This window comes from Cryobacterium gelidum, from assembly GCF_004403985.1.
GTDB lineage: Bacteria > Actinomycetota > Actinomycetes > Actinomycetales > Microbacteriaceae > Cryobacterium > Cryobacterium gelidum.
Genome location: NZ_SOHL01000015.1, coordinates 57,672 through 113,753 on the forward strand (window position 1 = coordinate 57,672; position 56,082 = coordinate 113,753).

General features: G+C 67.1%; 57 protein-coding genes (2 of these 57 running past the window's edge). 21 read left to right on the top strand and 36 right to left on the bottom strand.

The genetic code is table 11. The features are described from left to right. Positions 1-47: the end of a phosphoglucomutase (alpha-D-glucose-1,6-bisphosphate-dependent) gene (gene pgm, locus E3T50_RS08740; RefSeq protein ID WP_134458831.1), read on the top strand. Its footprint begins 1,570 nt before the window's first position; 47 of the gene's 1,617 nt are visible here — the last part of the coding sequence; its start codon lies beyond the left edge, outside the window; it ends in the stop codon at positions 45-47. Positions 48-165: 118 nt separating this feature from the next. On the opposite strand, the gene E3T50_RS08745 is transcribed toward pgm, so the two are convergent. Both E3T50_RS08745 and E3T50_RS16215 read right to left on the bottom strand, forming a co-directional pair. After that, positions 166-882: an amidase domain-containing protein gene (locus tag E3T50_RS08745; RefSeq protein ID WP_166784256.1), complete on the bottom strand. Its 717-nt coding sequence runs from the start codon at positions 880-882 to the stop codon at positions 166-168. Positions 883-920: 38 nt separating this feature from the next. Continuing rightward, entirely contained in the window at positions 921-1,058 is a 138-nt protein-coding gene (locus E3T50_RS16215; RefSeq protein WP_166783827.1) for a hypothetical protein, read from the bottom strand. Positions 1,059-1,171: 113 nt separating this feature from the next. On the opposite strand from E3T50_RS16215, the gene E3T50_RS08750 reads away from it, so the two are divergent. After that, complete coding sequence (locus tag E3T50_RS08750; protein ID WP_134551494.1) at positions 1,172-2,587, top strand: GH1 family beta-glucosidase; 1,416 nt, start codon at positions 1,172-1,174, stop codon at positions 2,585-2,587. Positions 2,588-2,657: 70 nt separating this feature from the next. On the opposite strand, the gene E3T50_RS08755 is transcribed toward E3T50_RS08750, so the two are convergent. Next, positions 2,658-3,590 (bottom strand): DNA-methyltransferase, encoded by a 933-nt coding sequence (locus E3T50_RS08755; RefSeq protein WP_134551495.1) that lies wholly within the window; start codon positions 3,588-3,590, stop codon positions 2,658-2,660. Positions 3,591-3,639: 49 nt separating this feature from the next. Between E3T50_RS08755 and E3T50_RS08760 the strand changes: the two genes are divergently transcribed. Continuing rightward, the gene (locus tag E3T50_RS08760; protein WP_134551496.1) at positions 3,640-3,978 is read left to right on the top strand and encodes a GNAT family N-acetyltransferase; all 339 of its coding nucleotides are present in this window, start codon (positions 3,640-3,642) and stop codon (positions 3,976-3,978) included. Between the two features lie 31 nt (positions 3,979-4,009). Here the strand turns inward: E3T50_RS08760 and E3T50_RS08765 are convergent, their stop codons facing one another. After that, a complete protein-coding gene (locus E3T50_RS08765; RefSeq protein WP_134551497.1) occupies positions 4,010-5,062 on the bottom strand; it encodes a lipoate-protein ligase LplAB in 1,053 nt (350 codons plus the stop codon). Positions 5,063-5,071: 9 nt separating this feature from the next. Beyond that, entirely contained in the window at positions 5,072-5,920 is an 849-nt protein-coding gene (locus tag E3T50_RS08770) for an alpha/beta fold hydrolase (RefSeq protein WP_134551498.1), read from the bottom strand. A 77-nt stretch (positions 5,921-5,997) separates the two neighbouring features. Between E3T50_RS08770 and E3T50_RS08775 the strand changes: the two genes are divergently transcribed. Then, positions 5,998-6,501, top strand: a complete 504-nt coding sequence (locus tag E3T50_RS08775; protein WP_134551499.1) for a MarR family winged helix-turn-helix transcriptional regulator — start codon at positions 5,998-6,000, stop codon at positions 6,499-6,501. Positions 6,502-6,506: 5 nt separating this feature from the next. Beyond that, positions 6,507-7,943 (top strand): MFS transporter, encoded by a 1,437-nt coding sequence (locus E3T50_RS08780; protein ID WP_134551500.1) that lies wholly within the window; start codon positions 6,507-6,509, stop codon positions 7,941-7,943. Between the two features lie 39 nt (positions 7,944-7,982). Here the strand turns inward: E3T50_RS08780 and E3T50_RS08785 are convergent, their stop codons facing one another. Beyond that, positions 7,983-9,449: a peptide MFS transporter gene (locus E3T50_RS08785; RefSeq protein ID WP_134551501.1), complete on the bottom strand. Its 1,467-nt coding sequence runs from the start codon at positions 9,447-9,449 to the stop codon at positions 7,983-7,985. 100 nt (positions 9,450-9,549) lie between these two features. Here E3T50_RS08785 and E3T50_RS08790 point away from each other — a divergent pair, with 100 nt between their 5' ends. Then, complete coding sequence (locus E3T50_RS08790; protein WP_134551502.1) at positions 9,550-10,470, top strand: 2-hydroxyacid dehydrogenase; 921 nt, start codon at positions 9,550-9,552, stop codon at positions 10,468-10,470. A 68-nt stretch (positions 10,471-10,538) separates the two neighbouring features. On the opposite strand, the gene E3T50_RS08795 is transcribed toward E3T50_RS08790, so the two are convergent. Beyond that, positions 10,539-11,282: a dienelactone hydrolase family protein gene (locus E3T50_RS08795; protein WP_134551503.1), complete on the bottom strand. Its 744-nt coding sequence runs from the start codon at positions 11,280-11,282 to the stop codon at positions 10,539-10,541. Positions 11,283-11,377: 95 nt separating this feature from the next. Between E3T50_RS08795 and E3T50_RS08800 the strand changes: the two genes are divergently transcribed. Both E3T50_RS08800 and E3T50_RS08805 read left to right on the top strand, forming a co-directional pair. Further along, on the top strand, positions 11,378-12,094 hold the full coding sequence (locus E3T50_RS08800) for a FadR/GntR family transcriptional regulator (protein ID WP_134551504.1): 717 nt from the start codon (positions 11,378-11,380) through the stop codon (positions 12,092-12,094). A gap of 12 nt (positions 12,095-12,106) precedes the next feature. Continuing rightward, positions 12,107-13,486, top strand: coding sequence for an alpha-hydroxy acid oxidase (locus E3T50_RS08805; protein ID WP_134551505.1), 1,380 nt, complete (start codon positions 12,107-12,109; stop codon positions 13,484-13,486). A gap of 44 nt (positions 13,487-13,530) precedes the next feature. On the opposite strand, the gene E3T50_RS08810 is transcribed toward E3T50_RS08805, so the two are convergent. The 5 genes from E3T50_RS08810 to ddaH all read right to left on the bottom strand — a co-directional run bounded on the left by E3T50_RS08810 (position 13,531) and on the right by ddaH (position 17,413). Continuing rightward, positions 13,531-13,902, bottom strand: a complete 372-nt coding sequence (locus tag E3T50_RS08810; RefSeq protein WP_134551506.1) for a type II toxin-antitoxin system death-on-curing family toxin — start codon at positions 13,900-13,902, stop codon at positions 13,531-13,533. After that, complete coding sequence (locus E3T50_RS08815; RefSeq protein ID WP_241990837.1) at positions 13,899-14,105, bottom strand: ribbon-helix-helix protein, CopG family; 207 nt, start codon at positions 14,103-14,105, stop codon at positions 13,899-13,901. Before E3T50_RS08815 ends, E3T50_RS08810 begins: the two co-directional genes overlap by 4 nt. Before the next feature lie 50 nt (positions 14,106-14,155). Next, entirely contained in the window at positions 14,156-15,118 is a 963-nt protein-coding gene (locus tag E3T50_RS08820) for an acetylxylan esterase (RefSeq protein ID WP_134551507.1), read from the bottom strand. Positions 15,119-15,231: 113 nt separating this feature from the next. Next, on the bottom strand, positions 15,232-16,497 hold the full coding sequence (rocD, locus tag E3T50_RS08825) for an ornithine--oxo-acid transaminase (RefSeq protein ID WP_420898725.1): 1,266 nt from the start codon (positions 16,495-16,497) through the stop codon (positions 15,232-15,234). Positions 16,498-16,558: 61 nt separating this feature from the next. Continuing rightward, the gene (ddaH, locus tag E3T50_RS08830) at positions 16,559-17,413 is read right to left on the bottom strand and encodes a dimethylargininase (RefSeq protein WP_134551508.1); all 855 of its coding nucleotides are present in this window, start codon (positions 17,411-17,413) and stop codon (positions 16,559-16,561) included. A 225-nt stretch (positions 17,414-17,638) separates the two neighbouring features. Here ddaH and E3T50_RS08835 point away from each other — a divergent pair, with 225 nt between their 5' ends. Further along, entirely contained in the window at positions 17,639-18,076 is a 438-nt protein-coding gene (locus E3T50_RS08835) for an Lrp/AsnC family transcriptional regulator (RefSeq protein WP_134551509.1), read from the top strand. A 9-nt stretch (positions 18,077-18,085) separates the two neighbouring features. Here the strand turns inward: E3T50_RS08835 and E3T50_RS08840 are convergent, their stop codons facing one another. Next, positions 18,086-18,853 carry an ABC transporter permease gene (locus E3T50_RS08840; RefSeq protein ID WP_134551510.1) on the bottom strand — a complete coding sequence of 256 codons (768 nt, stop codon included), beginning with the start codon at positions 18,851-18,853 and terminating at the stop codon, positions 18,086-18,088. Between the two features lie 143 nt (positions 18,854-18,996). Between E3T50_RS08840 and E3T50_RS08845 the strand changes: the two genes are divergently transcribed. The 3 genes from E3T50_RS08845 to E3T50_RS08855 all read left to right on the top strand — a co-directional run bounded on the left by E3T50_RS08845 (position 18,997) and on the right by E3T50_RS08855 (position 20,847). Then, positions 18,997-19,374, top strand: coding sequence for a GntR family transcriptional regulator (locus tag E3T50_RS08845; protein WP_134551511.1), 378 nt, complete (start codon positions 18,997-18,999; stop codon positions 19,372-19,374). Positions 19,375-19,441: 67 nt separating this feature from the next. Continuing rightward, the gene (locus E3T50_RS08850) at positions 19,442-20,488 is read left to right on the top strand and encodes a hypothetical protein (RefSeq protein WP_134551512.1); all 1,047 of its coding nucleotides are present in this window, start codon (positions 19,442-19,444) and stop codon (positions 20,486-20,488) included. Then, a complete protein-coding gene (locus tag E3T50_RS08855; protein WP_338145350.1) occupies positions 20,485-20,847 on the top strand; it encodes a GntR family transcriptional regulator in 363 nt (120 codons plus the stop codon). The genes E3T50_RS08850 and E3T50_RS08855 overlap by 4 nt, the downstream gene beginning before the upstream one ends. A gap of 81 nt (positions 20,848-20,928) precedes the next feature. Here the strand turns inward: E3T50_RS08855 and E3T50_RS08860 are convergent, their stop codons facing one another. The 4 genes from E3T50_RS08860 to E3T50_RS08875 form a co-directional block, all read right to left on the bottom strand. After that, the gene (locus tag E3T50_RS08860) at positions 20,929-21,918 is read right to left on the bottom strand and encodes an NAD-dependent epimerase/dehydratase family protein (protein WP_134551513.1); all 990 of its coding nucleotides are present in this window, start codon (positions 21,916-21,918) and stop codon (positions 20,929-20,931) included. A gap of 10 nt (positions 21,919-21,928) precedes the next feature. Beyond that, positions 21,929-24,772 (bottom strand): alpha/beta fold hydrolase, encoded by a 2,844-nt coding sequence (locus E3T50_RS08865; RefSeq protein WP_134551730.1) that lies wholly within the window; start codon positions 24,770-24,772, stop codon positions 21,929-21,931. After that, the gene (locus tag E3T50_RS08870) at positions 24,772-25,734 is read right to left on the bottom strand and encodes a 3-oxoacyl-ACP synthase III (protein WP_241990838.1); all 963 of its coding nucleotides are present in this window, start codon (positions 25,732-25,734) and stop codon (positions 24,772-24,774) included. The genes E3T50_RS08865 and E3T50_RS08870 overlap by 1 nt, the downstream gene beginning before the upstream one ends. A 182-nt stretch (positions 25,735-25,916) precedes the next feature. Beyond that, entirely contained in the window at positions 25,917-29,498 is a 3,582-nt protein-coding gene (locus tag E3T50_RS08875; protein ID WP_134551731.1) for a proline dehydrogenase family protein, read from the bottom strand. A 156-nt stretch (positions 29,499-29,654) separates the two neighbouring features. On the opposite strand from E3T50_RS08875, the gene E3T50_RS08880 reads away from it, so the two are divergent. Next, entirely contained in the window at positions 29,655-30,614 is a 960-nt protein-coding gene (locus tag E3T50_RS08880) for a LysR family transcriptional regulator (protein ID WP_134551515.1), read from the top strand. A gap of 240 nt (positions 30,615-30,854) precedes the next feature. Next, positions 30,855-31,361 (top strand): SRPBCC domain-containing protein, encoded by a 507-nt coding sequence (locus E3T50_RS08885; RefSeq protein WP_134551516.1) that lies wholly within the window; start codon positions 30,855-30,857, stop codon positions 31,359-31,361. Between the two features lie 98 nt (positions 31,362-31,459). On the opposite strand, the gene E3T50_RS08890 is transcribed toward E3T50_RS08885, so the two are convergent. From E3T50_RS08890 to E3T50_RS08900, 3 genes are all read right to left on the bottom strand, one after another. Continuing rightward, positions 31,460-32,023 carry an acyl-CoA thioesterase gene (locus tag E3T50_RS08890; protein ID WP_370288959.1) on the bottom strand — a complete coding sequence of 188 codons (564 nt, stop codon included), beginning with the start codon at positions 32,021-32,023 and terminating at the stop codon, positions 31,460-31,462. A 166-nt stretch (positions 32,024-32,189) separates the two neighbouring features. After that, positions 32,190-33,302, bottom strand: coding sequence for an alpha/beta hydrolase (locus tag E3T50_RS08895; RefSeq protein ID WP_241990839.1), 1,113 nt, complete (start codon positions 33,300-33,302; stop codon positions 32,190-32,192). A gap of 94 nt (positions 33,303-33,396) precedes the next feature. Beyond that, entirely contained in the window at positions 33,397-33,933 is a 537-nt protein-coding gene (locus E3T50_RS08900; protein ID WP_241990840.1) for a YbhB/YbcL family Raf kinase inhibitor-like protein, read from the bottom strand. Between the two features lie 83 nt (positions 33,934-34,016). Here E3T50_RS08900 and trhO point away from each other — a divergent pair, with 83 nt between their 5' ends. The 4 genes from trhO (at position 34,017) to E3T50_RS08920 (ending at position 38,065) form a co-directional block, all read left to right on the top strand. Next, complete coding sequence (trhO, locus tag E3T50_RS08905) at positions 34,017-34,946, top strand: oxygen-dependent tRNA uridine(34) hydroxylase TrhO (protein WP_134551518.1); 930 nt, start codon at positions 34,017-34,019, stop codon at positions 34,944-34,946. An 80-nt stretch (positions 34,947-35,026) separates the two neighbouring features. Continuing rightward, on the top strand, positions 35,027-36,250 hold the full coding sequence (locus E3T50_RS08910; protein WP_134551519.1) for a cysteine desulfurase-like protein: 1,224 nt from the start codon (positions 35,027-35,029) through the stop codon (positions 36,248-36,250). 82 nt (positions 36,251-36,332) lie between these two features. Then, on the top strand, positions 36,333-37,235 hold the full coding sequence (locus tag E3T50_RS08915) for an ATP-binding cassette domain-containing protein (protein ID WP_134551520.1): 903 nt from the start codon (positions 36,333-36,335) through the stop codon (positions 37,233-37,235). Further along, entirely contained in the window at positions 37,232-38,065 is an 834-nt protein-coding gene (locus E3T50_RS08920; protein WP_241990841.1) for an ABC transporter permease, read from the top strand. Before E3T50_RS08915 ends, E3T50_RS08920 begins: the two co-directional genes overlap by 4 nt. Here E3T50_RS08920 and E3T50_RS08925 read toward each other — a convergent pair. The 12 genes from E3T50_RS08925 to hemE all read right to left on the bottom strand — a co-directional run bounded on the left by E3T50_RS08925 (position 38,058) and on the right by hemE (position 48,614). Continuing rightward, positions 38,058-38,429 (bottom strand): hypothetical protein, encoded by a 372-nt coding sequence (locus E3T50_RS08925; RefSeq protein ID WP_134551521.1) that lies wholly within the window; start codon positions 38,427-38,429, stop codon positions 38,058-38,060. The genes E3T50_RS08920 and E3T50_RS08925 overlap by 8 nt on opposite strands. Positions 38,430-38,522: 93 nt before the next feature. After that, positions 38,523-39,896: a glutamate-1-semialdehyde 2,1-aminomutase gene (hemL, locus tag E3T50_RS08930; RefSeq protein ID WP_134551522.1), complete on the bottom strand. Its 1,374-nt coding sequence runs from the start codon at positions 39,894-39,896 to the stop codon at positions 38,523-38,525. 2 nt (positions 39,897-39,898) lie between these two features. Further along, a complete protein-coding gene (gene hemB, locus E3T50_RS08935; RefSeq protein WP_420898726.1) occupies positions 39,899-40,873 on the bottom strand; it encodes a porphobilinogen synthase in 975 nt (324 codons plus the stop codon). Between the two features lie 96 nt (positions 40,874-40,969). Further along, positions 40,970-41,758 carry a uroporphyrinogen-III synthase gene (locus E3T50_RS08940; protein WP_134551524.1) on the bottom strand — a complete coding sequence of 263 codons (789 nt, stop codon included), beginning with the start codon at positions 41,756-41,758 and terminating at the stop codon, positions 40,970-40,972. Positions 41,759-41,762: 4 nt separating this feature from the next. Further along, a complete protein-coding gene (gene hemC, locus E3T50_RS08945) occupies positions 41,763-42,716 on the bottom strand; it encodes a hydroxymethylbilane synthase (protein ID WP_134551525.1) in 954 nt (317 codons plus the stop codon). Further along, the gene (locus E3T50_RS08950) at positions 42,713-43,837 is read right to left on the bottom strand and encodes a ferrochelatase (RefSeq protein ID WP_134551526.1); all 1,125 of its coding nucleotides are present in this window, start codon (positions 43,835-43,837) and stop codon (positions 42,713-42,715) included. Before E3T50_RS08950 ends, hemC begins: the two co-directional genes overlap by 4 nt. After that, the gene (gene hemQ / locus E3T50_RS08955) at positions 43,837-44,589 is read right to left on the bottom strand and encodes a hydrogen peroxide-dependent heme synthase (protein WP_134551527.1); all 753 of its coding nucleotides are present in this window, start codon (positions 44,587-44,589) and stop codon (positions 43,837-43,839) included. The genes E3T50_RS08950 and hemQ overlap by 1 nt, the downstream gene beginning before the upstream one ends. 71 nt (positions 44,590-44,660) lie before the next feature. Then, positions 44,661-44,954, bottom strand: a complete 294-nt coding sequence (locus tag E3T50_RS08960; RefSeq protein ID WP_241990842.1) for a hypothetical protein — start codon at positions 44,952-44,954, stop codon at positions 44,661-44,663. Further along, positions 44,941-45,360, bottom strand: a complete 420-nt coding sequence (locus E3T50_RS08965) for a phage holin family protein (RefSeq protein ID WP_134551528.1) — start codon at positions 45,358-45,360, stop codon at positions 44,941-44,943. The genes E3T50_RS08960 and E3T50_RS08965 overlap by 14 nt, the downstream gene beginning before the upstream one ends. 75 nt (positions 45,361-45,435) lie before the next feature. Further along, a complete protein-coding gene (locus E3T50_RS08970) occupies positions 45,436-45,798 on the bottom strand; it encodes a hypothetical protein (protein WP_134551529.1) in 363 nt (120 codons plus the stop codon). Between the two features lie 115 nt (positions 45,799-45,913). Then, a complete protein-coding gene (locus E3T50_RS08975) occupies positions 45,914-47,461 on the bottom strand; it encodes a protoporphyrinogen/coproporphyrinogen oxidase (RefSeq protein WP_134551530.1) in 1,548 nt (515 codons plus the stop codon). A 10-nt stretch (positions 47,462-47,471) separates the two neighbouring features. Beyond that, positions 47,472-48,614, bottom strand: coding sequence for a uroporphyrinogen decarboxylase (hemE, locus tag E3T50_RS08980; protein ID WP_134551735.1), 1,143 nt, complete (start codon positions 48,612-48,614; stop codon positions 47,472-47,474). A gap of 72 nt (positions 48,615-48,686) precedes the next feature. Here hemE and E3T50_RS08985 point away from each other — a divergent pair, with 72 nt between their 5' ends. Next, entirely contained in the window at positions 48,687-50,060 is a 1,374-nt protein-coding gene (locus E3T50_RS08985; RefSeq protein WP_134551531.1) for a glutamyl-tRNA reductase, read from the top strand. A gap of 62 nt (positions 50,061-50,122) precedes the next feature. On the opposite strand, the gene E3T50_RS16220 is transcribed toward E3T50_RS08985, so the two are convergent. The 3 genes from E3T50_RS16220 to E3T50_RS08995 form a co-directional block, all read right to left on the bottom strand. Further along, positions 50,123-50,278, bottom strand: coding sequence for a hypothetical protein (locus tag E3T50_RS16220; RefSeq protein WP_166784245.1), 156 nt, complete (start codon positions 50,276-50,278; stop codon positions 50,123-50,125). A gap of 143 nt (positions 50,279-50,421) precedes the next feature. Then, positions 50,422-51,468, bottom strand: coding sequence for a zinc-binding dehydrogenase (locus E3T50_RS08990; RefSeq protein WP_134551532.1), 1,047 nt, complete (start codon positions 51,466-51,468; stop codon positions 50,422-50,424). A gap of 47 nt (positions 51,469-51,515) precedes the next feature. Continuing rightward, complete coding sequence (locus tag E3T50_RS08995; RefSeq protein WP_134458745.1) at positions 51,516-52,901, bottom strand: glycine--tRNA ligase; 1,386 nt, start codon at positions 52,899-52,901, stop codon at positions 51,516-51,518. A gap of 163 nt (positions 52,902-53,064) precedes the next feature. Between E3T50_RS08995 and E3T50_RS09000 the strand changes: the two genes are divergently transcribed. Beyond that, entirely contained in the window at positions 53,065-55,338 is a 2,274-nt protein-coding gene (locus E3T50_RS09000) for a carbon starvation CstA family protein (RefSeq protein WP_134551533.1), read from the top strand. Positions 55,339-55,354: 16 nt separating this feature from the next. Continuing rightward, positions 55,355-55,591, top strand: a complete 237-nt coding sequence (locus E3T50_RS09005; protein ID WP_134551534.1) for a CstA-like transporter-associated (seleno)protein — start codon at positions 55,355-55,357, stop codon at positions 55,589-55,591. Between the two features lie 4 nt (positions 55,592-55,595). On the opposite strand, the gene xylB is transcribed toward E3T50_RS09005, so the two are convergent. After that, positions 55,596-56,082: the end of a xylulokinase gene (xylB, locus tag E3T50_RS09010; protein WP_134551535.1), read on the bottom strand. 929 nt of this gene lie beyond the right edge of the window; only the last 487 of its 1,416 coding nucleotides appear in the window; the start codon falls outside the window, past its right edge; it ends in the stop codon at positions 55,596-55,598.

A 56,082-nucleotide genomic window follows, 5' to 3' on the forward strand; every position in this document is an offset into this window, starting at 1 on the left:
GGGTGCAGGCCGAGGCCAAGGCCATCGTCGACACCGCGATCGCCTAGAGCTCTCCCCCGCCGCAGACGGAGCGCTGGGGACGGGTTATTCGCGGGATGTCGAGTTCAAGGTTGAGCCGAGGAGCGGATGGTCCGTCCCCAACGCGGCCCACGTGACAATGAGTTCCTAGGGAACGCTCCAGTAGTACGCCGTGGCCCCCGGGTGGTCCACCGTGATCGCCGTGTCGACCGAGCGGAAATCGGAATCGAGGGTGTGCCCGGCGAAGAAGATCGAGATGGCGTCACCCACGCGCTCCACCTTGGTGACAATGCCGGTGTGGTCGCGGTCGCCGGTGTTGTCCCAGTCGAACTGCGCGATGTCGCCGACCTTCACCTGGTCGCGCTGCTGATCGGTCAGGGCCGTGGCCCTGCCGGTCTGCCCGATGTATTCCATGAATGCGGTGGAGCTGCGCCACGCCGCTGAGGAGTCGTAGGCGTTGCCGTTCTTCGCGCTCGACCAGATGCTGTCCATGACCCAGCCGCGCGCGATCATGGCCTGGCTGGCAAAGTTGACGCAGTCATTCTCGCCGAGAATGCCCCACTCGGCGGAGTTGTAGTTTCCCAGCTTCCAGTGCGCCGCGACGTAGTCCAGTTGCGCGCTGACGGGGGCGCTGACGGTCGGCTCTGGTTCCGCTGGCGGTTCAACCGCGACCGGGGCGGCGGAGGCGGTAGGGGTGACGCGAGCCGGGTCATCCGTTGCGGCGACGGCATCCGTTGTCTGCGCGGTCTTGGCGGAGTCGGCGGAGCCCGCGAGGGCTTGCACGACGAGCGCGGTCGCGCCGACCGCGAGCACGGCTCCGACTGCCGTGGTCAGGCCGAGTCGCTGCCACCGGGTTAGCTGCACAATGTTCTCACTTCGTTTGGGAGCCTGCCTGTGACGGCTTAGACGCTGACGGCGGCGCTGAGGTAGAGCGCGATCGCCGCGAGGGCGACGAGCACTCCGACGATGATGACGCCGATCAGAAACCGGCGGCGGAGACGTCGTTGATCCGCCTCGGTGGGTTCGTTGTTCTGCAGCATGGTTCGAGCTTAGCGGCGACGAATATCAGAGTCCTGAATTCGCTCCGGCGGGTGCCGGACAACATCCGCGCCAAATACTGGCTGCACGCGCTGCCGCACGGTACCGTGTTTTTATGTCGCAGACCGAGCCCGCACCGTTCACCTGGCCGCACGGATTTCTCTGGGGGTCGGCGACGGCCGCCGCGCAGATCGAGGGTGCCGGCCACGAGGGCGGCAAGGAGGATTCGATCTGGGATGAGTTCGCGCGGGTTCCGGGCGCTATCGCGGGCGGCGACGACCTCGACACGGCCGTGGATCACTACCACCGGATGCCGGCGGACGTGCAGCTCATGGCCTCACTCGGCCTCGACTCCTACCGGTTCTCAACCAGCTGGGCACGGGTGCGACCGGGCGACCGCGCCCTGAACCGGCAGGGGCTGGACTTCTACTCCCGGCTGGTCGACGAGTTGCTCGGCGCCGGCATTCTGCCCTGGCTCACGCTGTATCACTGGGACCTGCCGCAGGCGCTCGAAGAGAAGGGAGGCTGGGCCAACCGCGACACTGCTTACCGGTTCGTCGACTATGCGAGTGATGTCTACTCTGCGCTCGGCGATCGGGTCACCCACTGGACCACCTTCAACGAACCGTTTTGCTCCTCGCTGCTCGGCTACGGATCGGGCGTGCACGCTCCGGGCCGGCAGGATGGCCGGGCGGCGGTCGCCGCCGTTCACCACCAGCATCTCGCGCACGGGCTCGCGGTCAACGCGCTGCGTTCGGCCGGCGCCCAACACCTCGGGATCACGCTCAATCTCACCAATGCCGTGCCGCGCGATGCCGCCGACCCGGTCGATGTTGAGGCGGCCCGGCGCCTCGATTCGCTCGCGAACCGCATCTTCCTCGACCCGCTTTTGCGCGGCTCCTACCCCGAAGACACCCTGCGTGACCTGGAGCCGTTCGGGCTGGCCGAGGTCATCCACTCGGACGACCTGGCGATCATCGGCGCGCCGCTGGATTTTCTCGGCGTCAATCACTATCACGATGACCTCGTGAGTGGGCATGCGGATGCCGCGGCGAGCGACTCCCACGCCGGCGGCGCCACCCGACCGGTCGCGTCGCCGTGGATCGGGTCGGAGTACATCACTTTTCCGAGCCGAGGGCTGCCGCGCACCGCGATGGACTGGGAGGTCAACCCCGACGGGCTGCGCCTGCTGCTCGTACGGCTCGGCCAGGAGTACGACCGGCTGCCACCGCTCTATGTGACCGAGAATGGCGCAGCCTACGACGACACGGTGGGTGCCGACGGCGCTGTGCATGACGCCCAACGCACCGACTACATCGTGGCGCACATCAACAAGGTGGGCGAGGCGGTCGCGGCCGGCGCCGATGTGCGCGGATACTTCGTGTGGTCGCTGCTCGACAACTTCGAGTGGTCGTACGGCTATGAAAAACGGTTCGGCATCGTGCGAGTGGACTACGACACACTCGAGCGCACGGTGAAAGACAGCGGGCGCATGTTCGCGGCACACATTCTGGCGGCACACGCGAGCTGAGCCGCGCGCGACGAGGTCTCGCGGCACCCGTTACGGACGTCGGCACCTGTTCCCAGGGGTGCCCGCTTCCTCAACGAGTGCCGCGAGTACGAGGCCGGCTCCGAAGAAGATCCTCGGGCCGTCCAGTTTCAAGAAAGTCGACGCCCGGCACCGGCCCGAAGCGGGCCCGCATGACGGCGACCGCCTCGGGGTTTTGATCGATGAGCACGAAGCGTCGGCCGAGCGCGGCCGCAACCGCGCCGGTCGTGCCACTGCCAGCGAAGAAATCAAGCACCCAGTCTCCTTCCCGGCTCGACGCCTGAATGATGCGGCGCAGAATCCCGATCGGTTTCTGGGTGGGGTAGCCCGTTTTCTCCTTGCCGGTGGGCGAGACGATCGTGTGCCACCAGACATCCGTGGGCAGCTTGCCCTTGGCCACTTTTTCGGGCGTGACGAGGCCGGGCGCCATATACGGCTCGCGATCGACGGTGGTGGAGTCGAAGTAGTACCTCGCCGGGTTTTTTACGTAGACCAGAATCGTGTCGTGCTTGGTGGGCCACTTGTTCTTGGATTTCGCGCCGTAGTCGTAGGCCCAGATGAGCTCGTTGAGAAAACACTCGCGGCCGAACAGGGCGTCGAGCAGCACCTTGGCGTAGTGCGCTTCGCGGTAGTCGAGGTGCAGGTACAGCGTGCCGTCATCGGCCAGCAGCCGCCAGGCCTCGATCAGACGCGGCTCCAGAAAGGCCCAATAGTCCTCGAACTGGTCGTCGTAGCCGAGCAGGTCGCCCTTGATCCGTTCGTAGCGCTGCCCCTTGAACCCGGTGATCGTGCCGACCGCGTGGGATCCGTCGGTGGCAACCGAGCGCACCGAGGTGGTGCTCTGGCGTTTCTGCGATCGGCCGGTGTTGAACGGCGGGTCGAGGTAGATCAGGGTGAAGGCGCCATCGGGCAGCCTCGGCAGCACGTCGAGGTTGTTGGCGTGCACGACACGGCTCGGGCTGGTCGGTGTCCACGCGTTTGGCATTTGTCTATTCTTTCAGCCTGGGCGACTCTGATCGGCCTAGTCTGTCGGGATGACTGCAGAATCGACGACCATCCACTCGCAGAACCTGGCCGATGGCGGGACTGTCGACGTGCGCCACGACCCGGGGCAGAGCCGCTACACGGTCTGGCTCGACAATGAGAGCGTGGGATTGGCCGACTACACCACAACCTCGTCGGCCGTGCACTTCACCCACACCGAGGTCAATCCGGCGCAGCGCGCCCATGGCCTCGCAAGCATTATGGTCGAGCAGGCGCTCGACGACGTGCGGGTGCACACCGACCTCGCCGTCGTGCCGGAGTGCTCCTACGTGGCGCACTGGATCGACACCCACGCCGCATACCAGGACCTGCTCACCCGCGGACAGTAGCGGCTGGGCCCGGGCATCCGCTCGTCGTTCTTCAGGGCACCCGGGTCAGCCAGGCTTCGGTGCTGAACTTGTTGGCCACCAGCTCGGTGGCTTTCGCGTATTCCTCGGCCGTGACGTCGCCCTTGGTGGCGCCGTAGAGGCCGGTGAAGGTCTCGGTCATGCGGTCGATGATGGCAGCGCGGCTGAGGCCGGTCTGGCTGCGCAGCGGGTCGACCCGCTTGGCGGCGCTCGTGATGCCCTTGTCGCTGAGCTTCTCCCGGCCGATGCGCAGCACCTGCACCATCTTCTCGCCGTCCATGTCGTAGCTCATGGTGACGTGGTGCAGCACAGCGCCGCTGCCGAGGCGCTTCTGGGCGGCCCCGCCGATCTTGCCAGTCGGGCTCGTGATGTCGTTGAGCGGCTGGTAGAACGCGTCGATGCCGAGGGACTTGAGCGCGGTGATGACCCACTCGTCGAGAAAGGCGTACGAGTCAGCGAAGCTCATGCCCTGCACGAGGTCGGTCGGTGCGTAGATCGAATAGGTGATGACCGAGCCGGCCTCCATAAACATGGCGCCGCCGCCGCTGATGCGCCGCACCACGGTGAAGCCGTACTTGGCGGCGTTCTCCGGGTCGACCTCGTTCTTGAGTGATTGAAAACTGCCGATGACGACGGCCGGCTCGTTCCACTCCCAAATCCGCAGGGTAGGGGGGCGGCGCCCCTCACCAACCTCGGTCGCGAGCACCTCATCGAGCGCCATCTGCATCACGGGAGCGACGGGCGTTTTCGAGTGGATGATCTGCCAGTCGTAGTCGCGCCAGGTGCTCGCTTGGGCGAGCGAACGGCGCACGGCGACGCCGACGGCCTCCGGCGAGAATCCGAGCAGAATGGCGCCGCTCGGCAGTGCGCCGCGCACGGCAGCGGCGATCGCGGACGCCGAGCTGCCAGCGGGAAGGCCGGTCACGGCGGCATCAATATCTTCGAGGGCATCATCGGGTTCGAGGAAGAAGTCCCCGGCCAGATGAAAATTGGCAATGACGTCGTCGATGACATCGAGATCAACGACGACCAGTTTGCCGCCCGGAACCTTATATTCACCATGCATGAAACCAGCCTACGGCGTGGGTGGCAATCGCTCGTCGAGCCAGTCCACGAGGTCGCCGATGATTTCGTCGCGGTTGGTCTCGTTGAAAACTTCGTGTCGAGCGCCCGGATAGACAATCAGGCGTACGTCCCGCAGTCCGGAGCGCTGGACATAGGCGTTCACCAGTTTGAGCGCGCTGCGCTCCCCCCCGACGGTATCGTCCCCGCCAACGAGCACGAGCATCGGCAGGTGACCGGGCAGGTCGCGGGCTGGGCGACCGAACAGGCGGGCGGCCTCGCGAATGCCGAAGAGCTTCGCGAGCGGCGTCGCCGTGGTCAACGGGTCGGCCACAAAGGCCGCCGCGACGGCCGGGTCCCGGCTGAGCCACTCGACCCCGGTGGTGCCGAGCGTCTGGTGCTTACGGTTGAGATCGCCGCCGTCGAGGTAGCCTGGCCAGCGATACGCCGTACCCGAGAGCACGATGGCGTCGTACTCGGCCGCGTGCTCGTTCACGATCATCTGCACCATGAACGATCCCCAGCTGTGCCCGAGCAGCACGAGGGGCAGGGTCGGGTGGTGTGAGCGGATGATCCCGCTCAGCTGATGCACGCCGGCTACGGCCGCGCGCAGCCCGCCGGCGCCGAGTCGGCCCAGCTTGGTGTGATCGCCACCGTGCTGGGCCAGTCCGGTCTGGCCGTGGCCGAGGTGATCGTCGGCATACACCGTGTACCCGGCCCGGTTCAGGTCGGCCGCGAGCGCCGCATAACGCTGGGCGTGTTCTCCGACGCCGTGGGCGACCTGCACAACGGCCCGCGGGGCAGCGGCCGGCCAGACGTAGTAGCTGACAACCAGGCCGGAGGCATCCGTATATGTGGGCACGAAGCCAGTCTGCCCTGTTTACGAACAGGACGCTCTGCAATGTACTTAGCTAGACTAATTTGCTATGCTAAGCATATATGGAATCTCGAACGCCTCCGACACCCGCCACGCTCAACGTCATCAGGGCGCAGCCCCCGATCGCAGTAGAAGCCGGGCGCGACCGCGACGTGAGCGACGTCAGCCACGAATTTCGGCTGGCCAATGGCCGCTTGGCTCGCCGCCTGCGGCAGGAGAAGGCCGAGAACGAATTGGGCAGCGGCCAGTTCTCGGCGCTCGGCGTGCTCTACCTGCACGGCCCGCTGACGCTCACCGAACTCAGCGAGTTTGAGCGGGTCACCCCGCCATCGATGACCCGCACGGTGAAATGTCTCGTCGATGCGGGCCTGGTGACCCGCACCGATTCCACCCTGGACGGCCGCAAGATTGTGCTCAGCACGACCGATGCCGCCGCCGAGATCATGACCGAAACCCGCAAGCGTCGAGACGCTTGGCTGGTGCTCCGCGTCGCCCAACTCAGCCCCGAACAACGCAGCACCCTCGCCGACGCGACCGTCATCATGAAGGAGCTTGCCGACAGTTGAGTGCCATGTTTCGCTCACTGAGCGTCGTCAATTATCGCATCTGGTTCGCTGGAGCCCTGGTGTCCAATATCGGCACCTGGATGCAGCGCACCGCGCAGGACTGGATCGTGCTGACCCAGCTCACTGACTACAACGCGACCGCGGTCGGCATCACCATGGCGTTGCAACTCGGACCGATGCTGCTGCTCATGCCCTGGTCCGGTCTGATCGCCGACCGGTTCAACCGGCGCAAGCTGCTCATTCTCACCCAGACACTGATGGGGCTGCTGGCCCTCGGCCTCGGCATCCTGACCGTGCTTGAGGTGGCCCAGCTCTGGCACGTCTACCTGTTCGCTTTCGGCCTCGGTGTCGTCGCCGCGATCGATGCGCCTGCTCGCCAGACTTTTGTCTCCGAGCTCGTCGCCGAAGACAATCTGTCCAACGCGGTCGCACTCAACTCGGCCTCGTTCCACGGAGCGCGTCTGATCGGGCCGGCCGCGGCCGGCCTGCTCACGGTTGCCGTCGGCGCCGGTTGGGTGTTCATGATCAATGCGGTCACCTTTGCCGCGACGGTCGTCGCGATGGCCCTGCTGCGCACCAGCCAGTTGCGACGCCAGCCGAAGGTGTCCCGCGAGCGGGGGCAGCTCGTGGCTGGCTTTCGTTACGTGCGGGGAAGAAGCGACATCGTCGTCGTCATGATCGCGGTCTTCTTGATCGGCACCTTCGGCCTCAACTTCGCCATCTTCACCTCGACCATGGCCACGATCGAATTCGGTCGCGGGGCCGCGGAGTTCGGCCTGCTCAGCTCGATCATGGCTGTCGGTGCCGTTGTCGGAGCACTGCTCGCCGCCAGGCGCAGCCGTGCGCGGCTGCGCCTGGTCGTGCTCGGCGCCGCCCTCTTCGGCGTGGCCTGCGCGCTGTCGGCGATCATGCCGTCATATGCCAGTTTCGCCATATCTCTCGTACTCGTCGGCCTGTCCGCGCTGACCCTCATGACGACCGCGAACGCCTACGTGCAGACCACCACCCGGCCCGAGATGCGCGGCCGGGTCATGGCGCTCTACATGGCCATCTTCGTCGGCGGCACCCCCCTCGGCGCACCCCTCGTCGGCTGGGTAGCGGATGCCTTCGGCCCGCGCTGGGCGCTCGGCCTCGCGGCGATGTCTGGCCTGCTGGCCGCGTCCGTCGTGCTGTTCTGGATGGTGCGCTATCGCCGACTACGGGTGCAGCTGCATCCGTTCTCGTCACCGCGGGTGCGTGTGCTGCACGCCGGTGACGGGCACGAGGAGGCCGCCGTTAGTCCGAGTCGCCGGTCCCGGACGAACGTGCCTGAGCCGGATGGGTCTGCACAAGAGAACGAGTTCGATCGGGATCGCGCTCTGGAGCGCGAGAGCCTGGCCGAGCGCAACCGCGAGACTGTCACGCGTGAGATCGCGATCGTCGAGGCTGCTGTTCCGCGGTAACAGTATCGGTAGCGCCAGCGCTCCGGATTCGGGAAGGGTTTAGCGCACCCCGCCCATCAGGCGCAGCACCGGGCGGGCGATCAGGGCGAGCATGAGCCCCAGCACGATCGCGATGCCGCCGAGCACTCCGAAATAGAGTCGCTCGGGCGCCGTCGCGTACCAGGTGGCGAGCACCCCCGACACAGCAGAGCCGAGCGCGACCGAGAGGAAGAACAGCGCGACCATTTGGGTTTTGAACACCGCGGGTGCGAGCTTGGTGGCGACGGAGAGTCCGACCGGCGAGAGCAGCAGTTCCGCGACCGTGAAGACCAGCAGAATACCGATCATCGCCAGCAGTGGCGTTGAATTGACCGCTCCGCCGGCAAACGGCAGGAACAACAGGAAGGCAACGCCCATGACCGCGGTTCCGACCGCGAACTTCATCGGCGTAGACGGCTGCTTCGATCCCCACTTGGTCCATAAGGCGGCGAAGATGCCGGAGAGCACGATGATGAAGACGGGGTTGATCGACTGCACCCAGGACACCGGCATCTCCCAGCCGAACAGGTCACGGTTGAGCCGCTCGTCGGAATAGATCGTGACGACCGTGAACTGCTGCTGATACAGCGACCAGAACGCGGCGCTGGCCACGAAGAGCGGGATGAAGGCGTAGACACGCTTGCGCTCTACCGGGGTGATCTGTCGGTTCGTGAGAATCACCACGAAGTAAGCGACCGCGGAGGCGACCGTCAGCGCGATCACGATGGTGACCAGATTGCTCGCGGTGATCACACCGGTCACTACGAGAACAACGATGGCAGCGAGCGCGAGTATCGTCCCGAGGGCAAAACCGGGCCAGCGAGATCGCGGGAGGGGGTCCGGCACCTGTCGGGCGGTATCCGGCAGCCGCTTGCGCCCGAGCGAGTATTGGGTCAGACCGATCGCCATGCCCACCGCGGCGAGACCGAAGCCATAGTGAAAACCGATCGTGCTCTGCAGCAGACCGGTGAGGATTGGCCCAGCGAATGCGCCGAGGTTGATGCCGAGGTAGAACAACGAGAATCCGGCGTCGCGCCGGGGGTCGTCCGGAGCGTAGAGCGAGCCGACGACGGACGTCGCGTTGGCCTTGAGCCCGCCGCTGCCGACGGCGACCAGGATGAGGCCGGCGGTGAGGCCGCCGACCCCCGGCACGACGGCCAGGGCGATATGGCCGATCATGATGACGATGGCGCTGTAGAACAGCACCCGCTCGGAACCGAGAAGACGATCGGCGACCCACGCGCCGAGAATGGTCGACAGGTAGACACCACCACCGTACGCGCCGACGATGCCGGCCGCCGTGGTCTGGGGAATCCCGAGTCCGCCGTCGGCCACCGAGAAGTACAGGTACAACAGCAGGATGCCCTGCATGCCGTAGAACGAAAAGCGCTCCCACATCTCAACGCCGAAGATGTTGGCGAGTGACCGCGGCTGCCCGAAGAAGCCCCGATCCTCGTGGACAGCAGCGTGGTCGACGACTTTGCTCATCACCCAATGGTAGCAAGCACCCCGAAACGGGGCACAACGTCCTCGATTGCCAACCGAGGCGAACGGGACTGCACGCGCGCTGGCGAAGTAGGCTCGGGGCATGAGCTCATTGCTGGTTAGCCTGCCCGACTCCGTGCTGCGCGAGGCGGTCGGCGAACTGCCCGCCGGCGTCGAGGTCGTCCTGTGGGCGCTCGACGGCCCGGCTCCGCGGCCGCGGTTTGACATCGTCGTCACGCCATATATGGGGGCAACTGATCGGCTCGCGCACCTCGCCGGCGTCGACGCCCGGATGGTGCAGAGCCAGTCCATCGGCTTCGATGGCGTCGGCCAGGTACTCCCACGGGGGCACGTTTTCGCCAATGCGGCGAGCGTGCACGAGACTTCGACCGCTGAACTCACCCTCGCGCTGATCCTCGCCTCCCAGCGCGGTATTCCCGATTTCGTGCGCGCTGCGGACCGGGGCGAATGGGCGCCAGAGCAGCACGCCAGCCTCGCCGATCGCACCGTGCTGCTGCTCGGCTACGGCGGCGTCGGCCGGGCGATCGAAAGCCGGCTGCTCGCCTTCGAAACCACGGTCATCCGGGTGGCCCGCACGGCACGCAGCGATGAGCACGGCGTGATCTACGGCCTCGAGTCCCTGCCCGAGCTGCTGCCACAGGCCGACATCGTGGTCGTCGGTGTACCGCTCACCTCCGAGACGACCCACCTCGTCGACGACGCATTCCTGTGCCGCATGCGTGACGGAAGCCTGCTCGTGAACATCGCCAGAGGCCCGGTCGCCGCCACCGATGCCTTGCTCCGGCACGCAACCGACGGCCGCCTCCGGCTCGCACTCGACGTGACAGAGCCAGAGCCGCTGCCGGCCGGGCATCCGCTCTTCGCGCTGCCCAATGTACTCATCTCACCGCACGTCGGCGGCGCCTCGAGCGCCATGCTGCCGCGCATGGCCCGGCTCGTGCGTGAGCAGATAGAGCGGATGCTGCGCGGCGAGACCCCGCTCAACGTGGTGTTGACGAGTTAGTCGCTGCGCCATTCCGCTCAGCCGGCGACGGCCGTGTTCGCGGCGGCTTGCGCGGGTGCCGGGCCTGGTTACCGTGGCGCCCCGAGATGCTCGCCGAAGAACGCCTCGATGCGCGTCCAGGCGTCGGCGGCGGCGACCGGGTCGGGACCGGCGCCGAGAATGCGTGCCAGCACGGGACGCAACACCCGCGGCCCGGTCTCGGCATCATTGAGAAAGGCGTGCCCGGCCAGCGGGTACTCCTTCACGTCGTGCGCGATCTTCAACCGATCGAGGGAGGAGTCGAGGGCAGCCGCGGCGCCGATGAGGGAGCGGTCGGCACCGCCGAAGCTGCCGACGATCGGGCAGGCACCGAGCAGGTGGTCGTCGAGATTCTTGGGCAGCCGACCGTAGTTGACCGAGGAAGCGTCGAAACCGCGGGTGGCCGTGGCGAGCGCAAAGCCGCCGCCCATGCAGAACCCGAGCACACCGATGCGACCGGTGCAGTCGCTGCGTTGGCTCAGGAACGAGCGAGCTGATTCGATGTCGACGAAGGCCCGGCCGGCGCCGGCCGACAGTGTGCGAAAGGTGGCGACGAGGCATTTGCGGGTTCCGCCCTCGGTGAAGAGGTCGGGCATGAGCGCCAGATAGCCGGCCTCGGCCATCCTGGTGACCTGGCGACGCATGACGTCCGTGAGCCCGAACGCCTCGTGCACGAGCACGACGCCGGGCCATGGGCCGTCGCCGGCCGGGATCGCGAGGATCGCCTTCAGACCGGCACTGCCGCCCGGTCCGTCGGGCAATTTCAGGTCGATGAGCTGAGGTGCGAAGGTCATGCTTTCTCCCGGATTAGCTGAAACTGTATCCCGCAAACCACGCAAAGTCCGGTAGCCTGTGGTCAGACCACAGCCAGCCTGATCGAGAGGACACCGTGACCGCGAACAACCCGCGCGCCTGGCAGGTCGTGCTCGACGCCGTCGAGCTCGACCTGCTCGAGGGCCGGCTCAGCCCCGGCGATCATTTGCCGCCCGAGCGCACCCTCGCGGCCGACATAGGCGTTGGCCGGTCGAGCGTGCGCGAAGCGTTGCGCGTGCTCGAGGTGCTCGGGCTCATTCGTACCGCCGTTGGTTCCGGGCCCTCCGCCGGCGCGATCATCGTCGCGCGACCCGGCGGCGGCATGTCGGCGCTCATGCGCCTGCAGGTCGCGGCGCAGGGCTTTGCGGTAACCGATGTGGTCAAGACCCGCCTCGTATTGGAGGGGGCGATCGTCGCCGAGTTGGCCGAGGCGTGCCGCGCCGGCTCCCCCAACCTGGCGGGCTGCGAGCAGATCCTCACCGCGATGGAAGGCCAGACCCGCACCGAAGCCGAATTCCTCGCCCTCGACGCCCAGTTCCACCTCTCGCTCGCCGAAGCGAACGGCAACCAGGTGATCATGGCGACCATGGCCGGTCTCCGCAGTGCGATCGAGGGGTACGCGCGGGCGGGCGCGGCGGGTCTCGCGAGCTGGCCGGCGACATCCGCGCGCCTCATGCTCGAACATCGCGGCATTCTCGCCGCCATCGTGGCCGGCGAAGCGGATGCCGCCTGCCTCGCCGTGCACGCCCACATCTCGGGGTACTACGCCGAGACCCATCTGCAGGACCACTAGACAAGGACGCCCATGGTTCAACGACGCATCCCCCAGATCAAAGACCTGGCCCCGCTCCTCAAATTCAAGACCCCGGAGCTCAACGCGAAGAAGCGCCGCCTCGCTGCGGCGCTCACGATCAACGACCTGCGCGTCATCGCCAGGAAGCGCACGCCGAAGGCCGCGTTTGACTACACCGAGGGGGCCGCCGAGGCCGAGATCTCAATCGACCGGGCCCGCCAGGCTTTCGAAGACATCGAGTTCCACCCCTCCATTTTGCGCGACGTGTCGACCGTATCGACCGGCTGGAATGTGCTCGGTGCCCAGGTTTCGCAGCCTTTCGGCATCGCGCCCACCGGTTTCACCCGCATGATGCAGACCGAGGGTGAGATTGCCGGGGCGCACGCCGCAGCCAGGGCCGGCATTCCGTTCGCGCTCTCCACCATGGGTACGACCTCGATCGAAGACGTCAAGGCCGCCAACCCGAACGGCCGCAACTGGTTTCAGCTGTACATGTGGAAGGACCGCGACCGCTCGATGGCGCTCGTCGACCGGGCCGCGAAGGCCGGGTACGACACACTGCTCGTGACCGTCGACGTGCCCGTCGCCGGCGCCCGCCTGCGTGACAAGCGCAACGGCTTCTCGATTCCGCCGGCGCTCACCCTCGGTACCGTCGTCAACGCCCTGCCGCGCCCGGAATGGTGGATCAACTTTCTGACCACCGAGCCGCTCTCGTTCGCGAGCCTCGACCGCTGGAGCGGCACCGTCGCCGACCTGCTCGATACGATGTTCGACCCGACCGTCGACTTTGAGGACCTCGCCTGGATCAAGGCGCAGTGGCCAGGCAAGGTCGTCGTCAAGGGTGTGCAGAACATCGAGGACGCCAAGCGCCTCGTCGACCTCGGCGTTGATGGCATCACCCTCTCGAACCACGGCGGTCGTCAGCTCGACCGCGCGCCGATCCCGTTCCACCTGCTGCCGCGGGTCGCCCGCGAGGTCGGAGCACACACCGAGGTGCACCTCGACACGGGCATCATGTCGGGGGCCGATATCGTCGCGTCGATCGCCCTCGGCGCCCGCTTCACCATGATCGGCCGCGCCTACCTCTACGGCCTCATGGCCGGCGGCGAGGCCGGGGTCGACCGCACGATTGCGATTCTGTCGGAGCAGGTAGCCCGCACCATGCGGCTGCTCGGTGTGAACGCGCTCGAGGAACTGAACCCCGGCCACGTGACCCAGCTAGCCCGGCTGGTGCCGGTCGCCGCGCCCCTGGCCACCGCCGCCGAGGCGGTTCCGGTGCGCAGGGCTCCGGTGCGCAAAGCTGCTGCGCCGAAGCAGACGGTCAGCGCATCTGCTGTTGTCACGAGCACGCCGGTGAAGCGTGCGCCGAAGAAGGCGGCTCCGGCAAAGTAGGCGAGACGGCGGCGCCGACGGTTCTGAGTTGCGCCGCCACCCGGTTACGGTCGTTTGACCCGGTGCGCAGCGATGAGTCGTTCCGATTCATCGAGGTCGATGAGTCCCCCGGCGACGCCGATCACGAAATCGAAACCCTCAGCGACGGTGAAATCGTGGGCGAAACCGTTGATCCAGAGAAAAAGCACCATGAGGGTCCAGCCGGTGCGCTTGTTGCCGTCCCTCAGCGGATGATTATGCACGAGCGATTCAAGCAGGGCCGCAGCCTTGCGATCGAAGCTCGCGTAGGCATCCGTTCCGAACGTGGACGCGGACGGTCGCGCGAGTGCGGACACCAGCAGGCCGGCATCTCGTGCATGGAATCCGTACCGCCCGGTGACCTGCAGTGCGTCAGCGACCTCCAGGTACTGGGTCACGCGTCCTCGAGGCGCTGCAGCAACCCGGCGTCGTGGCTCAGCACGAATTGCAGGCCGGATTCGATCTCGGTGCGCCGCCAGTAGTGGTCGACAATCAATGTTGCGCCCTGGAGCAGCAATGCGTGCTTCGACACATGCTGCGCCGTCGCGAGTGCCTCAAGCTGGCGGTCGAGTTCCTCCGGGATGCGCACGTTGATGGCCATACAAAAAGGTATCGCTCCTCATGCATTGCGACAAGGGGCCCGTGGGCTGTTCAGGCGACGCGCTCGCGAAAGGCGCGCAGGGCGAGTGCGTCGTCTTCCCAGGCTCCGCCCTCGTGCCCGTTGTACGGCCAGACCGTGATCTGCTTCGGTCCGGCGTAATTGTTATAGGCCGCGAACACGGTTGACGGCGGGCAGATCGGATCCATCAGCGCCGCCGTCATGGTCACCGGCGCGGTGGCGCGCTTGGCAAAGTTGACGGCGTCGAAGTAGGCCAGTACGTCGTGCACCTGTGCCACCCTCAGCCGATTGGTTGCGAGGTACTGGGCGATCTCACGGTACGGCAACGCGTCGGTGATGACGGATGCCCTCGGAAAGTCGCAGAGAAACGGCACGAGCGCAACCACGGCGGCCAGATCGGGCACGAGCCCAGCCACGGCAAGCGCGATCCCGCCACCCTGGCTGATGCCCACGACGCCCACTCGCGCAGAGTCGACATATTCGAGGCTGCGGGCTGCAGCGACGGCGCGCACCGCATCGGTGAACAGCCGACGGTAGTAGTAGGTTTCGCGGGAATCGATGCCGCGAGTCAGAAATCCGGGCACCTGGGGTCCGCTGCCCGCATCGTCGCCCGTGTCTCCGGTGCTCCCGCTGAATCCCTGACCACGCAGGTCCATGTCGAAGTGAGCGTACCCGGCGGATGCCCACAGCAGGTTCTCGAACGCCTGCCCGCGCCCCCGGCCATAACCGTGGAACTGCACGACGGTCGGCAACGGAGCGCCTGCGCCACGGGGAACGCGCAACCACGCCTTGATCGGCTGCCCGGCGAACCCCGCGAACGTCACGTCGAACACGTCGAGCGTGCTCAGCCCGGAGTCGACCCGCGTGGCGATGACATTGAGCGGATATCTGTCGGCCTCGGCGAGTGTGTCTGCCCAGAACGCGTCGAAATCGGCGGGGTCGACTTGACCGCTGCGATAGGTGCGGAGTTCGGCTTCGGGCAGGTCGGTGTACATGACTGCCAGCCTAGAGCGCCCGGCCGCCGCGGCCCGGCCGGGCGTCACGCACCGACATTCTCTTTCGGCAGCCCCGCCGCGTGGTCAGGCAGCAGCCGGTGCGGGGCGGTAGCTTACTTCACTGCGGCGAGGTCGATGAGCGCGAGGCGCAGCTGATCGACGGCCCAGTCCACGTCCTCCGCAGAGACCACGATCGGCGGCGCGAGGCGAATGGTCGAGCCGTGCGTGTCCTTGGCGAGCACGCCGCGGGCGAGAAGTGCCTCACAGACCACCCGGCCTGGGGCGAGCGACGGGTCGATGTCGATTCCGGCCCAGAGCCCCACACCGCGCACGGCGATCACTCCGTGGCCGATCAGCGCGGAGAGCCCCGCGTGCAAGCGCGCGCCCAGCTCGGTCGCGCGCTGCTGGTATTCGCCGGTGGCCAGCATATTCACAACGGCCAGGCCGACGGCCGCGGCGAGCGGGTTGCCGCCGAAGGTCGAGCCGTGCTCGCCCGGGTGCAGCACGCCGAGAATGTCGGTGTTGCCGACCACGGCCGAGACGGGAACAATGCCGCCGCCGAGCGCTTTACCGAGCAGGTAGAGGTCGGGCACGACGCCCACGAGGTCGCAGGCGAAGGTCGAGCCGGTGCGGCCGAGGCCCGACTGAATCTCGTCGGCGATGAATAAGACGTTGTGCCGCGTGCTGATCTCGCGCACCGCGGGCAGGTACGACGGCGGTGGAACGACAATGCCGGCCTCGCCCTGGATGGGCTCAAGCAGCACGGCAACGGTGTTCTCGTCGATTGCAGCTTCGAGCGCTGCAGCATCGCCGTAGGGCACGGTGCGAAAACCGGGCGTGAACGGGCCGAAGTCGGCCCGGGCCGATTCGTCGTCGGAGAAGCTGATGATGGTGGTGGTGCGGCCGTGGAAGTTGCCGGCGGCGACGATGATGTTGGCCAGGTCGGGCGCGACGCCCTTGACCCGGTAACCCCAGGCGCGGGCGACCTTGATGCCGGATTCCACCGCTTCGGCGCCGGTGTTCATCGGCAGCACCATGTCTTTTCCGGCGAGTTCGGCGAGCGCGGTCACGAACGGACCGAGCTGGTCGTTGTAGAAGGCCCGACTGGTCAGGGTGATACGGCCCAGCTGCGCGCGGGCAGCGGCCAGCAGTACCGGGTTGGAGTGCCCGAAGTTCACGGCGGAGTACGCGGCGAGGCAGTCCAGGTAGCGGTGACCGGCGACATCCGTGACCCAGGCGCCGTCACCGGAGGCAACGACGACCTCGAGCGGGTGGTAGTTGTGCGCGGCGTGCGCGCTTTCCTGCATGATCAGGGCAGCGGCCGCCGGCGAAACGGTTGCGGCGGCTACGGCCTGCGCGTCGGTCAGGTTCGTGGTCATTGCGTGCTCCTTGAGATCAATGTTCGCGGTGTTGACCGTCGCGGTGTTGACAGTCGCGGTGTCATCGGCGCAGCTCGAGCGTGCAGCACTTGACGCCGCCGCCACCCAACAGCAGCTCGGACAGGTCGACGCCGATCGGGTTGTAGCCGCGGGCGCGCAGCTGGCGTTCGAAGTCCTTGGCGCGGGCCGCGATGACGACGTTGTAGCCGTCGGAGTAGGAGTTGAGGCCCAAAATGGCGGCGTCTTCCTCGGTGACGATGACCGCGTCGGGGTAACGTTCCTGCAAAATGGCCAGGCTTGGAGCGTCGAAGGCGCTCGGCAGGTAGGCGATGTTGGTGTCGTCGAGCACGGCGACGGCGGTGTCGAGGTGGTAGAAGCTCGGGTTGACCAGGCGCAGCGTGATCACCGGGCGGCCGGCGATGTTCGAGAGTTCGGCGTGGCTGTTTGAGTCGCTGCGAAAGCCGGTGCCGGCCAGGATGACGTCGCCGACCAGCAGAAAGTCGCCCTCGCCCTCGTTGGTCTCGACCGGTACGCGCACGTCGAAGCCGTTGGCGCCAAACCAGTCCATGTAAGCGGGGCCCTCGGGCTGGCGCTCGACATGGGTGAATTTAGCGCCGTAGGCCTGGTTGTCGATCACGAAGCCACCGTTGGCCGCGTAGACCATGTCGGGCAGGCCGTCGATGGGGTCGATCAGGTGTACGTCGAAGCCGAGGCCGACGTAGGTGTCGTGCAGAGTCTGCCACTGCTTGACGGCGAGCGAGGTGTCGGTGGGCAGGGCCGGGTCCATCCAGGGGTTGATGCGGTAGACCACGGTGAAAAACTGCGGCCTGCACATGAGAACGGTGCGCTTGGTGGCGGTGCGCACGGGGATGGCCGGTTCTTCGGCGAGAACGGGGGTGGCTTGGTCGATCGACATGGGGCTCCTTCGGGGATCCGCAGGCCTTCAACCGACGGAACTCTGGGTGGGTGGCGGACCAGGTCGCTCACGAGAGCCCGGAACGATCGAGTTGTGATCGGTCCGAGACGCCTCTCTCAGTCTCACACAGCATGAATCAATGTTTTACGCTGATCTGCGCAAGAAATCTTCGAGATTCTCGGGTTGAACGCAATTTTGTGTAGGGCATCCCCCTAGACTCGGCCCATGGACAACCTCGACCACAGCATTCTCGATCTGCTGCGACAGAATGCGCGCGCCGGCTATGGCGACATCGGTTCGATAGTGGGGCTGTCGGCATCCGCGGTCAAGCGTCGCGTTGATCGGCTGGTGGCCGACAAGGTCATTCGCAGCTTCACCATCCAGGTTGATCCGGCCGTTGACGGCATGAGCACGGAAGCCTATGTCGAGCTGTTCTGCCGGGGCACCGTGGCGCCCGACGAATTGCTGCGCATTCTCGCGGGCGTGCCCGAGGTCGTCGATGCGGGAACCGTCACCGGCAGCGCCGACGCCATGGTGCACATTCGCGCCCGCGACATTCCGGGTCTGGAGGCGGCGCTCGAAAAGGTGCGCCTCGCCCCCAACGTCGATCACACCCGCAGTGCGATCGTGCTCTCCCGCCTGATCCACCGCTCGATCCAGTAGCGCGGTGTCCTACTCGGCCAGCGGCTTTTGGCGTACCGGGGAGACCAGGTGTAGCAGGGTGACCGCGGCGATCGACCCGGCGCAGAGAAGTCCTGCGAGCACGACGATCTGAAACCGGCCGGCCTCCAGCGGCGAAGCTCCGCCGAAGATCGCGCCCACGAACGCGCCAGGCAGCGTGACCAGCCCCGTGGTCTTGGTCTGGTCTGTCGACGGAATGATGGCGAAATAGACGGCCCGTCGTGCTAGTTCGCGGGTGGACTGCCGCGGTGTGGCCCCGAGCGCGAGCCAGCCCTCGACCTCATCCCAGTGGTCGCCGACGGCCTCGGAGAACCGGCGGCCGCTGAGCGTCGCGATCGACATGGCATTGCCGATGACGATGCCGCCGATGGCGAGCACGTAGCGCGGTGAGAATTCGATCGCCCCGGTCGCGAAAACAATGGTGAGCGTGACCACGACGCCGAGCCCCATCGCCGCAGCCACGCGAACCAGGTGCGCACGAGTGAAGCCGATCCGGCGAGTGACAGTGCCGACAGCTGCCGAGAACATGACGAGCAGCCCGACGCCGACCCAGAGCGGATCGTTGATGATCCCACTGAGAACAAGGCTGATCGCGGCCAGCTGCAGGGTTCCGCGCAACAGGGCGAGCGCAGGGGCGAACGGATGCTGGGTTTGATAGAGGCGCAACACCGTCACGACGACCGCCAGCAGCAGCACGACCCCGACCAGGGTGGGAAGCAGATCGGCCAGCTCGTCGGGGAGGTCGGCCGGAAAGGTCATGGCTCGAGCCTACCCAGCGACCGCACGCAAGCGCGCCCGACGCCGGCCCGCAATAAGATACCCCGGGAACGTACCGTTGGTACGAGGTTGCAGCATCCGTTGTGGCGAGGCAAAATTACCCATAACGTTGAACGGAGGGTCCCGTGCCCGCTTCATTTCTTGCCATTGATCCCGAGTCGGCTACGCCGCCGTTCGAGCAGTTGCGCAGCCAGGTGATTGCGGCCGTACGCTCCGGCGAGTTGGCCCACGACGCCCGCTTGCCGACCGTGCGGGCCCTGGCCGCCGAGCTGGGCCTGGCCACGAACACGGTCGCGCGCGCTTATCGCGAGCTGGAACGGGACAGCGTGATAGAAACGCGTGGGCGGTTCGGATCATTCATCGCTCCCAACGGCGATGCGGCCGATCGCAATGCGCAGGCGGCAGCCGATGCCTTCGCATTGCGCATCGAGCAACTCGGCGTGAGCCCGGCCGCGGCGCTCGCCCTCGTTACCGACGCCCTGGACCGCCGTTACGACGCCTGACCATCGGCCTTGCGCCGCGGATTTTGTATTGCTACTCTGGTACAAAATATATACAAAGGGAGGTTTTGTGGATACGGTCGTACTGATCCTGGCAGCGCTAGTCCTGGCGGGTCTCGGCATCCGGTTGATCCATAACGCACGTGCCGAACCGCGCAGGCGGATGCTGCAGGCCTACTCCCGGCAGGTCGGGCTCGCGTTGGTTCCTGAGATCGTTCCCGAGCTGTCTGGCCGGATCTATCGCCGCGAACGCTCGGGGGTCGTCGGGTCGATGGTGGGGCTCGTTCTGAGCGTGGCGGCGCTCGTCGTGACGGACGGCAGCCAGAACCCGTGGAACGGGCTTCTGGTCGTTGTCGCGATGACGGTCGGGTCGACGGTCGCCCTCATCGGCAACGATTCCCGCTCGGCGTTCGCCCCTGTGGCCGAAGCGCCGCGACTAGCGCGCAGCGACTCTCCCGGGCTGGCCGACTACGTCACCCCTCTGCACCGCACGTTCTCACTGGGTCTGCTGGCCCTCGCCACCCTGAGCTACATCGCCGTGCTTGGGATCATCGCCATCAACCCGGATCGGGTGTTCGATGATGTCCTGGTGCGCACGATTCTCTGGCCGTCTGGACTGGTGCTGGCGCTGGCAACCGCTGCGAGCCTGGTGACCTGGGCGGCGGCGAACGCTCTGCTAGGGCGCGGCCAACCGGCCAGCACGTACATGCAACTTGCCTGGAGTGACGCTTTTCGCAGCACCACCCTGCGCAGCCTCGTCGCGATCCCCGGGATCATCGCCGCCGTGAGCTCCTGCGTGCTGTTCCTCTCCTTGAGCGAGGCCATCAACCTGCCGGTGCCCGGCTCGATCGGCGCGATTCTGGGCGGGTCGTTCACGATCATGGGCCCGGTGCTCATCGTCGTGCTGGCCAGCTGGAGCCTTACGTGCACGCGCAATCGCAGCAGGACGCACTTTCTGCGCAGGCTGTGGCCCGAGACGGCCGTCGAACTCGATCGTCGCCGCGCAAGCGGTGCCGCCGCCGGGAACGATCAGCCCGGCGACCAGCGCGGCGACCAGCGCGGCGATCAGCGCGGCGATCAGCCCAATCAGGGCGACCGAACGAAGACTCCGGCATGATGCTGCTGGTCGATCCGCGCTCGGCGACCCCGCCGTACGAACAGCTACGGGTGCAGGTGCTCGCCGCGGTGCGCTCGGGCGATCTGGCCCCCGGTGACAAGCTGCCAACGGTGCGCAAGCTCGCCGAAGATTTGGGGCTCGCCGCCAACACTGTCGCCCGCGCCTATCGCGAGCTCGAGCGTGACGAGGTCATCGAAACGCGCGGCCGCAACGGATCCTTCATCGCAGCGAGCGGAAATGCCGCCCAGCAACAGGTGCAGGCTGCCGCCGTCGCATTCGCCGGCAAGGCGCGACAGCTCGGCGTGTTGCCCGAGGAAGCGCTCGCGTTTGCGCGCGCTGCCCTCGGCATCCGTTCGTAGCGACAAGGAGGCGGGCGAGTCCCGGACCTCGTGTGCACGGGGCACGCACCGTTCGGGGCCCGGGCCCCGACCACATTGGGGCTACGGTGCGGGGCTGTAGTGGGCGGCGAGGCGCTCGAAGCCCTCGTCGAGGGACACCGCGGGGGTCCAGTTCAGGTCGGCGCGGGTGCGCCGCTGGTCGAACCAGTGGGCGGTCGAGAGCTGCTCGGCCAAAAACCGGGTCATCGGCGGCTCATCCGCTCCCGGGCGACGCCGCCAGATTGCCTCGATGAGCGCGCCAGCCCCGCGGGCAACGGGTGCCGGCACCCGCCAGGCCGGAGCGGCCACGTTGGCTGCACCGCAGATTCCGGCCAGCAGTTCAGCGACCGGGCGCGGTTCACCGTTGGTGATCACGTAGGACTGCCCGTGAACCCGGTCGGCCGCGTCGAGCGCCGCGTGAATGGCAGAGGCCGCATTGTCCACGTAGGTCGTGTCGATCAGCGCCGCGCCGTGGCCGAGCAGCGGCAGCCGTCCCGAGCGGGCGCGGTCAACAATGCGATCGATGAGCTGGGTATCGCCGGGGCCCCAGACCAGGTGCGGACGCACGGCGACCACGCTGAACTCGGGAGCATCCGCGGCGAGCGCGAGCAGTTCGGCCCGAGCCTTGCTGCGGGCATAGTCGCCGCGGGCGTGATCCGGCGACGCTGGCAGCGCGTCCGCGCCCATGATCGAGCTGCCGGCGTGGGCCACCGACGGCGAGGAGACGTAGACGAAACGGGCGACGCGGGCATCCTGGGAAGCTTGCAGAACGGTGCGGGTGCCCCCGACGTTGACCGCCTCGAACGCGGCTGGGTCGCCGGTGAGCGACACTTTCGCCGCGAGGTGCACGACCGCGTGCATACCGCTCACGGCGTAGGCGAGGCCGGCATAGGGGGTGTCGGCGGGCGTCGTGATCGAGCCATGCACGTCTTCGACGCCGGGCACACCCGATGGCCGCCGCTGAAAGGTGCGCACCGTGTGCCCGCCCGCGCTGAGGCGGGCAGCGACGGCACGGCCGAGGAATCCGCTGGCGCCCGTGACCAGCACCCTCATGATTGTGTTCTCATGGCTTGACCCAGCGACCGCCCGAGAGGATGCCGGTGGCCCAGCGCGACAACCGGCGGCGGTCGATCTTGGAATTGTGCCGGATATCGGTCGGAAGGCCCGGCACCACGAAAACGGCGGCGACCGGAGACCCGACCGCGACGCGCACGGCGGTGGCGAGCCGCTCGGGAGCGCGGTGCATCCGGCGGGCTGGCGGCACAGTTTCAATCACGGCGACCTGCTGCTGGGTACCGAGCGGGCCGACGCCGACGAAAGCGGCGCGGGCGACGCCGGGCAGCGTTTCGATGCGCTGCTCCGGGCCGACCGGGGTGACCACGCCGTCGGCCGTCACGATGACGTGCGGCAGGCGACCCTCCACCCAGAGGCGCCCGGCGCGGTCGAGGTGCCCGACGTCGCCGGTGCGGTGCCAGCGTTCGCCCGGCACGGCGCCACGCCGCGAGGCCCGCTCGGTGAGCCAGAGCCGGTCGTAGTGATCCTTGACGTGCGGCGCTGATACGACGATCTCGCCGGTCACGTCGGGCTCCTCCGATAGTTCACCAACGGATGCCCCGCTCGGGTCGAGCGCGCTGATGCGGATGCGGGTGGTCGCGGTCGCCCCCCCGACACAGACGCCCCCGGCCGGGTTCATGGTTGCGGCCGCACGCGGCGGTGACGCTGCGGGAATCTGCGTGCCGGTATCCGCTGTCGGCGGCGTGGCAACGCTCGCTGCCGCGGCCCGGATGCCCTCGAGCGTGATGTCGGCCATGAGCAGGCCCTCGGTCATGCCGTACGGCGTGTGCGCGGTGGCAGCGGGCATGAGTGCCGCGGCCTGACCGAGCAGCGTCGCGGAGATGGGCGCGCCGGCCGAGAGGAAACGCCGCACCCCGGCCAGGGCCGTGTGGTCGGCGAGCGTGAGCGCCCCTGCCGTCGCGACGACGTTCACGAGGGCGGCCGGTGAGAGAAAGACGACCGTTGCGTCGATGGCGACGACGGCGGCCGCGACCGCGGTGGCGGTGAGGGTTTTGGGGGCGGTGACGTCCATGTCGGGGGTGACCGAGCGGGCGCCGAGGGCCGGGCCGAGCAGCGCGAAGGGGGCGAAACCGGCGACGAGGCCGGTGCCGACACCAACGCCGTACTGCAGAAAGAGGGCACGGCTCACGGCCGACAGCTGGCCGTGCGTGTAGACGACGCCCTTGGCCGGGCCGGTCGACCCGGAAGTGAACAACACGGCGGCCGTGTCGCTCGGAGCGGGCTCGGGCGGGAGCTCGTCGCCGGCGGCGAGTCGGGCCTGGCCCAACCGGATCAGTTCCGCGAGGGTGTGTTCGACGCCGAGCAGCCGCGCCATCGGGGCCGGGTAGCGGGCGGTGGAGATCGTGCGCCCCGGCCAGCCGAGCGCTCGGGCGGCCATGAGCCCGGGAGCGGCGCCGATGATGAAGTCGGGGCGGGCGCCGCGCACCGCGCGAGTGAGGCCGGCCAAGCCGAGGCCGGCATCCGCTACGACGACGATCGCACCGATGCGCACGCAGGCGTAGAGCACCGCGGTGAGGTCGGCGCTCGGCGGTACGAGAAGCGACACCCGGTCGCCGTGCCGAACACCGATGTGCCCGAGTCCGGCCGCGATCTGCCGCACGCGCCGTGACAGCAGCCGCCAGCTCACGGTGCGGGGGGCCGGCTGCATGTCGACGAGGGCGGTCTCGTCCGAGTCGCGCAGCTCGTCGAGGTAGTGCCAGAGCGGATGCGTCCCATCGACACCCCACGCGGCCTCCGAACCCGACATGGAGCCCTGGGCGCGCTCAGGAATCGCGGACTGCACGGCCGACTCCGGGGCGTCGGCGTCGGCGTCGGAATTTTCGGCCGGGACGATGTCGCCCAGCCAGAGCAGCGCGGCAGCGGCGTAGTCCGCGTCTTCGGTGAGCAGGTGTCCCGCGCCCTCGAACCGGTGCACGCGGGCGTGCGGCATCCGTTCGACCAGGTCGTCGAGGTATCGATCGCTGAAGATGGGATCGCGCGGACCCCAGAGCAGCAGCGTCGGCACCGCAAGGGCGCGCACTGCCTCGGCGATGCGGTCGAGTTCGAACCGGCTCTCGTGGGCGAGCGCAACCGGGATGTCGGCGACGAAGCCGCCGATCCCTCCGCGGCGGGCGCTCGTCAAGTAGGGTGCGCGGTAGCCGCGTTTCACTTCGGCCGACAGGGGCGGATGCGCGAGCGCGAGCGTTGTGGCGAGGAAAGCGGGCGTGGCCACGGTCGCCGGGCCGAGGATGCCGCGCCCGAGCGCGAGCCGAAGCGGCGCGGGAATCGAATCTCCCGGGCTCTGGTGCACCGCCGTGTTGAGGAGCATGACTCCGGCCAGCATCTCGGGATGGTCGACGGCCCAGCCGAGCGAGACCACGCCGCCCCAATCGTGGCCGAGCGTGATGACCGGGCCGGCCAGTTCGAGCGCGTCGGTGAGGTCGCCGAGGTCGTGCACGCGGCGAGCGAGCGGGCGCGCGGCGCGGCGGCCGGTCGCGGCAATGGAATCGGTTCGGGCCGAGAAGCCCATGTCGAGCTGGTCGACGGCGATCACGCGCCAGGCCGGCGCGCCCGACGCCGCGGCCTCCGTAGCCGAGGCAAGCAGACCGCGCCAGAGGTAGGACCAGGTGGGGTTGCCGTGCACACACAGAATTGTGCCGACCGGAAGCACGCCGAGCGCGTCGAGCTGTGGGCCGTTGTCGAGCAGGTGCCAACCGTGGGTCACGCCGCCGGCCGTACCGCTCTCCGCGACGTCGATCAGACGCGACCACCCAGGGTTCAGCCCAGACAGGCCCGTCGGCGGCAGCACGGCCGGGGCCGCGGTGGCGATGGGCAGGCGACGGGGTCCCACCATCACCAAACGAGTTCCATCATGGCAGTGTTCAGGCCGGACCCGACGCCCATGAGCAGCACCCGGTTGCCCGGTTGCAGCGTCGACGCCTCCCGGGCGAGTGTGATCGGAATCGACGCCGGGCCGACGTTGCCGAGGGTGGGAAAGGTCAGCGGAATCTTGGTCTTGTCCATGCCCGTGGCTTTGACGATGGCGTTGGTGTGCACGCTCGAGACCTGGTGCAGGATATAACGATCCATGTTGGACCAGCTCCAGTCCCGTTTGGCTTCGGTCCAGGCCGAAACGACGAGTTCCATACCGCCCTTGAGCAGTGCTTTCGCGTCGGTGAACATGCCGTCGACACTGCCGACGCACAGGTCGTTGAACTGGGTTGCCGCGCGGGTGACGCCGCCGAGGATGCGGTGTCCACCCGGGTGGGCATCCGCCGGGCCGAGCACGGCCGCGGCAGCGCCGGAGCCGAGGGTGAGGCTCGCGAACTCGCTCATGAAGTCTTTGCGTTTGATGCCCGGGCGGCCGAGGCGCTCGATCGTGTTGGACTGAATCTCGTCGGCGTCTTCACCGTCGATGATCACCGCGTACTTGATCTGCCCGGAGTCGATGAGCTGGGCAGCAAGGGTCATGCCGTTCACGAAGCCCAGGCAGGCGTTCGCGATGTCGAAGTTGATCGCCGACGAGGGCAGGCCGAGGCCGTGATGAATACGCACAGCCACCGAGGGTTCGAGGTGTTTGCGGGTCACCGAGGTGTTGATGAGCAGGCCCACGTCGCTGGGCCGAATACCAGCCTCGCGCAGGGCGATCTTGCCGGCCTTGACGGCGGCGTCATCGAAGGTCTCGTGCGGGCCCCAGTTGCGGCGCTCGTAGACGCCGGCCACCCGCTGCAGCAAGCCGGTGGGCAGTTTGAGGCGCGTCAGCACGGGCTCGAGACGGCGGTCGATTTCTTCGGACGTCGTAATGAGGGGTGCCATGAGGCTGCTGACCGACAACAAAGCCACGTTTCGGTGCGTCGTCGTCGCATTTCCGTTCACGCGTGGGCCCCTGTCGAAGTGTGGACAGCGGTAATCATACGTCCCCTCTGAGTTTGCCCCACGAAACTGTATGTAAACCGCACGTGGCCTGTGCGCCCCTTGGGGCACACAGGCCGAACGGCTCAGACCACACCCTCGGAGAGCGTGCTCGGGTTGCCGAACCGGTGCGCGGTGATCGAGATGGCCTGTTCGCGCAGGAACGGCAGCACCTCGATGCGACCGGCCTGGGTGACCGCGTTGGAATACACGGCGATGTCCGGGCTGCCGGCCAGCGCCTTGGCGAGAGCGGATGCCGCCTCCCGCGCTCCCAGCACCGGGTCGCTGCCGATGAGACGAACGCGGCTGGCGGTGATGCCACCGGAGCGGGCCCGGGCAAGCCACTCCTCGTCGCTCTCGACCACCACCACGATCTCGCGCTCGGCGAGGATGTTGCGCACGGCGGGCGGCACCGGAAGGGTGCTCGACACGTCGTAGCGCGATGTCGACAGGGTTGCGGCGGCGATCACGCGCAGCAGCTGGGCGAGCGTGCCCGTTTCGGTCAGGCGCACCGTGACCGGCAGCGCGCGGTAGCGGAACAGGTTGCGCTCCACACCGAGACCGGTCGCATCACGCACGACGTTGAATTCCTCGCGCCAGGCGAGGGCATCGCTCACGGCCGAGCGGCGCAGCACGTCGAAGTCGGCGTAGTCGAGAAAAGGCTGGCTGGCCTCGATGATGTCGGTGACCCGCTCTTCGAGCCCACGTAGGTGCAGCGTCGAGCTGTTGCGACCCGGTTCGTTGACCCAGCTGCCGAGGCCGAGGAGGTAGTTCGGTCCGCCAGCCTTGGTGCCGGCACCCACGGCAGAGCGCTTCCACCCGCCAAACGGTTGGCGCTGCACGATGGCACCGGTGATGCCACGGTTGACGTAGAGGTTGCCCGCTTCAACAGAGTCGACCCAGAGTGCCAGTTCGTCGGCGTCGAGCGAGTGCAGCCCGGTCGTCAGGCCATAGTCGACGGCGTTCTGAAAGCGGATGGCTTCTTCCAGATTGCGCGCGTGCATCACACCGAGCACCGGTCCGAAGAACTCGGTGAGGTGAAAATAGGATCCGGGAGTGACGCCGGTGCGAATGCCGGGGGACCAGAGCTTGCCGGACTCGTCGAGCTGTTTGGGCTCGACCAACCATTCCTCTTCGGCGCCCAGGGTGGTCAGCGCGTGCAACAGCTTGCCGTCGGCCGGCGACATGATCGGGCCCATCTGCGTGACCGGGTCACTCGCCGGACCCACCTTGATCGACGTCGCGGCGTCGACGAGCTGTCCGAGGAACCGCTCGGACTTCGCGACCGAGCCGACCAGGATAACGAGGCTGGCGGCCGAGCATTTCTGGCCGGCGTGCCCGAAGGCGCTCTTGATGACGTCGGCGGCTGCCAGGTCGAAGTCGGCAGAGGGCGTGACGATGATGGCGTTCTTGCCGCTCGTTTCGGCGAGCAGCGGCAGGTCGTGGCGGAACGAACGGAACAGCTCGGCCGTTTCGTAGCCGCCGGTGAGAATGACCCGGTTGACGGCGGGGTGCGCGACGAGCTTGGCCCCGAGGTCACGGCCAGGCAAGGTGACCAGCGCGAGCAGTTCGCGCGGAATACCGGCTTCCCAGAGGGCTTCCACGACAACGGCACCGGTGCGCTGGGCAAGCGCAGCGGGCTTGATGACCACACCGGCGCCGGAGGCGAGGGCTGCTAGTACGCCACCGGCCGGGATGGCGGTCGGGAAGTTCCACGGCGGGGTGACCACGATGAGCTTCGACGGCACAAAGATGGCGCCCTGCACGCGATCGAGGTCCTTGGCACGCTCGGCGTAGTAGTGGGCGAAGTCCACGGCCTCACTCACCTCGGCGTCACCCTCGGTGATGGTCTTGCCACACTCGCTCACCATGACCTCGATCAGACGGTCGCGGTTGGCGGCGAGCGCGAGCCCGGCGCGGTGCAGCACGGCAGCGCGTTCGGCGCCGGTTTTCTGCCCCCAGGCGGCGCCGGCGGTCAACACGCCGTCGATGATCGTGTTCAGTACTGCCTCGTCGGGCACGACGGCGGCGAGGGTGGTGTCCGTGCCGAGCGTTGACGCGTCGGCCCGTGCCAGTATCCTGCGGCCCCAGGCCCGGTTGGCGGGCAGCGACGGGTCGGTGTCCGGCTCGTTGTGGAACGCGGAGTGGTTGGGCACAGAGCCGCGCGTGATGCCGAGCAGGGCGCTGGTCAGTTGCGGGTCGGCGTCGGTGGCGGTCTCGGACGCTTGGCTGTGGGCATCCGGCTGGGCTGCGGCGAGCCGGTCCCTGTCGTAGCTGCTGGAGCGGTCCTGCACGCGGTTGGGGGTGGGCACCCGGTCATCGAGCGCGTCCAGGGAGGCCTGAAAACGGGCCTTCTCCCGGTTGAACAACTCGGGGTTGCTGGTCAGCTCGAACACGGCCGACATGAAGTTTTCCTGGCTCGCATTCTCTTCGAGCCGGCGAATGAGGTAGCTGATGGCCACGTCGAACTGGGAGGGGTCGACGACGGGCGTGTAGAGCAGCAGCTGCCCGACGTCCCGGCGCACAGCCTGGGCCTGGCCGGTGGCCATGCCGAGCAGCATTTCGAACTCAACCCGGTCACCCACGCCACGGGCGACACTGAGCAGGTGCGCCCACGCCACGTCGAACAGGTTGTGGCCGGCGATGCCGAGCTTGACGGCGTCGGTGTTCTGCGGGGTGAGCGCCCAGTCGAGCACCCGTTTGTAGTTGGTATCGCTGTCCTGCTTCGTATCGAAGGTTGCGAGCGGCCAGTCGTGCACGGCCGCGTCGACGTGCTCCATGGCGAGGTTAGCGCCCTTGACCAGACGTACCTTGATCGGGGCTCCCCCGGCCGCGCGGCGTTTCTGGGCCCAGTGCGTGAGGCCTTGGATGGCGCTCAGGGCGTCCGGCAGGTAGGCCTGCAGCACGATGCCGGCTTCGAGCTGGGCGAGCTTTGGGTGATCGAGCAGTCCCTCGAAGACCGCGATGGTGAGGTCGAGGTCGCGGTACTCTTCCATGTCAAGGTTGATGAACTTCGGAGTAGCGGATGCCGCAGCGAACTCATACAGCGGCGTCAATCGCTCAATCACCCGGGCGACGGTCTCGTCGAAGGCCCACATCGACAATTGGCTGGCGATCGACGACACCTTGATCGAGACGTAGTCCACGTCGGGACGTTCGAGGATGCGTTTGGTGCCCTCGAGGCGTTCGAGCGCTTCCTTCTCGCCGAGCACTGATTCGCCGAGCAGGTTGATGTTGAGGCGGTTGCCGCCCTCCTTCAAGTGCACCAGAGCGGGCCCGAGCTTGTCGGGGGTGGCGTCGACGACGAGGTGACCGACCATTTGGCGCAGCACGGTGCGGGCCGCAGGAATGACGACCCAGGGCAGTACCGGTCCGAGGATTCCGCCCAGGCCGATAGCCGCGCGCATGTGCGGTGGCAGAAAGCCGGGCGCCTTCCTCGCGACCTTTTGCAGACTGTAACCGGCGACCATCTTGTCTTCCGGGCGCATGACGCCATCAACGAAGCCGACCGTGAAGTCCAGGCCGTTCGGGTCCTTGAGCACGCCGGCGAGCCGCTCGGCCGCGGCATCCGCTGGAATCGTGGCGCTTTCGTCGAGCCATTTTTTCACGAGCGCGACGACCTCCGTACTGAAATCCTCGTTGGCCGGGCGGGTGGAGGCGTTGGTCATGGTCACGAGACTAGTCTTTCGTTCGCGGATGGGGTGCTCTGGTTCTTCAAGTCTGGATCCACCCTATATTTAGTAAAAGCAATTGTTTATGCATAATATTCATTAGAATTTCTAATGATTTGGTTTGCGTAGGGTGATGGGTGTTGGGGACGGCGAATGCTGGATGTCAGACGGTTACGGCTGCTACGTGAGCTGAAGATTCGCGGCACCCTCGCCGGGGTCGCCGAGGCCCTCGCTTACAGTCCCTCCGCGGTGTCGCAGCAGCTCGCGCTGCTCGAAAAAGAGGCCGGCGTCGTGCTGCTCAAGAAGGTGGGTCGGCGGGTGCAGCTCACCCCGCAGGCGGAGATTCTGGTCGAGCACACCACCCACCTGCTCGAGCGCCTCGAGCTCGCCGAGGCCGACCTGCGGGCGAGCACCACGACGGTGTCCGGCACCGTGCGGGTGGCCGTGTTCCAGTCCGCGGCCCTCGCCGTGATTCCGCGCGCCCTCACCTTTCTCGCCGATGACTTTCCGGCGCTGCGGGTCGAGGTGACCGAGCGGGAGCCCGAGCGTGGCCTGTTCGAGGTGGCCGCGCGTGACTTCGACCTCGTGCTCGCCGAGCAGTATCCCGGTCACACCCGCGCCCATTGGCCCGACCTCGACCGGGTCAATCTGGCCACGGATGCCCTGCGCCTCGCGGTACCACCCGAGAAATCCACACGCGTGCATGCGGCAACACTCGAGGAAACCGCCGAGCTGCCCTGGGTGATGGAGCCGGTGGGCACCGCGTCCCGCCAGTGGGCCACGCAGCTCTGCCGTTCGGCCGGTTTCGAACCCGACGTGCGGTTTGAAACCGCCGACCTGATCGCGCATATCCGCTTGATTGAATCGGGCAATGCGGTGGGTATTCTGCCTGACCTGGTCTGGGCCGGTCGCATGCCGGCCGTGCAGCTGCACGATCTGCCCGGCACCCCGCACCGCACCCTGTTCTCGGCCGCTCGCCGATCGAGCGCGCAGCGCCCAGGCGTGGTCGCGGTGCGCGGCGCACTCGACCGGGCGGTGAGCAAGGTGGCCAAGCCCACCGAATCCGACCCGCTCGAGCCGCCGCGCCCGTTCGAGCCGCTGGCCCCGGTATAGCCGACCGCCTCGATCCAGCAGCCGGGGCGGCTGCCGTCGGCGACGCCCCCTGCGAGTCGCCGCCGGAATCTGCACTTCGACAGGCCGCAGCACACTGCATTTGCCCGCAGTGCACCCTGCACTGGTAGTCGGAGTGTTCGATGCCGTCGCCGGAAACTGATGATTCAACGCTGTGGCCGAGCGACGGAAAGTGGCCTAGCCTGAGGGAAGACTCGCGTTTCACTCACAGTGGAGGTCACCATGTCAGCCAAGCCCACCGGACGCCTCGTTCACCGCGAGGATGGCCTGTATCTCATGCTCAATCGGCTGTTCAACGCGCCGATCGAACAGGTGTGGGCGAGCATGACGCGCCCCTCTGAACTCGAGAGGTGGATCGGAACGTATACCGGCTCATCGGCCACCGGCGCGGTCAAGTTCAGGATGGCGGCGGAGCCCGATGCCAGGTGGGAATACGTGAGTATTCGCGAGTGCCAGGCTCCGCACCGTTTCAAGGGCGATTTCGGCGAGGGTGAGGATTCCTGGCGCGCACTGTTCCATCTCGTCGAGGGCGACGGCATGACGAACCTGACCTTCGGGCAGCGCTTGCGGTCCCCCTCCGAGGTCGCCACGGTCGGCCCCGGTTGGGACTATTACCTCGATCGTCTGGTCGCCTCGCGCGCGGGCCTGCCGCTGCCGGAGTGGGAACACTACTATCCCGCGCACGCCCAGTTCTACAAGGACCTGATTGTTCCGGTGCGCACCGCTTGATCCGCGGCCAGCACGACCCGCGAGGTGGCTAGCGCCAGATACTGGGGGCGGACGCGCGGGTGACTAGCGCCAGATACTGGGGGCGGACGCGCGGGTGACTAGCGCCAGATACTGGGGGCGGACGCGCGGGTGGCGGGGGCGGCCGCAGCCCGGCTCCACTCGAGCAGCCACTCCGGCACCGTCACGTCGTCGGGAGCGACGCCGATCGCCTCGAGCAGCTCGGTGATCGTGACGACACCACCGGCGCGCTTGAGGAAACGGCCGCGAATGTATCCGTGGGCGTAGATCTCCAGGTCACCGTCGGCATCCGGTCGCACAAAGCGTTGCTCCACGTACACGGCCTTCTCATCGAATCCGAGGATGCGCGACTCGACCGTGAATTTCTGGCCGAGCCGGAGAGATTTGCGAAAGCTGATCGTCTCAGAGACCACGACGGGATACCAGCCGCGCGCCTTGAAGATCGCCCAGACACCGGTGCGGTGCAGCAGGTCGAAGCGGGCCACGTCCATGATCGACAGGTAGACGCCATTGTTCATGTGCCGCAAAATATCCTGGTCGGTCGGCAGCGTCAGAAAGTTGGTGCGTGCGACATCGAAGTGACCGAGCCGCGGTCCGAACTTCGACAGCAGAGCATGGAGGAGGGTTCTGAGGAACATATGCACGTCACGATGCTAACGAAACGAGGCAGGCGCGCGGTATCCGTTGTCGGTGAGCACCAGCATCCGTCGACATTCAGCTCGTGGGGTGCACGATGTGCCACAGACGCGAGCTGATGGGGCATTCCGACCCGGTATCTCAGCCTCGGCGCAGTGCGCACCCGCAGGAAGCTCAAGCCAGAGCGACCGCACGCGGCGCAACCGCACGCACGAAGGCGCCGAGGCGGCGGTAGACCTCCTGCGATTCGGGATGCGTGTCGTCCTGTTGCCAGGTGTGCTTGGTGTTGACGCTGCGCCGACCGTAGATCAGGGTGTCGACCCGAATAGCACGCGCGCGCAACGCCTCGATGAAATTGAGGTTGGCTCGATAGAAATAATCCCGCTCCGAGGTCGTCACGAACACCGGCGGAAAACCCCGATCCAGCCATTCGATCGGCGACATGAAACGGGCGGCCGTGCGCAAGTGCAGCCCCCGGCCCCGCTCGGGCAGCAGCATGCGCACGAAGTTGAGGCTGAGTACGAAACCGCGTTCGAACAACACCGAAAAGTCGGCGATGCTGCAGTGCTGCACCAGGCCGCGCAGGTTGCGGGCGGCGATCGGCGGATGAATGTCGTAGTGCGCGGCAAGCGCGGGCTCATAGGTCGACGCGGTGAGCAGCGCCGCGATGTGTCCGCCGGCTGAATCACCGCCGAGCACGATGCGGGTGGGGTCTCCCCCGTAGGCGGCTATGTTCCGGGCGACCCAGTCGAGTACCGCGTTGCCGTCCTGCATCATGTGCTTCAGCTGGAACCGCGTGGCCATGCGGTAGTTGGCATTGACCACGATCATGCCCTCGGCGGCCTGGCTCGCACAATATTTGGTGAGCGGGTCTTTGTCACCCGAGGTCCAACCACCACCGTGGAAGTACACATAGACGGGCAGTGGCGGTGCCGCGGCATCGCTGTCCTTGGGTGCGATGACGTCGAGCCGGTGAATCTTCTGGCCATCGCCGATGTAGTCGACGTCGAGGTCGTATTCCACGGTGTCGATCGGGTTCAGGTTGAACTTGTGTATCGGCGTCGCGCGTCGCAGCATGAGAGCGCGCCAGGCCCAGACCGGCAGACGACGAATACCGGTCTCGCGATGCGCCGACCGGTCAACTGTGACGCCGTCGGCGTGCAAACGGATACCGTGCAGCCAGGCCCGTGCCGAATGCTCGACCCGGGCGGGATCGGACGAGGCCGGGGGCGCTGCGGGGAGGGGCGTGGCACGAACAGTGTCGAACTGGATGCTGGTGATACTCACTGGTCGAGGCTAAGTTGACCTTCCCGAATGCCCGCTGGGAAGTACCCCCTTTGGGGGTAACTCCCGGCTTCAGGTGGCAGTTCGTGCCGTACGTTCACGCAGCGGACGCCCCGCCCGCCACCCCGGTCCCTTCCAGCACCGCGCGCGCAAGCGTGTGAAAGTGCAGGTTGAAGCCGAGAACGCCCGGCGTCGAGTGCGAGTCCAGGTCGATCATCGGCACGTCAACGGCATGAAGGATGAATTGATACCGGTGCGTGCCGGTGCCAGGGGGCGGTTCGGCGCCGACAAAAGAGGTCAACCGCAGCTCGTTGGGCAAGGTCAGGGACGATCCAGGCAGAGCCCCGCCCGCGACGCCCGCGTCAACCGGCAGGTCGGTGACGGATAGCGGGAGGTTGGCCACGGCCCAGTGCCAGAACCCGGAGCCGGTCGGAGCGTCTGGGTCGTACACGGTGAGGGCGAAGCTCGCGGTTTCGGGAGGGAAACCGCTCCAAGACAGCTGCGGCGAGACGTCCGCTCCCCCGGCACCGGCGGCATACTGCGCCGGCCGCAACGGGCCGCCGTCGGTCAGGTCGGTGCTGGTGAGCGAGAACTGGGGCACCGCGCCGAAACGGGCGAGTGGGTCGAGCGTCACGATGGCCTCCTCGTTGAGCATTAGCTACGGTGTTGCAGCACAGTCAGTTCATCCAGCCTACGCGTCCCTCATAAAATAGCTCCATGGCCATTCCGAAGATCCTGCTCTTTTACATCTTCACGCCACTGGCCGATCCAGACGCGATACGGCTCTGGCAGCGTGACCTGTGCGCCGGGCTCGGCCTGCGCGGTCGCATCCTGATCTCCAAGGACGGCCTCAACGGCACGGTCGGCGGCGACTTGCCCGCCGTCAAGAAATACATTCGTAAGACCCGCGACTATGCGCCGTTCCGGCACATCGATTTCAAGTGGAGCGAGGGCACCGGTCTCGACGAGAAAGGGCAGAGCCTCGACTTTCCCCGGCTCGTGGTCAAGGTGCGCGATGAGATCGTGAGCTTCGGCGCTCCGGGAGAGTTGCGTGTCGGCGCCGAGGGGGTTATCGATGGTGGCACCAAGCTGGCACCCGCCGAGCTCAATGCCCTCGTCGCCGAGCGTGGCGATGACGTTGTCTTCTTCGATGGACGCAATAAGTTCGAGGCCGAGATCGGCCATTTTCGAAACGCTGTCGTTCCCGACGTTGCTACTACGCGCGATTTCGTGGCCGAACTCGACAGCGGCAAATACGACCACCTCAAGGGCAAGCCGGTGGTGACCTATTGCACCGGCGGCATCCGCTGTGAGGTACTGAGCGGTCTCATGAAGTCGCGCGGATTCGGTGAGGTGTATCAACTCGACGGCGGAATTGTGCGTTACGGCGAGGCCTTCGGCAACGAGGGCCTGTGGTCGGGTTCGCTCTATGTCTTCGACCAGCGGATGTCCATCGATTTTGCCCCGGATGCTGCCGTGCTCGGCACTTGCCAGCTCTGCGCCGCACCCACCACGAACATGCTCAACTGCCGCGACGCCTCCTGCCGGGAACAGCTGGTCGTGTGCGCTACATGCGTGGCCGCCACGGCTCCGGCCTGCGCCACCCATGCGTCGCGAGCGAACGAGGCGTCGGCGCGCGCAACCTGAGCGGCCGGCTGAGGCACGATCAGCACCGAAACGCCGCTAGAGAGTTCCGGTGCTGGCACGCGCCGTGATTGGATCATGGTGTGACCTACGACGCGCTGGCTGTTCGCACCCATTTTCCCGCCCTCTCCACCGGCATCGCTCATTTCGATGGACCGGGCGGCACGCAGACCCCGCGGCAGGTCGGCGCGGCGATCGCACTGACCCTCACGCGCCCGCTCTCGAACCGCGGCACGGGCAGCCTGCCCGAGCGCAACGCGGACGACGCGGTGACCGGGTTTCGCACCGCCGCAGCAGATCTGCTCGGCGCAGAGCCCGATGGCATCGTCTACGGGCGCAGCGCGACCGCACTCACCTACGATTTCTCCCATCATCTCTCCCGCGCGTGGGGTCCCGGCGACGAGGTCGTGGTCTCCCGCCTGGACCATGACTCGAACATCCGGCCGTGGGTGCAGGCGGCCGACCGCACGGGCGCAACCGTACGCTGGGTCGACTTCGACCCGTCGACCGGCGAATTGTCCGCCGACGCGTTCGCCGCCGTCGTTGGTCCAGGGACGCGCCTCGTCGCCGTCACAGCCGCATCGAACCTGATTGGTACCCGCCCACCGATCGCGGCGATCGCCGACGTGGCGCATGCGGCCGGCGCGCTGCTCTACGTTGACGGTGTGCACTACACACCGCACGCCCTCGTCGACGTCAAGGCGCTCGGCGCCGATTTTTTCGTGTGCTCCCCGTATAAGTTCCTCGGCCCGCATTGCGGCGTGCTCGCCGCCGCGCCGGAACTCTTGGAAGGCATCCGGCCCGACAAGCTCGCAACGTCGAGCGATCGTGTGCCCGAGCGATTCGAATTCGGCACCCTCCCCTACGAACAGCTTGCCGGCGTAACGGCGGCCATCGATTTTCTGGCCGCGCTCGTGCCGGGCTCGACCACCGTTGGCGCCGCTGCCCCAACGCGACGGGAACGCCTCGTGGCGTCGTCACACGCACTCGAAACGTACGAAGCGATGTTGCGTGCCCAGCTTGAAGCGGGGCTCGCCGCGCTGCCCGGTGTGCTCGTGCATTCCCGTGCCGCCGCGCGCACCCCCACCGTTCTGGTGACCTTCGCCAACCATTCGGCCGCTGCCGCCTCCGCGTTTCTCATCCAGCGGGGGATCCTGGCCCCGGCCGGTTCGTTCTATGCCCGAGAGGCGAGTCGGCACCTCGGTCTGGGCGATGTCGGCGGACTGCGCATCGGCCTCGCCCCGTACACCACCGCGCACGAAGTCGAGCGGATACTCGACGCACTCGACGACTTTCTCCGGCCGTAGCGATTGTGCCGGAAGGCCCGCTTTTGCAGCGGAAGCCGGGCTCTGCCGGCCCTAGGCTGGTCTCACCACAGAGAGGAGTCGGATGCCTGCCGGCGCTGTCATCGAATTTCACAACATCAGCAAACGCTTTGGCGGTGTTGCCGCGGTCAACGATCTCTCGTTCACGGTTGAACCCGGCCGGGTCACCGGGTTCCTTGGCCCGAACGGTGCCGGCAAGACCACGAGCCTGCGCATTCTGCTCGGGCTGGTCGCTGCCAGCAGCGGCACGGCCACGTTCGGCGGCGTGCGCTACCGCGACCTGCCGCATCCGCTGGCCATGGTGGGCGCCGCCCTCGAAGCCGCGAGCTTTCACCCGGGCCGCAGCGCCCGCGACCACCTCGCCGTGTACACGATCGCGGCCGGACTCCCGCGCACCCGAGTGCTCGAAGTACTCACCCAAGTGGGGCTCGCCGCTCACGCCGCCCAGCGGGTCGGCGGCTACTCGCTCGGCATGCGCCAACGACTCGGCCTGGCTTACGCCCTGCTGGGCGATCCGGGCGTGCTCGTGCTCGACGAGCCGATCAACGGCCTGGACCCGGAAGGCATCCGCTGGATTCGCGGGTTTCTGCGCGACATGGCCGCCGAGGGCCGCACCGTTCTGGTCAGCTCCCACCTGCTCTCCGAGGTGCAGCAGAGCGTCGACGACGTCGTCATCATCGCCAGGGGCCAACTCGTGCACCTGGGGCCGCTGTCCAGCCTCGACACAGATGCCGCCCCGCAGACGATCGTCGATTCGCCCGACCGCGACGCCCTCGCCGCCGCGCTCACGGCCGCCGGCATCACATTCTCGATCGGCCGCACCGGCCTGCTCGCCGCGACGCCCGATCCGGGCCTGCTCGGACATCTCGCCTTCACCGCCGGGGTTGAACTGAGCGTACTGCATCGGCAGAAAGCCGGCCTCGAAGATTCGTTCCTCGCCCTCGTCGGCGGGGGCCACTCGCTGTGATTTCGTTCCTGCGTTCTGTCTCGGCCGAATTCGCCAAGATTTTCACCACTCGCCTGTGGTGGATTCTCGCTATCGTGCTCTTTTGCTACATCGGCCTGCTGGCCGGTGGCCTCGCGGCACTGTTCGGCGGTGTCCAGACCGGTGTGATCAGCCCGGATACCGTCAACACCGGCGGCGCAGCGATCACCTTCGGAACCCTCCCACCCCTCATCTACAGCTTCGCCTCCTCGGTCGGGTACGTCTTTCCGGTGCTGCTCGGTGCTCTCGCGTCGACCGGCGAGTTTCGCCACCAGACATTGACGCCGACGTTTCTGGCGACCCCTCGACGCGGCGTCGTGCTGGGGGCCAAGACGGTGACGCTGATTCTGATCGGTGCGGGCCTCGGGCTCGTCGCGCTGGCGGCATCCGTTGGTATCGGCGGCGGGGTGTTGAGCGCGTTTGGTGTCGATGCGCTGCTGCAGGGCTCCGGAACCTGGCTGCTCGTGGCGCGCACGCTGCTCGCCATGGGCCTCTGGGCGGCGATCGGCGTCGGTCTCGGCGTGCTCGTGCCCAATCAGGTGGCCTCGATCGTGATCGTGCTCGCCTTCACCCAATTCATCGAACCGCTGCTGCGGCTGGCCGCCTCTTTCCTCGAAGTCACGGCGAAGATCGGCAATTTTCTGCCCGGAGCGGCCTCCGATGCCCTCGTCGGCGCGAGCATCTTCACCGTGGCCAGCCCGGCCGGAGCCGCCCCGCTGGACTGGTGGCAGGGCGGTCTTGTACTGCTCGGTTACGCCCTGATCGCCACCATCATCGGTTACTTCGTGAGCTGGAAGAAGGACGTCACGTAGTCGGGCCGGTCGGCGGGGCTGGCAGCTTAAGCGAGTCGATGAAATCGGCCGCGTGCTGGCTGGTGAGAATGACCCGGGCGAATTCCTCATCGACGAGGTCGATCACTACGGCCGGGCGGTGACGTTTGATCGACACGAAGTCCTTGCCGCCGTGAAATTTCCAGGTCCCGGCGGCCACGATGAGCGGAATAATCGAGCCGAGCGAGCGAATTCCACGCAGCCAGATCCACGGATCCTCGGTGATGATCACCGAGCGGATACTCTCCCGCTGCACCACGATCGAGTCCCGTCGCAGGGCGAGGGTTCTTTCCGTGCGCGTCAAGTGGATCTCGAGCCGGTCGGAATGCACGCTCAGGGAAGCCATTGTTCCAGTCTGCCCGGTTCCGCCCGAAAAGCCGTTGTTCGACGCGAACAAAAGCAGTAACGTCCGAGCGCAGGATCCCTCCAAATGCCGCGATCAGCCCTGCGGGGTCGCCGCGGCCGCAGCCTTGGCCGCGGCCGGCAGTGCCTCGAAGATGCGCCCGATGGCGCTCTGATCGTGCGCATCGGAGACGAACCAGGCCTCGAACACGCTCGGCGGCAATGACACGCCGCCATCGAGCATGGCGTGAAAGAACGGTGCATAACGAAATGCCTCCTGCCGCTGCACGTCGGCGTAGGTGCGCGGGGCCGAACCCTGCGCGTCCTCGCCGAACACGAAGCTGAACAGGTTGCCGGCCCGCTGCACCCGGTGGGCGACCCCCTCGGCGGCGAGTGAGGCGGAGACCGCTTCCGAGAGGATGGTGGCGGTCGCATTGAGCCGGTTGTACACACTCTCATCGAGCAGATTGAGGGTCGCGATGCCGGCCGCGACAGCGACCGGGTTGCCCGAGAGCGTGCCGGCCTGATAGACCGGGCCGATCGGTGCGAGAAAGTCCATCACGTCGGCCCGGCCGCCGAGGGCGGCAACGGGCAGGCCTCCGCCGATGATCTTGCCGAAGGTGACCAGGTCGGGCATGTAATACTTTTCGCCGGCCGGCTCGAGGCCGCTGGTCTCGAGGCCCCAGAAGCCGGAACGGCTCACCCGAAAGCCGGTGAGCACCTCGTCGAGAATGAGCAGGGCGCCATTCGAGTGCGCGATAGCGGACAGTGCCGCGTTGAAGCCGGGATCGGGGGCGACAACACCCATGTTGGCCGCGGCGGCCTCGGTGATAACGGCGGCAATGCGGCCCGGATGCGCCTCGAACGCGGCCCGCACAGCATCGAGGTCGTTGTAGGGCAGCACGAGCGTCTCCGCGGCGGTCGCCGCGGTGACGCCGGCCGAGCCGGGTAGCGCGAGCGTCGCGAGCCCGGAGCCGGCCTGGGCGAGCAGACCGTCGGAGTGGCCATGATAGTGCCCGGCGAATTTGACCAACAGGTCACGACCGGTGAAACCGCGCGCGAGGCGGATGGCGGTCATGGTCGCTTCGGTGCCGGTGGAGACCAGGCGCAGCTTCGGGGTCGCGCCGACCCGTTCGGCGACCAGTTCGGCCAGTTCGGTCTCGGCGGGCGTCGAGGCGCCAAAGGACAGCCCGAGCGCCGCGGCATCCTGCACGGCCTTGATGACCTCGGGGTGCGCGTGGCCCAGAATCGCCGGGCCCCATGAGTTGACGAGGTCGACATATTCGCGGCCGTCGGAGTCCGTTACGTACGCACCCGCGGCCTTCACGAGGAACAGCGGTGTGCCGCCGACCGAGCCGAATGCGCGCACCGGCGAGTTGACCCCACCGGGTATGACGCGGCGGGCGCGGCCGAACAGTTCGTCGTTGTGACTGGTCGGGTGGTTCACTGTGGGAATCATCGTGTCGGTCATGCTTACTCCTCCTTGAGCCAGGTGGCCAGTTCAACGGCCCAGTAGGTGAGCACGGCGTCGGCGCCGGCCCGACGGATGCTCAAGACCGACTCTTCGATTGCGCGGCGACGGTCGATCCAGCCCTGCGCGGCGGCGGCTTCGACCATGGCGTATTCGCCGGAGACCTGATATGCCCAAACCGGAATATCGCTCATGGCAGCAACTGCGGCGAGCACGTCGAGGTAGCCGCCGGCCGGTTTGACCATGACGATGTCGGCGCCCTGTTCGATGTCGAGCTGCGCTTCGCGCAAACCCTCACGGCGGTTGGCGGGATCAAGCTGATAGGTTCGGCGGTCGCCGACCAGGGTCGAGGCGACGGCCTCGCGGAACGGACCGTAGAAAGCGGAGGCGTACTTGGCCGAGTAGGCCAGCACGGCAGTGTCTTCGAAACCGTTGGCGTCGAGGGTCTCGCGTACGGCGGCGACCTGGCCGTCCATCATTCCGGAGAGGCCGAGCAGGGCGGAGCCGGCACTGGCCTGAGCGAGGGCCATGTCGCGGTAGCGTTCGAGGGTTGCATCGTTGTCGACGTGGCCGTCGGCCGCGAGTACGCCGCAGTGGCCGTGGTCGGTGAATTCGTCCAGGCACAGATCAGTCTGCACGACGAGCGCGTCGCCAACCTCATCGACGAGCGCGCGCGTGGCCAGGTTGAGGATGCCATTGGGGTCGGTCGCACCGGTTCCGGTCGCGTCGCGCACCTCGGGTACCCCGAACAGCATGATGCCGCCGATGCCGGCTTCGGCCGCCTGTGCGACGGCCCGGCGGGCGCTGTCGATGCTGTGCTGCACGACACCGGGCATCGACGTGATCGGGCGGGCGTCGTTGCCTTCGCGCACAAACATGGGGAGCACAAGCTCGCCCGGGTGGACACGAATTTCACTGGCCAGGCGACGGAGCGCGCTGCTGGTGCGCAAACGTCGTGGGCGGATAACGGGGTTGATCACCCTTATACCCTACGCCGCCAGGCTGTGCGTTTCGTTATCCGGTCGTGATCTGCCCGAACAGACCAGCGGATGTCCCCGCGCCCGTGCTGCGGGTCAGCGCGCCGGTGTGGCCCCGGCCAGCGCCGCTTCAACGATCGCATCAATGAGCGACTCGGCGCTGCGTTCCTCGGCGATCACATCGACGCGCAGGCCGAGGGCACGGGAATCCTTCGCGGTCTGTGGGCCGATACACGCCACGAGGGTGCGCTCGGGAATGTCACCGAACTGCTCGCGTACCTGACGTGCCACGCTGCCGCTGGTGACGAGCACGGCGTGCACCAGGCCGGCTTTGACGTCGGTGACGACCTGGTCACTGACCGGTACGCCGATCGTGCGGTAGGCGACAACCGATTCCACGTCGTGGCCGACACGGCGCAGCCCCTCGGAGAGCAACGGCTTGGCGATCTCACTGCGCAGCGTGAGCACGCGCAGGGGGATGGCGCCGGCAGTGGCGGCTTCCCACTCCTCCAGCAGGCCGCGCGCAGAATTATCTTCGGAGGGAACGATGTCCACGTGGTAACCGGCCGCCACGAGCGCGGCCGCGGTGGTTTCACCGACCGCGGCGATGCGCGTTCCGGGCGCGACGACCGCGCGGTGCGACGACAGTACGTCCACGGTGGTGGCGCTCGTGATGGTCATCCAGTCGAAGTCGCCGGCGGCGAGACGAGTCAACGCCGCGTCGAGGGCCGGGGCGTCATCGGTGGCGGCGAAGTTGATCATCGGAGCGACGATCGGGTGCGCACCCTTGGCCCGCAAATTCGCTGCGACCTGGTCACCCCAGGGTCCGCCGCGCGGAACGAGAACCCGCCAGCCCGCGAGGGGCTTGGTCAGTCGATTGGTCACGTGGTCACACAGTCACTTTCAAGGGAGCGAACTCAGCCGCGCCACCGGCCAGGAGATCTATGGACACTCGTTCGGCCACGTCGAGCGCGGCCTCCTCGAGATGGGGTGCGGAGTGGGAGTCGGGTGTTGCCGCGTGCGAACTGGTGATTTTCCGGGAGCCATCCGGGCTGTATACCGTCGCGGTGAGAAAGAGCAGACCATCATCGATGACCGCGGTCGCACCGATCGGTGCGGCGCAACCGGCCTCGAGGCGCGCCAGCACCGTGCGTTCGGCGGTGGTCGTGGCACGGGTGGATGAATGGTTCATGGCAGCCAGTGCTACGCCGAGCAGGCGCTCCGGCTTGCCATCGCGCACCTCGATCGCGAGCGCGCCCTGCCCGGGTGCGGTCGGCCAGGCCGTCAGATCGAGAAAGTCGGTCACGACGGCATCCAGGCGGCCAAGCCGACCGAGGCCAGCGGCGGCGAGCACGACGGCGTCGAGGTCACCCTCGGCGACGCGCCCCACGCGGGTGTCGATGTTGCCGCGAATGTCAACGATGGTCAGGTCCGGGCGACGCTCGAGCAGCTGGGCCACCCGGCGGGGCGAGCCGGTCCCGACGCGAGCCCCCTCCGGCAGGGTGTCCAGGGTGAAGCCGGCGCGCGCGCAGAGCACGTCGCGGGCATCCGCTCTCTTGGGTATCGCGCCGATGCGCAAGCCCGGGTGGGCCTGCGTCGGCAGGTCCTTGAACGAGTGCACAATGACGTCGCACTCGTCGTTCAACAGGGCTTCACGCAGGGCGCTCGCGAACACGCCGGTCCCACCGAGGGTCGACAGCGATTCGGTCGAGGTGTCGCCGTGCGTGGTGACGCGCACGATTTCAACCTCGACGCCGGCCGACGCCGCGATGCGATTGACGATGGTCTGGGTTTGCGCAAGCGCGAGCGCGCTCGCGCGTGTCCCCACGCGAATCACGGTCACGGTGCCATTCCCGCAACGGCCGGCTTGAAGCCGAGGCGCACGTTTTCGCAGCAGCCGGGACGGCACACGTCATACCAGGGGCCGAGGTCGGTTTGGGCCGGGCGGTCGGCATCGGGAGTGTCGTTGAGGCGTTCCTCGATCAGGTCGACGAGGCCGCTCACGAAGTCGGGAGAGACACCCGGGGTGGGTACGCGCACGGCATGGATTCCGAACTTCTCGCTCGTTTCCATTGCCTCGTTGTCAAGGTCCCACATGACCTCCATGTGGTCGCTCAAAAAGCCCAGCGGCACGATGACCACGGCCCGGATACCGCGGGCCGGCAGCAGGGCGATCGCATCGTTGATGTCGGGTTCAAGCCACGGCATGCTGGGCGGGCCGCTGCGGGACTGGTAGACAAGCTGCCATTGCGTCTTGAGCGTCGTCGTGCTGTCAGCGGGTTCCGCGAGAGAGTCCATGATGACCTGGGCGACGGCGCGGTGCTGCGCTTCGTATGCGCCTCCCTCACCGAAGCCCCGATCGGCCGGGCCGCTCTTGTTGGCATCCGTCATCGGGATCGAGTGGGTCGAGAACAGAATCTCGACCTCGGTGTCAACGTCGATGCCGGGGACCGCTTGAATGACATCCCGCAGTCCCTGGGCCACGCCGGTTATGAAGGGCGTGACGAAGCCGGGGTGGTCGAAGAACTGGCGGATTTTGTCGATGTGGACCTTGTCGTTCAGTCCCGTGTCGGTCAGGGCTGCGGCGAAATCTTCGCGGTACTGGCGGCATCCGCTGTAGGAACTGTAGGCGCTCGTCGCGATCGCGAGCAGGCGGTTCTGGCCCTTGGAATGGGCGTCGGAGATCGTGTCTCGCAAGTATGGTGCCCAGTTGCGGTTGCCCCAGATCACGGGCAGATCGATGCCGCGACGGGTGAGTTCCATTTGCAGTGCGGCTTTCAGCACGCGATTCTGGTCGTTGATCGGGCTGACGCCACCGTAATGACGGTAGTGCTTGGCGACGACCTCGAGTCGTTCCTCTGGAATGCCACGACCACCGGTGACGTTGCGCAGGAACGGGATCACGTCGTCCTGGCCTTCGGGGCCGCCGAAACCGGCCAACAGAACCGCGTCGTATTCAGTCATTACTGCAGCACCTCTACAATTTCGGCGGTGGAGATACGTCGTCCGGTGAAGAACGGGATCTCCTCGCGCACGTGGCGGCGGGCTTCGGTTTCACGCAGTCCGCGCATGAGATCGACGAGCTCGGTGAGTTCGTCGCTTTCGATCGGCAGCAGCCACTCGTAGTCGCCGAGGGCGAAAGCCGAAACCGTGTTGGCCAGGGCTCCGCGGAAGGCGGCACCCTTGCGGCCGTGGTCGGCGAGCATCTTGCTGCGCTCCTCGTCGGGCAGCAGATACCACTCAAAGCTGCGCACGAAGGGGTAGATCGTGAGCCAGGCCTTGGGTTCCACACCGCGCAGAAAGCCGGGCACGTGGCTCTTGTTGAACTCGGCGTCGCGGTGCACACCCATGGCGTTCCAGGTCGGCAGCAGGCTTTTGAGCAGGCGACTGCGACGCAGCTCCCGATTGGCCCACTGCAGCGTCTCAGCCTCGTCGGCGTGGGTCCAGATCATGACGTCGGCATCGGCCCTGAGTCCGGACACGTCGTAGAAGCCGCGCACCGTGACGCCCTCGGCTTCGATCAGGGCCACCACGTCGTCGAGCTCATTGACCGCGTGGGGAACGTCCCGACCGTCGAGGTCATCTGGGTTGCCTGGGTCTTTTCGCAGCACGGCAAAGAGGGTGAAGCCCTGCGGCGAAGCCGCGGGTACTTCGGAGTCGGCGGGGGTGATTGGCTGAACGCTGTTTACTGCCTCTCCGGCAGCCGGGTGAGTCATACCTCTAGTTTGCTCTTTATTGGGCCCGGCACCAAAATGAGCGCTTCGGTTCCTGTGAACCGACCGAGCAGCTAACGGTTCCTGGTCACCGCGGAGGCACCGAACCAGACGATGACACCCACCACGGTTGCCGCACCGAGCGCAATGCCCACGAGAGCGGCCGGGCTGTCTTCGCCGAGCTGACGCAGGGCGTGGGTCAGTCGACGCCGATTGATGCGCAGCTGCTTGGACAGATCGAGCTTGTACTCGATCGCATCGAACGTCGACGCGAGCTCGGCACGCGCGTTCCGGGCTTCGGCGCGCAAATCGCTGATGCCGCGCTTGTCGCTGCCAGCCTCGGCGAGCTCAGGGTTACTTGTGCTCATATTCGCCAACTCCCTTGAATGCATCAACGTCGTGACGGATGCTCGCGTGCACGCCCTCCGGATCGGGTTTCGTCGCCGCCTTCACCCGGTTCACGCCGATGAGTACGAGGATGATGGCGATGAGCAGCAACGCTACCGCCACGATGAGTGTGGCGAGCCACAGTGGCAGCACGAGTGCCAGCGCAATCACGGCGAGGGCGATGAACACCCCGAGCACGAAGAAGAGGATGACACCGGCCAGAACGAGGAGGGCGGCACCGACCCCGAAGTTCTTGGCCTTCGTGGCGAACTCAGCCTTGAAGGCGTCCAATTCGGCCTTCACGAGGGCGCTGATCTGGCCGGGCAGCTCCCCGATCAGTGCGAGCAACGGGCGTTTGCTCTTCGGGTTGAATCCACTGCTAGTCACGGATTGCCTTCCCTGTCTTCGGGTCTGGTCGAGGTGTGCTGCCGGTCCTCATACTATGAGCTATGACGCTACGAGCTACGACTCGGCCGAGTCGTCGGTGGCAGGTTTGGGCGTGGTCTTCGGCTTAGCGGCGGCCGTGCGGCTCGTGGTGGTGCTCGCTTTCGCGGCCGCGGTGGCGGGAAACGGCGAGGCTGTCTGCTTCTTTTTGGCCACGGCCTGCGTGACGGCTTTCTTGCCGGCCTTGTACAGGGTGGCGGGAACGTCACCGACCAGTTCGAGGGCGGCATCGCGCACCTCGGTCACCCGGCGCTGCACCGGTTTGGCGTTCCAGAAGTCATTGGCAGCGGTAGCGATCTGGTCGTAGCGTTTGCGGCCGGCACGTGCACCGAGCACATAGCCGACGAGTCCGCCCGTGATGAACAGAAGCTTTCCGCGCATTGAGTCTCCACTTTCCTAAGGTCTCCCCAGAGTAGCCCGCTTCGCCGTTTTGGACTCGGGCGGTGTGGGTATGTCTGGCTGCGTTCGTATCAATACAGGAAGTGCACAGTTACGGCTAGAGGTCTGGCGCGGTGATGGTGAGGCCGAGGGCGGCGTGCCGAATGCGGTCGCCGGCCGAGAGAGCGTGCGGGATGACCGAGGCGAGGCCGGTTCCGGCCAGCCAGGCGCCGGTGATCTCCAGCCCGGGCGTCGCGGCGACGGCGTCGCGCACCTGCTGTGCGCGCGCCGGCGCACCGAGCGTGGCGGGCGACAGGGCGTCGCGCCACTCGGTGCGGGCGAAGGCGCGCACGGATCGGGCCGGCAACGGCACGCCGAGCAGGACGGACGCGTCATGCAGGGCGAGCGCCTGCAGTTCGTCGTCGGTCAGGTCGTCGGTCGGGTTGGGCTGGCCGGCCCGACCGTAGGACAACCGCACGACGTGACGGCCGGGACCGGCCGCTGCGGCGACCCAGGCCCACTTCGCGGTGACGTGGGTGAGCGCCTTCGCCGTGACGTCGGGGGCGTCGACAGAAACGAGCACGCCGGTGCCGCGCGGGTGCGCGTCGAGGTCGGGCGCGTCGAGCACGAGCGAGGTGAGCGTGACGGCGGTCGGGGCTGGCCAGTCGAGTTCGGCGAGCGCGTCGAACGCTCCACCCAGGGGGTTGACCAGCCGCAGGGCCTGCGCGCCCTGGGTCGCGACGATGACGTAGCGGGCTGTGAGGGTGTCGGTGGGCTCGGTCTCTGCAGCGAGGTCGATCTCTGCAGCGGGGTCGGCATTTTCCCGGCGGGTGACGGTGACAGCCCAGGTCGGCGCGTCGTCGGTGCCGGAATGAGCCAGGCTCTGGGCCGTGGTGCCGGTCAGAATGGTCACGTTGTGGTGTTCGAGGGCGGCCACGATGGCGGCGGGCAGGCTGGCCATGCCGCCGAGCAGTCCGCCAACGTTGGAGCCGGCCGGCGCGCCGGCGCGCAGGGCCGACACGGCACCGGAGAGCGAGCCGGCCGTGGTGAGGGCGCGGTTGAGTCCGGGTGCGACGACGTCGATTTCGAGGTCGACGGCGCTCGTCGTGTAGACGCCGGAGGCGACCGGTTCGACCAGGCGGTCGAGCACGCGCGCTCCCATGCGCTTCTTCACCAGGTCGCCGAGGCTGTGCTCGCGGCCGATGGTGAGTACCGGCATGAGCCGGTCGAGGTAGGCGCGCAGCGAGCCGCTCCAGCCGATGACGCGGCGCACGTCGTCGGCGAGCGGTGATCCGGGAATTCCGAGAACACCGGCCTTGGGCAGCGGAACGCTTACCGAGGCATCCCCAGGCGTACGGGACTGGACTGGGGAACCCGACTTGAGGGCGGGCAGGTGCAACCAGGCGCCGGCCACGTTGGGGGCGACGATCTGGTCGGTCAGGCCGAGATCTTCCACGAAGGCAGCGACGGTGCCGCCGCGCACCGCGAAGCTCTCGGTGCCGCTGTCGAGAGTGAGCCCGTCGAGGATGTGACCGGCGACCGGGCCGCCGACGGCATCCGTGGTCTCGATGATCGTGACTTTCAGGCCTACCTGGGCGCATTCGCGGGCGGCGACCAGGCCGGCAACTCCCCCGCCAATGACGAGAACGTCGATCGGTGTGTTCATGTTGCTGCTCCTACTCGGCCGCGCTCACGTCATGCACGAGGTTGACGAGGCGGGTGAGTACGTCGGGATCGGTGTCGGGGGGAACACCGTGGCCGAGGTTGAGTACGTGCGAGGGTGCGGTACGTCCGCGTTCGAGCACGTCGCGCACGTGCGCTTCGAGCACGGGCCACGGCGCGGCGAGCAGGGCCGGGTCAACGTTGCCCTGCACCGGAACGGCGCCGCCGAGCCGGCGGTTGGCTTCGTCGAGGGGCACCCGGTAGTCGACGCCCACGACGTCGGCGCCGATGTTGTGCATTTCTTTGAGCAGTTCGCCGGTTCCCACGCCAAAGTGCACGATCGGAACGTTGCGCCAGGTTTCGACCGACTCGGCGGGCTCCGCGCCGTCTGCTGCGCCCGGCACGGTGTAGGTCAGGTCGCGCACGTGGGCGATCGCTGCCGCCGAGGCGGGAGCAACGGATGCCGCATAGTCAGCCAGCGACAGGGCTCCGGCCCACGAGTCGAAGAGCTGGGCGGCGCTGGCACCGGCGAGCACCTGCGCGCGCAGGAATCGACCGGTGACCTCGGCGGTCCAGGCCATGAGCTTCGCCCAGGCGTCCGGTTCGACGTGCATGAGCGCGCGGGCGTGGATGTGATCCTTCGACGGACCACCCTCGACCAGATACGCGGCGAGCGTGAACGGGGCACCGGCGAAGCCGATGAGCGGGGTCGACCCGAGCTGGGACACCGCCAGGGATACGGCCGCGCTGATCGGGGCGAGGGCCGTATCGAGCAGGGCGGGGTCGAGTGCGGTGAGTTCGTCGACATCCGCTCGGGTGCGCACGGCCTTGCCGAGAACGGGACCCTTGCCCGCAACGATCGACACGTCGACCCCGACGAGCTTCAGCGGCACAACGATGTCGCTGAAGAAGATTCCGGCATCGACATTGTGGCGACGCACCGGCTGCAGAGAAATCTCGCTCGCCAATGCGGGGTCGAGGCACACGTCGAGCATGCGCGTTCCGACGCGCAACTCGCGGTATTCGGGCAGCGATCGCCCCGCCTGGCGCATGAACCACACCGGCGTCACGGCGGGCCGGGTGCCCTGATAGGCCTGGATCAGGCGGGAGTCGGCGGTGAGACCGGAGGAGAGTGGATGCTGCGCGTCGAGGATCATCTCGTTCATTCTCTCAAACATCCCTGGCGGCGCGCGCCGAAAGCGTACAGCATTGAGTCGTAGAATTGCGTAGTGCTTATTCTTTTGTCCGCCAGTCATAAAAACTCCACCTTCGATGTGCTGGAGAAATTGTCTGTGGGCGGGGGCACTGCGGCCACCCGCATGGTGGAGCAGCACGGGCCGCTCAGCGGTGCCGTCGTCGTCGCGACCTGCAACCGATTCGAGGCCTACCTCGACCTGAATGAGCCCTACGGCGTGTCGCCGCTTCCCGCCGTCTACGCCGCCATCGAGGCCGTGAGTGCCAGCAGTGGCCTCGACGCAGACACCCTGCGCGACAATCTCACCCTCGTGCACGGCAATGGCGTCGCCGAGCACCTGTTCGCCGTGACGAGCGGCCTCGAATCCGTCGTCGTCGGCGAGGTCGAAATCGCCGGCCAGGTGCGCCGCGCGCTCGAGCAGGCTCGTGCCGACGGCACCACGAGCCCCGAGCTCGAGCGACTCTTCCAGAGGGCATCCCAGACCTCGCGCGGCGTCAAGAACCGCACCGGCATCGGTTCAGCCGGTCGCTCCATTGTGCGCCTCGCGCTCGAACTCGCCGAGAGCCGGGTCAGCGACTGGTCGAGCGCCCGCGTGCTCCTCGTTGGCACCGGCCGCTACGCCGGGGCCTCGCTCGCCGCCCTGCGCGATCGCGGAGCAGAAAACGTGCGCGTCTACTCGCCGTCCGGTCGCGCCGTCGGCTTTGCCGCGTCGCACGACATCGAAGCTGTTCCGGACGCGGATTTCGCCGCCGAGGTCGCGCGCGCCGACGTCGTGGTGACTTGCACTCTGCGCGACGACCACGTGATCGACGCAGCGCTCATCACCCGCGGACGCGTCGAGATCGGGGTGGACCCGTTCGCGATCATCGGTGCCACCGCCGACGCGCCGGCCCGCCTCTGCCCGGCCGATACCGGCCCCGAGGCGCCGCCGCAGCTCATCATCGACCTCGGCCTGCCCCGCAATGTGGCGCCCGACGTGGCGCTGGTCCCCGGGGTTGAACTGCTCGACCTGGAAACGATCAGCATCCACGCCCCGCTCGAAGAGCTCAACGCCACGACCGACGCCCGCGAAATCGTTGGCAAGGCGGCCCGTAAATTCTCCGACGTCGCCGAGGAACAGAGCCTCACCCCGGCCGTCGTCGCCCTGCGCAGCTACGTGTTCGAGTTGCGCGACGCTGAGATCGCCCGGGCTCGCAGCCGCGGTGACTCCAGCGAAGCGACCGAGGCCGCCCTGCGCCACCTGGCCGGTGTGCTGCTGCACGCCCCCATGGTGCGCGCCCGGGAACTGGCCCGCGCCGGCGAGCAAGATGCCTATCTCACCGGGCTCGACGCCCTCTTCGGCATCGATGTCACGCTGCCCGCCGCGGGCGCAGCCGATGCCGCCAGCACTTCTTCCCTCGCCTCCTAGATGAGTGGGTCTTAACAGTGCTCGGCAGCGGCAGCCACAACGGTCGAGCACTGCGCCCTGGTCTAGAAAATGACTACTGGCTTGAGCGTCACGCCGCTCTCGCTATCCGCAAAAGCCTCGTTGATGTCGGCGAAATCATATTTCTTGACGAGCTTGTCGATGGCGATGATCGTCGTGGCGTCGGCAAGCACGGCGGCGAGAAGGCCGGACAGGCCCACAGCCCCGGATCCGAAGATGGCGATGCTGCTGCGGATAATTCACGACTCGGGCGATCCGGAGAAAGCTGCGGCCAGCCCCGCCCGTGGACGTTGACCCGCACTTCGTGGCATCTACGACGTACGGGCGCTATTGACCCACGCTCCTAGTCCAGTTCGATCAGGGTGACCCCGGCGGGTGCGCCGGGAGTGGACATCGCAGCGAGAGCGGCGGGCGCTTCGGCCAGCGTGATGCGGCGGCTGATCAGGTCGTGGGGGCGCAACCGGCCGCTCACTACGAGCTCAAGCAGTGCCGGGTAGTCGTGGGCCGGCATACCGTGGCTGCCGAGCACGGTCAGTTCCCGCGCGATCACCGTGCCGAGCGGCATCCGCGGGTCGTCGGCCAGCAGGCCGATCTGCACGTGCCTTCCCCGCGTGGCCAGCGAACGGATGCCGATCGCCACGGTGTGCTCCCGGCCGAGAGCCTCGAGACTTACCTGGGCACCGGAACCGTCGGGAGTGAGCGCCCTGATGCGCTGAACCACGTCGGCGTCGCCCAACCCGGAGGAGTTGACCACGTGCGCGGCCCCGACCCGGGTCGCGGCGTCGAGCGCGTCGGTGCTGATATCGACCGCGATGACGGTGGCGCCGAGCGCCTGCCCGATCATCACCGCGCTGAGGCCCACTCCGCCACAGCCGACGACCACGAGGGTTTCCCCGCTTTGGAGGCCCGCCTGGTGCACGAGCCCGCGATACGAGGTGGCGAAGCGGCAGCCGAGCAGGGCCGCAGCTCCCGCGTCGAGGTCGCCCGGAATGGCGATGAGGTTCACGTCCGCGTTGTGCAGCGCGACCCGTTGCGCGTAGGAGCCCCAGTGGGTGAAACCGGGCTGGGTCTGGTTGCGGCAGACCTGCCCGTTGCCGGCGTCGCATTCCGGGCAGTCGCCGCAGGCGCAGACAAACGGCACGGTCACTCGCTGCCCCACCCGAAACCGACGCACGAGCGGCCCGACCGCATCGATCACGCCGACCAGTTCGTGGCCGGGAACGTGTGGCAGGGCGATGTCGGTGTCATGGCCCTCCCAACCGTGCCAGTCGCTGCGGCAGAGGCCGGTCGCCTCCACCCGCACGATCACACCGGACGCGCTCAACCGCGGCTCGGGCACCTCGCGCAGCACCGGGAGAACACCGAACTCTTCGAAATAGACCGCTTGCATGCTCACAGTCTGCACGACGCCAGGCCCTGGCATCCGCTTTTGAGGCGTTAGGCGCCGCGCAAGCGCACCGCGAGGTAGGCCTCGAGGTCGGCAAGCGGCACGCGCTCCTGCGCCATCGTGTCGCGGTCGCGCACGGTGACAGCCTGATCATCGAGTGAGTCGAAGTCAACCGTGATGCAGAACGGGGTACCGATTTCATCCTGGCGGCGGTAGCGACGGCCGATGGCTCCGGCGTCGTCAAAGTCGACGTTCCAGAGCTGGCGCAGGGTCGCGGCGAGCTCGCGTGCCATCGGGGACAGCTTCTCGTTGCGCGAAAGGGGCAGAATCGCGGCCTTCACCGGCGACAGGCGCGGATCGAGCTTGAGCACGGTGCGCTTGTCGACGCCGCCCTTGGCGTTTGGAACCTCTTCTTCGACATACGCGTCGACCAGGAAGGCCATGAGCGAGCGGGTCAGGCCGGCGGCGGGCTCGATCACCCAGGGCGTCCAGCGCTCGTTCTTGGTCTGGTCGAAGTAGGAGAGGTCTTTACCGGATGCCTTGGCGTGGGTCGACAGGTCGAAGTCGCCGCGGTTCGCCACGCCTTCGAGTTCACCGAACTCGGTGCCGGTGAAACCGAATCGGTACTCGATGTCGACGGTGCGCTTGGAGTAGTGTGAGAGCTTTTCTTGCGGGTGCTCGAACAGGCGCAGGTTCTCCGGGTTGATACCGAGGTCGGTGTACCACTTCAGGCGGGTGTCGATCCAGTACTGGTGCCAGGTTTCGTCGGTGCCGGGCTCGACGAAGAATTCCATCTCCATCTGCTCGAACTCGCGGGTGCGAAAGATGAAGTTGCCCGGTGTGATCTCATTGCGAAAGCTCTTGCCGATCTGGCCGATGCCGAACGGGGGCTTCGAGCGCGACGCCTGCAGCACATTGGCGAAGTTGACGAAGATGCCCTGCGCGGTTTCGGGGCGCAGGTAGTGCATGCCGGCCTCGTCATCGACCGGGCCGAGGTAGGTCTTGAGCAGGCCGGAGAAGGCGCGCGGCTCGGTCCAGATGTGGCGGTTGCCACAGTTGGGGCATGCGATGTCATCGAGCCCGTTCTCGGGTGGGCGGCCCTTCTTCTCCTCATATTGCTCTTCGAGGTGATCGGCGCGAAAACGCTTGTGGCAGCTCGTGCACTCGATCAGCGGGTCACTGAAGACCTCGACGTGACCGGATGCCTCCCAGACCTGGCGGGGCAGAATCACGGAGGAGTCGAGGCCGACGACGTCGTCCCGGCTCGTGACCATGGAACGCCACCACTGCTTCTTGATGTTCTCTTTGAGCTCGACGCCGAGGGGGCCGTAGTCCCAGGCGGAGCGGGAGCCGCCGTAGATCTCACCGGCCTGAAACACAAAGCCGCGGTGGCGGGCGAGAGCAATGACGGAATCAAGATGAGTGGGCGTCGCCACGGTGGCTCCAATGGTCGAAGGCGCAGAATTTGGGCGAGTGCCCGACTGACCATTTTACGCGCTCGATCTACCCCAAGTTCCCGCCCCGGTTCTGAGCCATTCTCGCGTCGAGGTAACGTAAAGAGGCGGATTCGCAAGATTTGCCCTGGCTCAAGGAGGAGAAATGGGCGTCACGTCCAGCACAACCAAAGAACCGACCGCTCTGAAACGGGTTCCGCGCGACCTGGCCGTCGCGCTGAATCCCGAGGAGCTTGACGCCCACGATCGCCAGTGGACTCCCCTCAAAATTATCATCTGGTCGGCAATTTCGCTGCTCGGTGGCCTCAGCTGGGTCATGCTCGCCGTGGTGCGCGGCGAGACGGTCAACGCCATCTGGTTCGTCTTCGCCGCGATCTGCACCTATCTGATCGGCTACCGCTTCTACTCGAAGTTCATCGAGAAGCACATCGTTCGCCCCGACGATCGTCGGGCCACGCCGGCCGAGTACAAGGCCGATGGTAAAGACTTTGCCGCGACCGATCGCCGCGTCTTGTTCGGCCATCACTTCGCCGCGATCGCCGGCGCCGGGCCGCTGGTCGGCCCCGTGCTGGCCGCGCAGATGGGCTACCTGCCGGGCACGATCTGGATCATCGTCGGCGTCGTTCTCGCCGGCGCGGTGCAGGACTACCTCATTCTGCACTTCTCCATGCGACGTGGGGGCCGTTCGCTCGGCCAGATGGCCCGCGACGAACTCGGCGTGATCGGCGGCACCGCCGCCCTCATCGCGACCCTCGTGATCATGGTCATCATCGTGGCCATTCTCGCCCTCGTCGTCACCAACGCCCTCGCCGAAAGCCCGTGGGGCGTGTTCTCGGTCGGAATGACCATTCCGATCGCGCTGTTCATGGGCTGCTACCTGCGCTTCTTCCGCCCGGGCAAGATCACCGAGATCTCCATCATCGGCTTCGTACTACTGATCGCCGCCATCGTCGGTGGCGGCATGGTCGCCGGCACCGACTGGGGCCAGACCTACCTCCTGCTCGACAAGGTCACCATCGCCTGGGGCATCATCATCTACGGTTTCATCGCCGCAATCCTGCCGGTCTGGCTACTGCTCGCCCCGCGCGACTACCTCTCGACCTTCATGAAGATCGGCACGATCGGCATGCTCGCCGTGGCGATCGTCATCATCCGCCCCGAGATCAACGTGCCGGCGGTCAGCAGTTTCGCCACCACCGGCACCGGCCCCGTCGTGGCCGGAACGCTGTTTCCGTTCCTGTTCGTCACGATCGCCTGCGGCGCCCTCAGCGGCTTCCACGCCCTCATCGCCTCTGGCACCACTCCCAAGCTCATTCAGAAGGAACGCCAGACCCGGTTCATCGGCTATGGCGGCATGCTCATGGAGTCGCTGGTGGCGATCATGGCCCTCGTCGCCGCGCTGTCGATCGACCGTGGCATCTACTTCGCCATGAACGCCTCGCCCGCCCTCACCGGCGGCACCGTGCAGGGCGCGGTCGCGTTCGTGAACGGCCTCGGCCTGACCGGCGTCAACCTCACCCCCAGCATGCTGACCGACATGGCCACCAACGTCGGCGAAGAGTCGATCGTCTCCCGCACCGGCGGCGCTCCCACACTCGCCGTCGGGCTCTCGCACATCATGCAGCAGCTCGTCGGCGGCACGTCGATGATGAGCTTCTGGTACCACTTCGCCATCATGTTCGAGGCCCTCTTCATTCTCACCGCGGTGGATGCCGGCACCCGCGTCGCCCGGTTCATGCTGCAGGACAGCCTCGGCAACTTCTTCCCGAAGTTCAAGAACACCTCCTGGCGCCCCGGAGCCTGGGCCGCCACGGCCATCATGGTCGCCGCCTGGGGAGCCGTGCTCCTGATGGGAGTGACCGATCCGCTCGGGGGCATCAACACGCTGTTCCCGCTGTTCGGCATCGCCAATCAGCTGCTCGCAGCGATTGCCCTGGCCGTGTGCATGGCCATTGTCGCCAAGCGCGGTCTGTTCAAGTACCTCTGGGTGGTGGCGCTGCCACTCGGGTTCGCCGCCGTGGTCACCATCTCGGCCTCGTTCCTGAAGATCTTCTCGGCCACTCCGGGCATCGGCTATTTCGCGCAGAACCGCGCGTTCTCCGAGGCTCTCGCCGCGGGCGAGACCAGTTTCGGCACCGCGCCGAGCGTTCTGGCCATGCAGGCCGTCGTGCGCAACACGATGGTGCAGGGTGTGCTGTCGATCGTGTTCGTCGTGCTGGCCATCATCGTGATCCTTACGGCCATTCAGGCTACCGTGCGCGCCTACCGCAACCACTCCAGCGCCACGAGCGAGGATGACGCCGTACAGTCGCAAATTTACGCGCCGGCCGGGTTCGTCATGACGCCGCCCGAGAAGGTGCTGCAGGCGGAGTGGGATGCCCTGCCGGTCGAGAAGAAAACCAGGGTCAAGGGTCACTAATGATCAAGGGTCACTAATGATTCTGTGGGCGGGCGTCCGCACGGGCGCCCGCGGCGTGCTCTGGTATCTCAAGGGCCTCCTCGGCGAGGATGCCTACGAGAAGTATCTGGCGCACCACGCGGCGCTGCACGCGGCCGGTGCTGATGTCGACGGCGCCGATGAAGGGGCACCGCATCCGCTCATGACAGAGCGCGAATTCTGGCGTGACCAGACCGACCGTCAGGACCAGAACCCGCAGGGGCGCTGCTGCTAGTCGCTCAGACCCCGTAGATCGTGCCGCGCTGCTCGGCGTAGCGCGCGCGCACGTCGACGGCCCAGTCCCGGGTGGCCGAGGGCTCGAGTTCGGTGGCGATCTCTCGCTTCCAGTGCGGAAAGCCACCATCGAGGGCCCAGGCCGCCTGCCGGGCAGCGCCGAGGGCAACGTACTCGCCGGGTGCGGGCAGCATGACCGGCACGCCGAAGACATCCGCCACAATCTTCTGTACGGCGGGCGACTGCGAGCCGCCACCGATCAGAATGACCTGACGCACCGGCACGCCCTGGCTGCGCAGCGAGTCGAGCGCATCGGCGAGGCTGCAGACCAGTCCCAAAACGGATGCCTGGGCCAGGTTTTCGGGGAGCATATTGGCCCGGCGCATGCCGATGAGCGAGCCGGTGGCACCCGGCAGGTTCGGAGTGCGTTCACCGTCGAGGTAGGGCAGCATCAGCAGCCCGTCGGCGTCGATCGGGGCGGCGAGGGCGAGG

Excerpts from the sequence above, each read along its gene's own strand:
- E3T50_RS16215 (WP_166783827.1), bottom strand. The coding sequence starts at position 1,058 with ATGCTGCAGAACAACGAACCCACCGAGGCGGATCAACGACGTCTCCGC.
- E3T50_RS08750 (WP_134551494.1), top strand. The coding sequence starts at position 1,172 with ATGTCGCAGACCGAGCCCGCACCGTTCACCTGGCCGCACGGATTTCTC.
- E3T50_RS08755 (WP_134551495.1), bottom strand. The coding sequence starts at position 3,590 with ATGCCAAACGCGTGGACACCGACCAGCCCGAGCCGTGTCGTGCACGCC.
- E3T50_RS08760 (WP_134551496.1), top strand. The coding sequence starts at position 3,640 with ATGACTGCAGAATCGACGACCATCCACTCGCAGAACCTGGCCGATGGC.
- E3T50_RS08765 (WP_134551497.1), bottom strand. The coding sequence starts at position 5,062 with ATGCATGGTGAATATAAGGTTCCGGGCGGCAAACTGGTCGTCGTTGAT.
- E3T50_RS08775 (WP_134551499.1), top strand. The coding sequence starts at position 5,998 with ATGGAATCTCGAACGCCTCCGACACCCGCCACGCTCAACGTCATCAGG.
- E3T50_RS08780 (WP_134551500.1), top strand. The coding sequence starts at position 6,507 with ATGTTTCGCTCACTGAGCGTCGTCAATTATCGCATCTGGTTCGCTGGA.
- E3T50_RS08785 (WP_134551501.1), bottom strand. The coding sequence starts at position 9,449 with ATGAGCAAAGTCGTCGACCACGCTGCTGTCCACGAGGATCGGGGCTTC.
- E3T50_RS08790 (WP_134551502.1), top strand. The coding sequence starts at position 9,550 with ATGAGCTCATTGCTGGTTAGCCTGCCCGACTCCGTGCTGCGCGAGGCG.
- E3T50_RS08795 (WP_134551503.1), bottom strand. The coding sequence starts at position 11,282 with ATGACCTTCGCACCTCAGCTCATCGACCTGAAATTGCCCGACGGACCG.
- E3T50_RS08805 (WP_134551505.1), top strand. The coding sequence starts at position 12,107 with ATGGTTCAACGACGCATCCCCCAGATCAAAGACCTGGCCCCGCTCCTC.
- E3T50_RS08815 (WP_241990837.1), bottom strand. The coding sequence starts at position 14,105 with ATGGCCATCAACGTGCGCATCCCGGAGGAACTCGACCGCCAGCTTGAG.
- E3T50_RS08820 (WP_134551507.1), bottom strand. The coding sequence starts at position 15,118 with ATGTACACCGACCTGCCCGAAGCCGAACTCCGCACCTATCGCAGCGGT.
- rocD (WP_420898725.1), bottom strand. The coding sequence starts at position 16,497 with ATGACCACGAACCTGACCGACGCGCAGGCCGTAGCCGCCGCAACCGTT.
- ddaH (WP_134551508.1), bottom strand. The coding sequence starts at position 17,413 with ATGTCGATCGACCAAGCCACCCCCGTTCTCGCCGAAGAACCGGCCATC.
- E3T50_RS08835 (WP_134551509.1), top strand. The coding sequence starts at position 17,639 with ATGGACAACCTCGACCACAGCATTCTCGATCTGCTGCGACAGAATGCG.
- E3T50_RS08840 (WP_134551510.1), bottom strand. The coding sequence starts at position 18,853 with ATGACCTTTCCGGCCGACCTCCCCGACGAGCTGGCCGATCTGCTTCCC.
- E3T50_RS08855 (WP_338145350.1), top strand. The coding sequence starts at position 20,485 with ATGATGCTGCTGGTCGATCCGCGCTCGGCGACCCCGCCGTACGAACAG.
- E3T50_RS08860 (WP_134551513.1), bottom strand. The coding sequence starts at position 21,918 with ATGAGGGTGCTGGTCACGGGCGCCAGCGGATTCCTCGGCCGTGCCGTC.
- E3T50_RS08865 (WP_134551730.1), bottom strand. The coding sequence starts at position 24,772 with ATGGTGGGACCCCGTCGCCTGCCCATCGCCACCGCGGCCCCGGCCGTG.
- E3T50_RS08870 (WP_241990838.1), bottom strand. The coding sequence starts at position 25,734 with ATGGCACCCCTCATTACGACGTCCGAAGAAATCGACCGCCGTCTCGAG.
- E3T50_RS08875 (WP_134551731.1), bottom strand. The coding sequence starts at position 29,498 with ATGACCAACGCCTCCACCCGCCCGGCCAACGAGGATTTCAGTACGGAG.
- E3T50_RS08880 (WP_134551515.1), top strand. The coding sequence starts at position 29,655 with ATGCTGGATGTCAGACGGTTACGGCTGCTACGTGAGCTGAAGATTCGC.
- E3T50_RS08885 (WP_134551516.1), top strand. The coding sequence starts at position 30,855 with ATGTCAGCCAAGCCCACCGGACGCCTCGTTCACCGCGAGGATGGCCTG.
- trhO (WP_134551518.1), top strand. The coding sequence starts at position 34,017 with ATGGCCATTCCGAAGATCCTGCTCTTTTACATCTTCACGCCACTGGCC.
- E3T50_RS08915 (WP_134551520.1), top strand. The coding sequence starts at position 36,333 with ATGCCTGCCGGCGCTGTCATCGAATTTCACAACATCAGCAAACGCTTT.
- E3T50_RS08925 (WP_134551521.1), bottom strand. The coding sequence starts at position 38,429 with ATGGCTTCCCTGAGCGTGCATTCCGACCGGCTCGAGATCCACTTGACG.
- hemL (WP_134551522.1), bottom strand. The coding sequence starts at position 39,896 with ATGACCGACACGATGATTCCCACAGTGAACCACCCGACCAGTCACAAC.
- E3T50_RS08950 (WP_134551526.1), bottom strand. The coding sequence starts at position 43,837 with ATGACTGAATACGACGCGGTTCTGTTGGCCGGTTTCGGCGGCCCCGAA.
- hemQ (WP_134551527.1), bottom strand. The coding sequence starts at position 44,589 with ATGACTCACCCGGCTGCCGGAGAGGCAGTAAACAGCGTTCAGCCAATC.
- E3T50_RS08960 (WP_241990842.1), bottom strand. The coding sequence starts at position 44,954 with ATGAGCACAAGTAACCCTGAGCTCGCCGAGGCTGGCAGCGACAAGCGC.
- E3T50_RS08970 (WP_134551529.1), bottom strand. The coding sequence starts at position 45,798 with ATGCGCGGAAAGCTTCTGTTCATCACGGGCGGACTCGTCGGCTATGTG.
- E3T50_RS08975 (WP_134551530.1), bottom strand. The coding sequence starts at position 47,461 with ATGAACACACCGATCGACGTTCTCGTCATTGGCGGGGGAGTTGCCGGC.
- hemE (WP_134551735.1), bottom strand. The coding sequence starts at position 48,614 with ATGATCCTCGACGCGCAGCATCCACTCTCCTCCGGTCTCACCGCCGAC.
- E3T50_RS08990 (WP_134551532.1), bottom strand. The coding sequence starts at position 51,468 with ATGCAAGCGGTCTATTTCGAAGAGTTCGGTGTTCTCCCGGTGCTGCGC.
- E3T50_RS09000 (WP_134551533.1), top strand. The coding sequence starts at position 53,065 with ATGGGCGTCACGTCCAGCACAACCAAAGAACCGACCGCTCTGAAACGG.
- E3T50_RS09005 (WP_134551534.1), top strand. The coding sequence starts at position 55,355 with ATGATTCTGTGGGCGGGCGTCCGCACGGGCGCCCGCGGCGTGCTCTGG.